Below are 48,066 nucleotides of genomic sequence, written 5' to 3'. Positions count from 1 at the left end.
AGCCATTCGATATTGACCTCAAGCTTTTCAGCCAGTAACTCCAAATAGTTTCGAGCTGGTTCCGTCCCCGCCATCCATTTTCGGATCGTTCGGTCATTCACGCCGACCACTTTGGCGAGATGAGTTGCATTTTTATACTCATCCACCAAGATAGCCATTCGACCCGTAAAACTATCTGCATTAAAGACCTTACGCATGGGGTTATCCACCACTGACTCATGCCAAGAATTATATGACTATTCTGCATAAATATCCTTTTTTGAGATAGTACATATATACTGTTTAAAGAAATTACCTTTCTGCTGGTGTCCTACCCGTGAGGCTGCCTAGCAGATAGGTTTTGCGTTGAGCATATATATGTTTGAGATTCAAGACTTTATCAACTTCAACGCTAGCGGACGAGCGTACTGCCCTAGCTGCAGTCGTAAAAAGGGCCGTCGTCCATCCCAGAAAAGCTTGGCTTTGTTAGACAGTGGAGCGTACAAGTGCCATGCAGGCTGTACCCCCGAAGAAATCCGCGACAGCCTAGGCATAGAAAAATCTATAGCTAAGAATCAGGTAAATTCAGATCCACCGTTAGTTTATTATGCGAATCAACTGCAGGTGACTACCGATTGGTTGCTGAATGGCAATGATGGTAAACGAGGACAGGCGCAACAGTGGTTGAAGGATCGAGGGATTACTCCTGAGCTAATTCAACACTATCGTTTAGGTTTGGTGACCCATCATGGTCGAGCTGGAATTGTCATTCCTATTTCTGCAGATGATCAAGATACTCGTTACTACCGAAAGATCAGAGTTGAGCCTTGGAGCAATCGACCTGCTTGGTCGCAGAAGGGGATTCCAGCAATGGTCTACTTCACCCATCGGCCCCCAGGAGCAACTCAGACTTACCTATGTGAGGGGGAATGGGATGCGATCTTGTTGGGTTGGGCAATGCGGAGCTGTAAGACAATTGCTGTAGCCACGTTTACTTGTGGCTGCAATGTGGTTCCTTCTGCTCGACAACTGGAGCGTTTGCCGGGGCAGGTCTCTATTTTCTATGACTGTGATGCCCCTGGACAACAGGGGGCTGAGAAGCTGGCCAACCAATTGGGCAGTAGAGCCAGAATTGCTCAAGTTCCTTTTATTGGGACTGCTCCACCCCAAGGCTGGGATATTTCGGATGCTTTGAATGCTGGATGTAGTGTGGAGCAGATTCGGGCAGCGGCTCAGAAAGCTAAGAACCCTGTGAACACAGCCCATTCTGGACGACTGAGTTATGAGCAATGCCTAGAAGAAATTGAGAAAATTCTTCAGCTTGAAGACACAGCTCGTCAGCTCTGGGAACTGAATCGATTAGCGAAACGAACCGATCTTTCTGCTGCTCAGTTACGAAAGCTTTACCAGACTCGATTGGACTGCGCTCGTCCCTTTGCACCAATGGACGTGGTCGATTTCTTGGCTTGTGCGCCAGAAAATCGAGAATGGATTATTGCTGGCAAGATTCCCAAGGCCAGCACCATTGCATTGATTGCGGATGGAGGCACAGGTAAAAGTCGGCTGAGCTATGATTTGGCGTTTGCAGTGGCCTCTGGACAAACTTGGAATGGCTATCGCACGACTCAGGGCAAAGTTCTGATTATCCAAACCGATGAGCCGGATGTAGATTTCTCTGATTCCCTGCGAGATGCCAACTATGAGCAGTTTCAGCCAGGGATGGTTCAAGTGGAGACGGAGTGGCAATTCTCTCAACTGCCCCAACTCCAGCAGTGGATTGAGCAAGAGCGACCAGCACTAGTGATTATCGATTCCTTTACGGCAGCAAACCGGGCTAGTGAGCTAGCGGAGAAGGATACCAACTATGGCGCTTGTATCTATGACTTACGGAATATCGCCAATATCTATGGCTGCACATTCTTGATTCTTCATCACACGAACAAGCTGGGGGAGAGTCGAGGGACGACTGCTATTCCCGATAATGTCAGCGAAGTTTGGTATCTCCGTCACCCTAAGTCAGAAGACAGCTTGCCTGAAGACCAGCGAATCTTGGAGCATCAATAAATCTCGCAGTCGCTGTTCCGGCAAGTTTGTGATCAGCTATGACCCGGATGATTGTGTGATTGTCTATCACGGGGATTATCAAGGCACGCCCCAAGGGCAAGGGAATTTGGAGGGGCGATTACTGGAGCATTTTCAGCAGTCACCAGGGGTTCCATTTGAGGTAGCAGAACTAGCGGCCCACTTCTGCAGTAGCCAATCCCATATGCGCCGCCTGGTTAAGCGGCTGTGGCGACAAGGCCATATTACAGAAGAGATGCGAGAGGTGGAGGCGAATAATGGGCGAGGGGGGAAGTCTCGCAAAAAAGTCTTCGTGTCTCCCGAACTGGGTGATCAGATGACCAAAAGTCAGTCTGGGCATGGGGCGGTGTCACTTGACCAGGATTTACCTGAATCTGATCACATGATAAAAACAACGGTATATCAAGGATCTTTGTCAGGTGATCATCCATCTTGGGAGACAGGCGATCTGCAACATGAAGGGTTAGATCTTTGTTCTGAAAGTGAGAATGAGCTGCAAAACCTGTCAGACCACGGGCCAGTGTCATCTGATCATTCCAATCAGCACCCACGAGATCTATATATATGTAGCCCTGATAAAAATAGTCCTCCTCCAGAACTTAAACAAGGAGATTGGGTGGAACTATTGACGGGTTACTTTACGGGTCGCCAGGTGCAGGTGGTGGGGTTTCCTCGTAAAAAGCCTGGATGGGTGGAAGTCAAGGGTAAGGCTTGGCTGATCACAAAGGAATATCAACGCCAGGATGTACGACTGATTCGGAGGGCAAACGCATGACGTCTCCAGCTAATTCACAACCCGCCGTTTGGTGTAATAAGCATGAGGCTGCTACGATTGTTGGCCTTTCAGAATCCAGCTTGAAAAAACTTCGCTTAAACAACCAGTTGGTTGAGGGCATCCATGGGGTTCGGTATTCCAGTCGCTGCGTCCGCTATAACGTCGAGTTGCTGAAGGACTGGGCTATGAATCGAAATAATACCCAGCTCCATAACCAAGCGATCGCAAATCATCTCAGTGCGCTGCCGTCCTATCAGTTGCCCGGCTCTGACTAGGGATTACACTTCGGTCGGTCTCAAACTCTCCAACTGGAGTTTGTCCAAGTATTTCTCTTCGATCACTTTGCTGGAATTACCAACCCAACGGGCAATGGTTGTAGAGGAATTACCGTGAACAGCTTGGAGTGTGATAAAGGTATCTCGACAGTTGTAAGGAGTCATCTTAATCCCATCTTTTACTTGCAGGTTCAGCGTGGTCAAGATCTTATTCCAAGCTCGATCCTTAAAATTGCTGGGACGAATAATTCCGCCTTTCGGAGATGGAAAAACTAGTGCATCCGGCTGGGGATTTTCAGGACGAATAGAACATAGTAGTTTCTGCAGTTTGGGTGTACAGCTGAACCATCGCTGTACACCTGTTTTGGTTTCCTCTCGGCGAACTAACTTACCAGATACTTCTACGATGCTTTCGTGGAAATGAATGCGATCGCAGGTTTTGTTAACACTTTCCCAGCGGAGTCCAATCGCTTCGCAAGGACGACAACCACTCCAGAACAGGAATTTAACAAAGGGGGCGTAATGCTGATAGTTAATTCCTTTCCCTTGATGTTCTTCAAAGGCAGTGATGATGCGATCTCGTTCTTCTACTGTGAAAGCAATGGGTGGAGGGGGCGTAGTTGCTTCTAATTCTTTGTACATTCCATCAAAGGGATTGGCCTCAATCAGGGAATGCTTCATTGCCCACTTACAAGCTGCCGACAACTGCATCAAGGTTCGTCGGGCTTGAGATTGGGTTGTTGCTTGCAGTAGTTCTAGCCTGAATTTCAAGGCATCTTCTAACCCATCGGTTGAGCATCTGCCTAGGTGAGCGGTGACAGGCTCATAGTTTCCATTCAATGTTTTGGGCGATGCTTGGGGCGCTTTGTAATTTAGGTACTGACTCCATAAATCAGTCAAAGTCAATTTGGGCTCGGTAATGTTCACGACCTTTTCTGGGGTTGTGAGTGCCGATTGAACCTTATATTTTTCTAGGTTGTCAGGATCGAACTCTCCGAAGGCGATATCACGCTCAACCTCTAAGGCTTTATCTTGTGCTTGCTTGCGATTGAAAGGGGTATCCCCTAAGCCAGTTGAGACAAAATAACGTTTGCCTCCAAAACTGAACACGATTTGTAGGCGATTGTTGCTGCAGCGGATCTGCACACTGCCCGTTTTGGCCTTCTTACGGCGTTTAGTGGAGTACATGTACTTGAGATAATTTGATCGACAACTCTACTATTTTATCTCAATCTTTATCTCAATCTGTACCCTAAACAGGTCTAACGGTACCCAACTAGGCCCAATAAAAAACAGAGGACTGCTCGTGAAACGTCCTCTGAAAGCCTTGACTGATGGTTGAAAACCTTGGTTTTTGTAGGAAGCCGATGATGCGATTTGAACGCACGGCCGCTCGATTACGAATCGAGTGCTCTACCACTGAGCTACATCGGCATGAAATTGGAAAATCCAGTATATCAGGTTGTTCAGTGCTAGTAACAGATTCCTGAAAATCAGGCCCAAGCTGTTTGAGGACGGGCAAAAATCATCCGCCCGGCTGAGGTTTGCAGGGCGCTGGTTACGACCACGGGAACCTCGTCACCGATATGGTCACGGGCTTCTTCCACTACGACCATGGTGCCATCTTCTAGGTAGCCGACACCCTGTTCAGGTTCCTTGCCTGCCTTAATAATCTTGAGGTCTAGGCTATCACCCGGAAGATAAATAGGTCTGAGGGACTTGGCTAGATCATTAACGTTAAGAACCTGAATATTTTGCACACTCGCAACTTTATTGAGGTTGTAGTCATTTGTAACCATAGAAGCATTGATATCCAGGGCTAAGCGCACCAGTTTAGCGTCTACAGTCGCAACATCCTTGTAATCAGCGGGATGTATAGTGATCCGATCTGGATATTCTGTTCGCAAGCGGTTGAGTATATCTAATCCACGTCGTCCTCGGGCACGCTTTTGGTCGTTGCCTGCATCAGCTAAGGTTTGTAGTTCTTGCAAAATAAAACGAGGCACTAAGATTTGACCATCCAGAAATCCGGTCAGTAACAGCCCCTCGATGCGACCATCAATAATGCAGCTCGTATCTAAGACTTTCGTGGGGGAGGGTTGTAGCGTTCCTTCCGCCATCAGTATAGTTTCAATGGAATTAGGATTGATCAACCGTAAAATCGTCTGACCATGAATATCAGCCAGCGTTAATCCCAAAAATGCAAAGATCAGGCTCCCTAGAACCGCTGCAGTGGGCTTGATAAAAGCAAACTCCCGGGGTAAGGGAAATAGAAAAATGGGGGCCAGCATAAGATTGGCAACCAGGAGTCCCAAGCACAAACCTGCAGAACGGCTAAGTAAGACATCTGTGGGTAAGGCCTTAATCTTCTTCTCGATGCGACGGCAGGACACCTGAGCCGCAAATCCAATCGCAAAGCTAAGAAAGGCGCCAAAACCCGTAATTACCCATCGAAGTCCTTCAATATTAACCCCTTCCAACTCAGTTGGGGTCAGTAAGTCAGGGAGTAGATCGACGCCTCGAAAACCAACTGCTGCACCAACAGCAATGAAGGTCAAGATGATAAATAGGTCTAGCATTGTCCTAGCTTATCGTTGAATAGGGGGACACTCTCTAGTAAAGGGGTGATGAGAGAGTGAGCGGCATCGAAGTGTATGCTATTTTTTCAGAGGAAAATAGCCCTAATCATTATTATAGTGTCGTTAATTCAGGACCTTACAGCGTTTTTTCCCTTGTCCTCAAAGATTCACTTAAAATACATAAACCTAGATTTACGTTGTGGGTAAAACAGTCTAATTTGATCTTGAGGCAATCCAGTTTGTGAGCACTGTTCAACCCTTACTAACTCCTAAGATTGTTAGCCACTGGCCCACCTCGGCCTATATTCATATTCCGTTTTGCCGAAGACGATGTTTTTATTGTGATTTCCCGATCTCGGTGATTGGAGACCACAAGCGAGGCGAGACCTCTCTGGCTATTGGCCAGTATGTTGATCGCTTATGCCAGGAAATTGAAGTCACCTTGTCAGGTCCCGATCCCCTAAAAACGGTCTTTTTGGGCGGGGGGACGCCTTCACTTTTATCTGCTCAGCAGTTAGAGCAGACTTTGTGGGCGTTGGAACAACAGTTTGGCTTTGCGCATGGGATAGAAATTTCGATAGAAATGGATCCAGGGACGTTTTCCTTGCCGCTGATGCAGCAATTCAAAGCATTGGGGGTGAACCGGGTCAGTTTGGGGGTTCAGGCTTTTTCTGAAGCGTTATTGCAGGCCTGTGGTCGTTCCCATCGCGTGACGGATATCGATGATGCGATCGCAATTCTCCACCAAGCCAGCATCACGAATTTTGGCCTGGACTTAATCTCTGGCTTACCCAATCAAACGCTTGCACAATGGCAAGCCAGTTTAGAGACAGCCATTGCCCTAAAACCCACCCATCTCTCTACCTATGATTTAGTCATTGAACCCACTACGGTATTTGGGAAAAAGTATCAGCCTGGAATGCAGCCGCTGCCTTCAGATGAGACCGCAGCCCAGATGTATCGTCTGGCGACGTCCACTCTAACCGCTGCAGGGTATGACCATTATGAAATCTCCAACTATGCTCGTTCAGGCCATACCTGTCGCCATAATCAGGTTTATTGGCGCAATGGTCCCTATTACGGTTTTGGGATGGGAGCGACCAGCTATGTACAGGGGCAAAGAATTAGTCGCCCCCGCACTCGCAAAGACTATAGGAGTTGGGTGCAGAGATTAGTCATTGCGCAGGGGCAGATGGACGGTCAGGTGAGTACTGCACAAGACATTCTTTTAGAAACATTGATGATGGGACTCCGACTGGCGGAGGGGGTCTCTCTGACAACATTGCAGACCATTGCTGATCCAGCATCAGTGGAGACGCTCCTACACTGCTTAGGACCTTACCAGCAGCAGGGCTGGGTCCAGTTACCCGAGCCAGAAGATGATGCCATCCGTTTAACGGACCCAGAAGGTTTTCTCTTCTCTAACACGATTCTCACGGCGATTTGGCAGGCTTTGGACCCCTAATTTTTCTTCCAGCTCTTGCGAATCAAACGTTCTCAACAAGAGCTGGAAGCGTATGGCTGCTCTAACTGGTTAAATCCAAGCTCGATTGTAGGGTGAGCTCTAAGGCTGCAGGATCAACCACAATCACACTGTCTTTAGGCGCAGAGGGAGTAGTTACACCACCACTGAGCAAAACGCCTGTGAGTAAACTGCCTAAGTTAAACCCACTGCCAAGGACAGAATTAAGGATGGTTCGCCCCGCTGCAGTACTAACTGCGCCCCGAATATCTCCTGGTTTGACGGATTGACGAGAAACAGCGACTTGCGGATCAGAATTTGCCCGAATGTTGTAAGTGCGAGTACCGACCTTTAGCGTTTTAGCCACAAACTGAGTTCCCGGCGTTGTGCCAACATTAACAGGCACTAACGTTCCTTCGATCAGACTCCCTTTAGGGATGAGTACCGTACCAGCAGTGTTAGCAATGTCTTCTGCCACTTCTAACTTTGTATCCACAGTTTCTCCGGGTGCAACAATCAGGTTGACTTTGTTAGGCCCTGGATAACGAACGGGAATCTTTGAACCCAAAGCAAGAATACTACCCGTATTGGTGGGTGGACTGGGTTTCGATGGGGAAGAGGTACCGTCTAGGTTGACAATGTAATTATTGGCACGAGCCTTGTCAGGGATGGGATCCAAATCACCTTGATCAACTAATGCTTGGTAGACAAAGGCCGCAATTTCGGCTCGGGTGGCTTGCTGATTCGGATTCAGAAAGTTGGCATTGGGGTAGTTAACCACTAGGCCCGCTTCAGTCGCTGCCGTTACGCCTTTGTCGGCATATCCTGGGATATCTGCAGCATCCCGATAGGTTGCTAAAACTTCATCCGTGGGGGCATCCGGTTCTAACTCCAAACCACTGGCTAGAGACACGAGGGCTTGGACCTTGGGAATTCTCTGATTGGGCTGAAAGAGATTCCCCGGGTAGCCGGACATAAAGCGGGTGCTATAGGCTTTACTAATCGCGGGTTGAGCCCAGTGATTGCTGGGGACATCGGCAAAGCCACGGTATTGACGGGTGGACTCACGGTCAAAGGCTTGACGGACAATGGCTGCGAATTGAGCCCGAGTGACGGGTTGATCTGGCTTGAAGGTGCCATCGGGAAACCCTTTAATCACATTTTTCTCGGCTAATTTTTCGATAAATGGGCGAGCCCAATACCCCAGGCTAACGTCGGAGAAATTGGCTTGGGCAAATGCAGGGCGTTCAGAGAAGACGGGAGCAATGGCGCTGATCGATACGCCGCAAGCCAAAGCAATTCTAGAAAATCGCGGGGAAACATGCAGCATGCTAAGGACCTTCCTAAATCAGTGATTAAAAAATTGACGGTTCTTTCCCTTGAGTATCGAAGGGATCGGTCTAGAAACGAAAAAGATTGAGATTTATTTTATTTTTCTATAAAAAATAAATACTCCTATTACAGTTTTTCTGCTAAGACAGCGAACAAGGGTTTGAGCAATCTAACAAACCGGTTTGCAGGGTTTGAGCAATCTTTTTTGATGCGCCTGGAGTTCCCATGCGGCAGTACCCATTCTCGATCCAAGCTTGCGGCTGTGAGCATTTTTCCTGAACGGCGGATAGCATATGGGGCAGATCTACAGGATCTTTGATCAAATAAATTGATGGTCCCAGTAGCTGAGCTTGGGTCTTGGCAAATTGAGCGGTAAACTGCGGACCTGAACCTGGCATCGTAATTACGGGTTTCCCCAAGCCCACGGCTTGTTCAGTCGCGGTGCCAGCCATCGCTAGCACAACATTAGCGGCATGCAAACAGTCCCTAAAACGATCGGGGAGAAGCCATAAAGTAGCTTGCTGCTGCTGGTGGTAGTAAGAATATGGAGCGTTCGCTGCAGTGGTCCAACCATATTTCACCAATGTAGTTTGGAATGGAGCCAGATCAAGACCGGGTGCGATCGCACCTAAAAACACGTACTTCTGTTGAGCTTTACTTAATCCCGTGATCGCTGAGATCATCAATTGCCAATTGGCATAGACTTCAGGAGCATGAGACCCCGGTAACAGCAATATTCTGCAACCGGGTGGTACCTCCGGTAAGTTCCCTGGGGGATCCAACTCATCCATCATCGGGTTGCCACAATCGAAAACGGGGATGGACCACTGTTGTAAGTGGGTTGCTGTGATGCGATCGCGGGGGAATACCCCCCGACAGCGATCATGGGCCATGAGCCACCGCTCCCAGGGCCAATAAATGGAGGATCTGAAACGGGACAGATGATGATCGTGATAATATTCAGACTTAGCAGTCCCCACAAAGGCATAGGGCAAACCACTCCACCAAGCCAACATCAACGGCACAATGTCCCCAACAGCCAAAACCTTCCCGCCCGTTTGAGACCACTGCCAAACGGCATTGATTTGCTGCAGCGTTAAGTTAATCCATCCATCCTGGAGGTCTTGGCCAAACTGACGTCCCCAAAAACCTGCCGATGAAAAATTCTTACCCTTGACCAGTAAAGAGATATTCTGGGCTCGGTAAGCAAGACCCATACCCACAACCGGTAACGCATCAATAGAGAGGGGTGGCCTGGATTGTTTCAATGCTTGCAGGATACGAGCAGCAACTTGATCTTCGCCATGCCCATTGCTAATCACTAACAGGGTTACGTTTCTGCCTGGAACGCGCTGAATAAACTTCAAAATGGGCCACGTCTCCCGTCAACATCGACAGTGGACAAACTTTGGGATGTAGAGATGGCTTAACCAAGAGCCACGGGTAAGCGTCAGGCCGAATCCACGGCAACCATTTGCTGGACTTTGACGCAGAGGTTTAAAAATATGGATCTAAACCCTCAAGGATATCCTGCATCTGTTGGGTAGATGGATCCCAATCAATAAAACATAGGGCCAATCTGAGTGTGCTTCATAAAACATTACAATCTGTTACTTCAGGTACAAAATCTTAGTACTGAAGATGTTAAAAATTAAGTAGTCTTAAGCATTAACCCGATCTCAGCCCTCAAAAAGCTGGAAGGATAAGTGCCGTTTGATCCTGATATTCCATGGGGAATTGGGTGGTGATAACGGATTGAATGCATTATGCAGGGTATACTTGAGCTTCAATTGGCTGGTTAAATAGTGGGTTTCCCGCGTTTGCTGGTTCCTTACGAGTTGCCTCAATACTCAAGACCTAATGGATAAATTCCAGAACTGCTTGTTGTACTGGGCGCAGCATCGTAACATTATTTCATCCGCCTGTTTAAGATAACTGCATTTTTCTGTGACATAAGTTTTATCAGGCGAAATTTTATAGAGTCGTTTTTCCTCAAAACATTATCCTTTTGGAATAAAGAAAATGGCAACAAAAGTCGATACTGCTCCTGAATATCCGTGGTATGCGGGCAATAGCCGCCTCGAAGATCCTGCTGTTCAAGGTAAATGGTTGGCTGCTCACATCGCTCAGATTGCTCTTATTGTGTTCTGGGTTGGGCTCAACACATTTTCTGAGAACCAAGCCTTTGATACAAGCCTCCCAATGTTTGACCAAGGATTAGTTTTAATCCCTCATTTGGCTGCGTTGGGTTTTGGTGTTGGTTCGGGGGGTGTTGTAACGAATACCTTCGTTTTCACACAAGTTGGTGCCATTCATATGGTGTCAAGCTTTGTGCTGTTTGGAGGTGCTTACTTCCATGCAAAAATTGGCCCCACCGTACTAGCGGATGGTGGTCGTGGCAATACGGATCAATTTGCATTCTCCTGGGATGATCCGAAGAAACTCGGGTATATCCTGGGTCACCACCTCGTCCTTATTGGATCTGGTGCATTGCTATTTGTTCTGTGGATGAAGTTCCACGGTATTTATGATCCAACCATTGGTGAAGTTCGTACTGTTGCTGCTCCTGGATCTACCATTGGCGATGTGATTCTCAAGTACAACTGGTTTACCCCTGGCTATAACTGCTTCTTTGTGGACAACTTAGAGGACTTGGCTTCTGGTCACCTATTTATTGGTTTAGTGGATATTGCCGGTGGTATTTTCCACATCAATGTTGCTCCTTTGCCCTGGTCCAAAGTCGTCAATAAGTATACCTACTCTCCCGATGGTCTTTTAGGGACTGCGATTGGTGGTCTCGCTCTGATGGGATTCATCTCCACTTATTTCTGTGCAGTGAATACCCTTGTTTATCCTGTAGAGTTTTTTGGTCCTGCCCTAGAAGTGAAGTTTGGGATTGCTCCTTATTTCAAGGACACCGCTGATCTCGCCGACGGGTTCTATACATCCCGCGCTTGGTTGGCCAATATCACTTACTATCTTTCTTTCTACATGTTGCAAGGTCACCTCTATCACACCTTGAAAGCAATGGGCTTTAAGTTTGAAAATATTCCTAGCCTAATTGCTCGTGATGTGAGCAGTGGTGTGGTTGTGTAACTTGACCCATTACTGAGTTAGCTTTTCAAAGCTGCTGGTTTCAATAGCCAGCAGCTTTTTTGTGGCGTATTGTCTTCGCCATTGTTCCTGGCATTAAGACTCATGTCTTAATGCCATTGCCATCTCATCCAGTTCTTGACGGGATGGGGTAGGAATATCTTTATCCCCAAACTTGACTTGACCATCCTCACAGTAGGCATAGTGTTTATGCATAATGTCTAAGGGGCCATATTGGGGAATGAGATGGAGATGAGCATGCGCCACTGTGAATCCATGCACTAACATGCCAATCCGCAGAGGCTTGTACACGGTCATAATTTTTCGGCTAACCTGTTGAGCAACCACCATCACTTGTGCTGCGAGAGGATCAGGTATATCGGTGAAATGGTCAATATGGGCTTTGGGAATCACCAGGCAGGCTCCTGGATATACCGGATGTAAGGGGATAAATGCCATCACTGCATCATCTTCATAGACGGTGCTGACGGGTGCAGTGCCTGCTGCGATCGCACAAAAAGGACAAGTTTCTATCACATTTATCGCTCCCCTATCATGGTGTTTTAACCTAAGCTGACTGTTAGGGAAGAGTTTGTTTACTCTTCTCCGTTACAGTCCTGATATGGGAGTTTTCTGGCCAGTCACTGCCGCCCCACTCCCAGAAAAATCAGAACAGCTTCAAAGATAGAAATTAAGTCCTACGATGGCAAGGGCCACAAGCGGCAAAGTTGTTCAAAATAGAGTGCGTCCCTTTTTGTGATGACGGCCATTTAGCAATTGATGTCTATTCCCTTTGATCCGAGTTCCACTCACAATCGCTTAGAAACGTTTTGGCAATTGTCTGCTAGCTTTGGCATGGAGCGGAATGCCTATCACAATTATCTCAATGAAATTGTCAGCGATCGCTATGCCTTGATTAACGGGCTGCAGCTACTGCGCGACGAACTTCAATTTGCGGCTGCCAGTCAAACAGATATTCAGGTTTGTGGTGCTGATTTAAGCCTGCCCAGTGTCGTCACAACCCTGGCCTATACCAACTGTGGCGATCGGATTCACCAAGGTGAGGCTACAAAACGCTATCGAGATGTGGTTGCTTCCCGGTTTGCGACCTTATCTGAAATTGGAGAGCTCAAACTAGAAGCCTTTTTCCCCGCAGGCGGGGGAACGGACAATGGGGCAACCCTGGCTCATGTTACCGTTGCCCATCAAATTGATGAATCCCTCCGCCGTTGTCTCTATGCAGGTAACCCTCAATCCATGGTCTTGGTGGCGATTGATCTGAAAACCCATGTCGGTCGTTTACGAGAAGATGGGCAACGAGTATATGGTAAAACTCGGGAATCTCCCTGGCGGGAACCTCGTGCCGCTTGTGGGGCAATTGCCGGTGCACTCAGTCACTACCATCCGCATAATTTGATTCATCGACGCATCCGAGATGATTTAGGCGAACAAAATTTTCAGTTTCTGTCCACCCAAAAAATTTATACAGCAGAAGGGGTAGATATCACTTTAGCGGTGGCCGCAGCTATTGTTGCCATTCGTGGGATTCGGAACACTGCTATGGCTTTAACCCAAGAAATGGATGAGAGAGGATTGGCTCATCTGACAGCCAGTACCACCGTCAATCGACCTTCTCGAGATGATCTCGTCATCTATTTAGCCCGTGCAACGGTCTTTCAAGGCAAAGTTCATATTCAAAGCCTTGGTCCAAAAGCAGAGCTATATAGCGGCAAGTTGGTGGATTATGCGGGTGAGCGTCGGCTACAGCTAACCTATAACAACCAAGACACTGATAATCTGCCGATAGAAGAAATATCCTACCAAATTCATCCTTCTGGCCTGTAGGTTAGGTCCTCATGCTAACGAAGGGATGAGCGAAGCTGAACATGGAGTGTTCCATCCGTTGAGTTCCACAACGGGAGTGAAGAATCTGCCTATCGAATATGAGGCTTGGAGAACCCTATGGATAGCACCTTCCGCATCATTCACTACAAAAAAGACAACTGAACTGCTCAGTTGTCTGTACCAATCAAGAAGTCTGGGGCAAAGACTTAATGTTCGTCGCCCAAGAAGCCGGGGTAGGCTTCCATTGCATGTTCACTAAGGTCTAGGCCGAGTTTTTCGTCTTCCGGGGAAACGCGAATCCCTGAGAGATATTTGAGGGCAGTCCAGACGATATAGCTGAATAGCACCGTAAACCCACTGACAATGGCAAGACCAATCAGCTGAATCCCAGCTTGACTAAAAGAGCCGCTGGTAAACAGCCCCGCTGCCGGACCAGTGTCTGAGGTATACCAACTATAGGTATCTGACCCAACGCTAAATAGGCCAACCGCTAAGGTGCCCCAAAAACCGCCCACCATATGGACTGATAAGGCACCCACCGGGTCATCGATTTTGAACTTGTCAAAGACATCAACGGCAAAAACAACGACAACACCACCAATAAAACCAATCAAAACGGCACTGCCAGAGGACACAAAGGCACAACCTGCGGTGATACTCACCAAGCCAATTAGCATCCCGTTGATGGTCATGGTTAAGTCAGGCTTGCCGAAATAGATCCAAGCCGTAACGGTCCCAGCAACGCCTCCCGCAGCCCCAGCTAGATTGGTGACCACGATGATATGGCTGATGGCCGCTGGGTCAGCCGCCATGGTGCTGCCCCCATTAAATCCAAACCAACCCAACCACAAAATCAAGCCACCTAGAGTCGCAATACTCAGGTTATGTCCTGGGATGGGATAGCTCTTTCCCTCAAAGTAGCGGGCAGTTCGGGGACCAATCAGTGCGGCACCCACTAAGGCCGCCCATCCGCCCACCATGTGGACAACAGTGGAACCCGCAAAGTCATAAAAGCCCATATTTTGCAGGAAGCCACCGCCCCAGACCCAATGGCCTACCATGGGATAACAGATAGAAGTCAATAAGATACTGAAGATAAAGAAGGCAATGAATCGGGCTCGTTCTGCGATCGCACCGGATACAATCGTGGCCGCAGTCCCAGCAAACATCAACTGATAGAAGAATTTGGCATTGAGGGGAATTCCTGCCCAACTGAGCGCAGAAAATACTCCATCATAGGCTTCGTTGATAGCAGGGCTGTTATCATTTCCGCCCAGGAAAAAGCCTGTCATTCCCAAATAATCATTCCCGTTACCAAACATAATGCCAAAGCCTACAGACCAGTAAGCTAGACTCACTAGACCAAAGACAATCAAGTTTTTGGCTAGCAGGTTCACTGCATTTTTGCTGCGGCATAGTCCAGTTTCCAACATCGCAAACCCAGCGTTCATAAAGAATACTAGGGAAGCCGCAAACAGGACCCAAATTGTATCTGCCACAACTTTACCTTCCCCCGAAAAAAGGGAGGAAGGGCTTTCTTGGGCAACTGCGGCACTACTCCATACCAGCAGGATGGCCACTGTTAAATACAAATAAATCGGTTTCTTGAAGAAAGACCAACGAAGGGATGCGCGACGACGGCGCGGTTGACCGGGCGGCTTAGGCATTAAATATCCAGACATGAGTGCTGTACAGCTCCTTGAGCTCATTCACATAGTTGTTTACCGAGCAAGAGAATCATCATAGGGACGGACACACAATCGTTACATTACTGTTCAGACTAGAAATTTAATCAAATTTTCTTCTGGTCGTTTTTGATAGATGGAAAAACCATCTAACATTTGTGTGATTGAGTCACTAATGCTCCCATGCTTAATCACTAGACAAATCACATGATGAGTATGCCCGTTTCTCCAGGAAATTCTGCCATATGGATGGATATGTCAATCTGTGGCAAGGGAATCGTCACTGATAATTTTTGTCTTGAGAAGGATTATTTCGAAAGCTGACACCTGTCAATCATGGGGGTGAATCACAGGGAGATAGGGCCATGTCCTCGACCCCTTTCCGCAAGATCCGTATTCTATTCCCCAAAGGGAAATTGTTATCATCCAATGTTCTGGACAGAGAGAGACTCAGAAAAACCCTTATCGTTGAAACATATCTCATTGCTTTACATGAGTGTTTTCCAATGTGGGAACTTTAGTGTCGCCAGCCTCGCAACAGTCCCTGAAGGCTTTAATTTCTGACCCAATAGATGGGGCAATCATTCCAAAGTGCCAGTAAAATGCAGGGATTTAAGGGAATTGCAGATTTTGCATCAAACATCACTCTTTTAAAAAGTCAATAAACGATCAAAATGCAACGTCACAAGAAATATTTGGGTATGCTAAATGCAGTATGTCTTAATTATAATTTCACGATATTTTAGGCCGTGCAGTATTCTTCTGCAGGCCATCAGTTGTTCTTAACCTGAAGGCAAACACGATGGATGATCGCCTCAAAGTCCTGGTTGCGATGCAAATGCGCTACAAGGTCCCTCGTCCTCAGGCAACCGAGATGGCAGAAGCATGGTTGCAGGCTAATCCAGGGCAAACTTGGACCACGCTCAACGAATTATTAAAATCGTCTCAAGTCGTTGTGTCAGGGAATCAGCTCGTTTCTGCGGGTGGGGCACCTGCTCCCCAAATGCCACAACCTACTCAATCACAAGCCCCTCAATCAACTGCTCCAAGTCAAAAAGCTCAACGGATGTATCGTGGGCGTCCCATTTAATCAGCCCCGGGCATAACGGTTGCTATTCAACCAACCGTCGCTTATGGCTTGCAAAGATTCTGATGGCAACGATCGGATTGCCAAGGTGCTGACCGTATGCCATATATCGACCGACAGGTAACCTGTTGCCCTTGCAATAACTCTGATTGAGGCTGATTGTTATGCCGAATTTGGCATCCCGCATGGATAAGTATCGCTAGCACATGCCCAGAGGCCGTCTCAAAAATAGTCTGTCGTTCAAAAATATATTGGATTGAACCTATGGGCTGGGATAATTACCATCGCCCTCAGCCCTGAGTGTGTACACCGTATAAAGTTGCCTGTAGTTTAGGTGTATTTAGAGTTTGGCAAGGACTTTTTGCTTCACAGTTTGATACTTTTGTTTTAGAAGTTGCTTGCTATCCGCCAAGTTCCCGGTTGAGGGGGTCTGCTTAGCGGTCTTCAAGCAATCTCGAAGTAACTGACATTGTCGCTGAGGAATTTTGACCGTGACAACATTGACGGGTTGACTCGGGTTGGATGAATCAAACATCATCAATAAGTAATATCCCATTTCACTCAGCAATTGAGTAATATGTTGACCCCCTGGATTCTTTAAGTCGATATAGCAGGGTAACCATCGAGGACCTTGTTGCCGATCGAATAGGGTGGTAATCCAGAGGATGGCAGGATGAGGGGCAAACGTACAGAGAAAATGGGTATGGCGACTACTGAGCGCGCGTTGTTCAATTTCCTCCTTGGTCAACATCACCCATAACCCAACGGCTTCTTGATCAGAGGATTGAATCGTTTGAGCAAAGACAATATTGGCAATGGGCTTATTTTTGGGCCAGGAAGCCCGCCAGGCTAAATCCTCAATGGACCAAAATACAACTTGCGTTTGTTCGGCAAGGGTGAGGTTTGCCTGTTTGGCATGCTGCTGGGGCGAAATGGTGGAGGTATCGATGGATAGCGGATTGGCAAAGGGGAGATCCGCCGCAGACCCCTGTTGTGCGATGCCCTTTAGCGACTGAATCACTTCTTTAATGGTTTGTGGCCGTTGCTCGGGGGCTTTGGCAATGCAGCTCATAACCAACTCTTCCAGAGCTTTGGGGGTTTTGAGGGTTGGATCTACATCTCGTAACCGTTGGGGAGGGCTGAGTTGGTGGGCTTTGGCCCAACTCTCAATGGTGTTGGCCTCTGCCATGATGGGGAAATAGCCCGTGAGCGCTTCAAACATGGTGATGCCTAAACTGTAGATGTCGGACCGGGCATCGATGATGGTGTTGGCAAATTGCTCAGGTGAACCGTAGGCGACAGTTCCGACGAAGGAATGCGATCGCATCTCCTGTGCCTGGCTACTTAAAAAGTCAGCAATGCCAAAATCCAAGAGTTTCGCCAATTCTCCTAAACTGGCGTCCTTGATCAGGAAAATATTGCTGGGTTTAATATCTCGATGGATAACCTGATGCAATTCCCCGTCAATGTTGATGCCCTTGTGGGCCGACTGCAGCCCTGCACAAACTTGGGTCATTAGGTTTAGAAAGCGATTGAGGGGGATATGTCCAGCTTCAATCAACTCCTCCAAGGTTTTCCCTTGCATGTACTCCATCACATAAAAAGGGATTTGCGCTTCGTGCAGACCATAATCCAGTACTCGCACAATATTGAGACTTTGATGGCCCAATAGAGCACCAATTCGAGCCTCACTAGCGAAACGAGATGCGATCGCATCATTGTGTAGGGTTTGGGTTAAAAACTTGACAGCAACCGTCACATCACCCAGTAGTTGGTCTTGGGCTCGGTAAACGCTCCCCATGGCACCACTCCCCACCAACTCCACCAGCTTGTAGCGATCGATTAAGAGTTGACCTGTTTGAATGCTGGGTTTCTGACTCTTGTTAGATGTGGGTGACGAGTTGAAATTAAAGTACTTGTTGAGCAGCTTCACTGATGATTTATCCCGGTTCGGGCGAAAAACAAGTTTGCTTTACCCTTAGTTTGCCCGGGTCCAATGGCGGACCTCACAAGTGAGGGGATTCGGGGATCACTACTCCTGATTCAAAGCACGGACAGGATCGTTTCAATCGTACAGGGGCAAGATCGAAACACCAAGCGCTGGGATACAAGTATCCCAGCGCTGAGAAATTGGAGATTAGACGCTATTTGAATCAGTTCGTTAGACTAACCATTCCAACACGGCTTCCTCTTTAGTGTTGGTGCGTCGCTCGGGGGTCTCGCGGGTGAACTTCATATGAATCGAGCGATTTTGCTCGCCATCTGCAGCGACCGCCATAATGGGATAGTCAATCAGACCATCTTGGAAGGACATCTGGAAGCGGAACGTACCATCCGAATTGAGTTGAATCGGCTGGCCGCCAATCGTGACCGTGGCATCCGGTTCGGTGGCCCCATAGACAATCAGTTCAGCATCGGCAACAAGCCAAAACTGACGGGGGCGAATTGGAGGTGCAGAAGCAGAGAACCCCACCCCAGACATATTGACACCGGACGCCGTTGGAATAGCCCATAGCCCCACACCCGAGGGGAAGACATAAGAACTGAGGGCAGATTCATGCACAGGTACCTGCTGCATAGAGCCATAAAGAGAACCCGCAACCCGCAAGGCCTCAACATCGCCCGCCAAACCGAAGACTTCGTCGTAGATGCTGTTGTCAGGCGCCGCATCCACGGGCTTCTTCTCTGGTGGAACCAGCGTCATCAAGGATTTACCCCGCAGGTCCATATCCCAATCAACAGCCATGAAGTGATCTTCGACCCAGTCGGAGGGATAGGTTGGGGGCACATGCACGGGCGCAGAGCGGGCTAGGACCAACCAGCGACCATCGGCACAGCGGTAGCCAATTTCAATCACATAATCGCGATCGCTCACGGGTAACGGCAGATACCACTCTCTGGCGAGCTCATCACAGGGATATTCCTGCACGCTATGAGGCACTTGGTAGGCTAAATCAATATCCGTGGCATCGTAGAGGCGCAGGGCAAGCTGCTGTCCGCCTTGATTGCGCAAAATCACTTTATGCTCATGGGGAATATCCCAATAAGTGAAGGCCCATTGAGGATCACGGGGCATCAAAACGATGCGGGTCTCTCCATATCCGTCGGGTAAATCGGCAATCTCGGCATCCACAGAGGCTAAGGCCACAGCGTCTTCTTGACCGACTTCAAATTTTGCTGCTTCCACGCGCTCTTGAGCAGGCAAGGCTTCCGACTCATCTGTACTGGCTAGGTGACTCATGGTGGGCGGAACCGCTGCGTTGTTCTGGGCAACGCGAATGGACTTTAGCAACTGGTCTTTGCGCATTCGGCTATAGCGGGAGACACCATAGCGGCTGGCTACACGACGAAGTTGTCGCAGGGTCATTTGTTCTAAAGGCAATTGATCTGGAGACATATCAGCAGAGACCTCGACAGGTAACGAATTAGATGTGAACGTCATGCTAAAACCAACCTTGAGTAAATATAACTAGTTGGGGATCGCTTTGTTAACAAATATGTACGAACTTTCTAAGTTCGTCAAGAGCCCAGATGCCCTAAAAAATGGGCTTCTAACGCAAAGTAAGTATATTTGGGGATCTTTGTGTTACGTATTCATGACATTTTAGCTAACCATGGGGATCATCAAAGACAGTCTCCATGGCTAACGTTGATTGCGGTTTAATCGGCTAGAAGGTGAAGGCTGATTCAAGGTAGTCCAACAATGAAATTTGATGTGTTCCTAGGTTGATGGGCTGACCCATCATCAGTTCAGTCTGTTGGAACACTTGGTCGATATCGACCGTAAGGGAGGGCTGCGCTTTCTTGACTGGGTTGCACTGAACGAGGGCCACATCAAATTGACAGGAGCATTCCCAGAGGTGAGGATGTTGGCTCAAAAAAAGCCGGGCTGTTTTCCAGAGTTTTTTTTGCTTTTGCGGTGTAATGGCTAACCGTCCATCTGCATCCCAATTTCTAGACCGCCGCGTTTTGACTTCCACAAAAGCCAGGTGGTCTGGGATTTGTGGCGTGGCTGGCTGAGCGGAACACTGAGCAATAATATCAATTTCACCCCATCGACATTGCCATCGCCGCGCTAAAATCTGCCACTGCTGTTGTTTTAACCACTGGCAGACCAGTGTTTCGCCCCATTCACCGACTTGAGCAGTTTGGGCGGAGCGATTGGGTTGAGGATTGGGAGAAGATGCCATATTTCAATCGAGCAAGCAGGCAAGAGTTCGATAGGATCATAAAAAAGCAGGCGATTGACTTTATCATCCTCGATGCCGTCCTCTAGCGCCTGAATGACAACAACAATGATAAATATGAATGGTTTAAACGTCTCGATCTGGATTGCGCAACTCAAGCGATGGGTATGGACTTCTGTGTTGGCAGGGCTGTTAGTTTGCTTGAGTTTGACCAGTTGGCTGCCGACTGCTTGGGCCGATGTCTATAACAAGGAGATTCTGCTCAATCGCGATTTTTCTAATCGTGATTTAACCGACGCGAGCTTTACCAAGTCTGACTTGAGAGGCAGCGATTTTAGCAATAGTGATCTGCGGGGTGTGAGCTTTTTTGCAGCCAATCTCGAGGATGTCAACTTGGAAGGCGCCAATCTCAGTGTTGCTACCCTGGATAGCGCCAGATTTGCCCGTGCCAACCTCAAAAATGCCAATTTGGAGGGGGCCTTTGCCTTTAATGCTGAGTTTCGGAAGGCCAATATTGAAGGCGCGGATTTTACCGATGTCGATTTGCGCGACGACACGCTTGAGATACTATGTGCGGTTGCTCAGGGGACCAACCCCGTCACGGGGCGCAACACTCGGGAGACGTTGTACTGTGATTATTAATCCCAGGGTTGCTAGGGCTGGGATCTAACGTCTGAGGGAGTGTATGACGAAGAGAATCACACCATTCTGGCGGCAACATCGACCGTTGCCTTACAGATGGATCAGCTTATTTTGTGTCGTCGTGTTGCTGGTTTTGAGTTGTAGTCCGCGCAATCTTCCGACCCGGGCGACTGATCGGATTACCTTGGGCAGCACTGCCAAAATTCGAACCATCGATCCCGCTGACGCCTATGAGCTATTTCCAGCGACCCTGCTCTACAACATGGGGGAACGGCTCTATACGTATGATTTGGAAACCACAACCCTCACGCCTCAGTTGGCGACGGCCCTGCCAGACATCAGTGAGGATGGTTTAACCTACACGATGCCGTTACGGGAAGGGGTACTGTTTCATGATGGGACTCCCTTTAACGCGGAGGCCATGGCCTTTTCGCTCCAGCGATTTATCCAAAATGGAGGCCAGCCGTCCTTTCTGCTGTCCGAACCAATTGCAGATATCAAGGCCACAGGCGATTACGAACTGACCATTACCCTGAAGCAACCCTTTGCCGCGTTACCGGCATTGCTGACATTTTTTGGGGCTTGTGCGGTGTCTCCGCAAGCCTACACCATTGGGCCAGGCCAATTTAAACCCAAGAGCTTTGTGGGCACTGGTCCTTATCGATTGGTGGAATATGGCAGTGATTTCATCCGGATGGATGTGTTTGAGCAATATTGGGGAGAAAAGCCAGCCAATCAAGGGATCAATCTCCAGTTGTTGTCCACGCCAGCGAATCTATTCAATCAGTTTCGGACAGGCGCGATTGATGTTGGGTATCAAGGTCTCGAGACAGATCAGATTCAGCAGCTCCAGACTGAGTCAGAGAAAACGGGATGGCAGGTGATTGAAGCCCAAGGCAATGCAGTGACCCATATGGTTCTCAATGTGAAGCAGCCTCCTTTAGATCAGGTGGAGATCCGCCGTGCGATCGCACTATTAATTGATCGCCCCTTAATTAGAGAGCGAGTCTATCAAGGCCAAGCCGAACCCCTCTACAGTCTGATTCCCAGCACCTTTCAGGAAGCCCAACCAGTATTTCAAACTCAGTATGGGGACGGTAACGTTGCCCAAGCCCGCCAGCTCTTAACCCAAGCGGGTTATTCTGCCCAGAAGCCATTAACCCTGGACCTCTGGTATCCGTCTAATTATGTGGCCCGCCGCTTGGTTGCAAATTTGATGAAGGCATTCGTCGAAGAACGGTCACAAGGGATTCTCAAGCTGAAATTAAACGGTGTGGAATCAACGGTGGGTAATAATAGCCTTTCAAAGGGGATTTATCCGGCTTATCTGGTGAATTGGTATCCAGACTTCTTCGACCCGGATACGTATATTCAACCCTTTTTGTCTTGTGCTAAAGGGGATGAGCAAACCGGTTGTCAGGAAGGCGCTAGCCAGTCTTTGGGATCGTTTTACTTTAATCGTGAGATCAATGAACTGATTGAACAACAACGTCAAACCCAAGATGTTCAGGAACGTCAGCAAGTTTTGGCCAAAATTCAAGCACAACTCGCCATCGATATTCCTTATATTCCACTGATTCAGCGCAAGGAATATGCCTTTAGTGGCCCTGATATTGATGGGGTGCAGATCACCAAAACCCAGCAATTTCCCCTGTGGACGATTCGTAAGTCCTAGCATTTAGACCAAGGGTGGCTCCTCGCTACCCAGGGAGAGGTGTAAGCAAAGCATGGCCGTTGCCCTTCTCAGTTCAGCCCAAACAATTGATGGGGCCGCTAATCCGATTAAGCTGAGGCTGGTTGACCGTTGGATGATGGCAGGATGCGTCTTTAGCCAGACAGTCTCGTCTATAAGAGTGAAGTCACCAATTTTCAGAGCTGGAGGTCCAACGATGTCTCGTTTACAACTCGCCCTTAACGTCAAAGATCTGGAGACAGCCGTTTCTTTTTACAGCAAATTGTTTGCAACGGAGCCTGCAAAACGCCAACCGGGATATGCCAATTTTGCGATCGCAAACCCACCGATCAAACTCGTGTTATTTGAAAATCCCACGGCGACCCATAAACTCAACCATCTCGGCATTGAGGTAGAGTCGTCTGAGCAGGTTGCCCAAGCAGGCGATCGTCTGAGAAACGCTAACCTACCGATCCGAAGAGAAGAACAAACAACCTGCTGCTATGCCGTGCAAGACAAGGTCTGGGTAACCGATACGGATGGGGATGACTGGGAAATTTACACTGTTCTAGAGGATGCCGAGACATTGGCCTGTAGTCCAAGCTGTCCTTGATTGACAGGTGCGCAACCAAACATCTCTCCTTCTTTCACGCCTACCCAGGGTGTTATGGGGTGCCTCCTCAAAGTATTTCAACACCGATGAAGACCCAGGCAGCAGTATTGGGATACTCTAACGAGGTTCGTCTGGCAGTATCGATTGCAATTCAGTGTAATTGCCGCCCAACGCTTTCACAATTGTTCGAGTATTCACTTTTAACATCTTGATATAGGTATCTGCTTCAGTTCCAGGTGCACCAATGGAATCGGAATACAGCTCTTGCTCCGCTAACTTCACCTTGGCTTCCGCCGCCACGGTTTTGATTAGGGCTGGATTAATGGTTGTTTCAGCAAAAATAGCTGGGACTTTAGCCTTGCGGATATCATCCGACAAGCGTTTAACCGTTTGTGCACTGGGTTGTTCTTCTGTACTCATCCCAATCAGGGTGCCTACAACCGTAAGGCCATAGGCTTTTGCGTAGTACTGAAAGGCATCATGGGTGGTGACCAACTGCCGTTGCTGGGCTGGAATCGTTTGTATCTGTTGGGTAATCCACTGATCGACCGCAGCCAATTCTTGCGTGAATTCAGCTGCATTTTTCGTAAACGTTTCCTTATCCTCAGGGGATAGCTCAATCAGCTGATCTCGAATGGCATTCACCATTTTGATAGCGTTCTCTGCATCGCCCCAAACGTGGGGATCCGGCTCTCGTCTACCGTCATAATCGTAATCCAGGGGAGTCACCACCTCCCCCACGGCAAATACTTTTGATTTCTTATTGGATTCAATCAGCTTAATCAAGCCAGGCTCCAGATTGTAGCCATTGTAGAAAATCAGATCGGCGCGTTCGATTTTTAAAGTATCGGCGGGGACGGGCTCATAAACGTGGGGGTCAGCGCCCGGTTGCAGAATGCCCACCAATTCCACTTCATCCCCGGCCACTTCGGCAGTCCAATCTTGCAAAATTGTGTGGGTTGCCACCACTTTGGGTTTGCCAGATTGGTCAGCATCTTGACTGCCCGTACATCCAACCAGGCTGATTCCAAACAATAATCCACCTATAACCCAGCCCCAGACGGGCAATTGATGCTTCTGTAAGGATGTTGTCATGGTTTTTTAAATGATTTTTCATAATGCTTTCACTTTTTGATGCTACAGTATTTTCATAATCGTTTCATTTTTAGTTGCACTACGTCTAATTTCAGGTGCACGTATCAACCACATGCAATTTTTAGGTGAAAGTTCTTTGCCCGCTTCTAAAATGACGGAAACTCGCCCATGAATAGTGCTAGCAGTCTGGCTGTAGACCATTTAGGTGTGCAATACCGTATGGTTAAAGCCCTCTCCAATGTGACCTGCTCGGTGAATGCAGGACGGTTGACGGGCATTATTGGCCCCAATGGGGCTGGTAAAAGTACCTTGCTCAAAGCCATGCTGGGGCTGGTTTTGCCAAGTAGTGGTCAAGTGATATGGGGCGATAAACCCCTGAAGCAGCAGTTGGATCGCGTCGCGTATATTCCCCAGCGATCGCAAATTGATTGGACCTATCCCGCCACCGTTTGGGATATCGCCCTCATGGGGCGAATTCGCAAAACGGGCTGGCTAAAGCGCTATTCCACTGTCTCTCGCCGACTTGCTGCCGATGCTCTAGAGCGAGTTGGCATTGCCAATCTACGAGATCGTCCTATTGGTCAACTTTCGGGGGGGCAGCAACAGCGAGTCTTCCTGGCCAAAGCCCTGACAGAAGAAGCAGAGATTTTTTGTTTAGACGAACCCCTCGCAGGGATTGATAAAAAAACCGAAGCCATTGTGTTCACTATCTTGCATGAACTGGCAGATACGGGGCATACCGTCCTCGTCGTTCACCATGATTTAGGCCAGGCCATCACCAACTTCGATGATTTAATTTTGCTTAACCGCGAACTGATTGCTTGTGGCTCTCGCGAAGATGTCCTCACAAGGAACAATATTCAACGAGCCTTTGGTGGGCATGTGCCCTTCTTTGAGCCCAACGCCGCCTAGCCCCATATTTCAACAATGATTGATGTACGACCTATTAATTGAGCCGCTGCAAGCCGAATTTATGCAGCGATCGCTCTTCACTGCAGTTTTGGTGGGAGTCGTCTGTGCCACGGTAGGGTGTTACTTGATGGTTCAGCGACTTGCTTTGTTGGGAGATGCCATCAGCCATTCGGTCCTACCGGGTTTGGTGATTGCCTATATCATTGGCGTCGATATTTTCTTGGGAGCCTTTATCGCTGGAGTTTTTAGCACTGTTGTCATTGCTTGGATTCATACTCAATCCCAAATTAAAGAAGATGCGGCCATGGGCATTGTGTTTTCGGCTTTCTTCGCCCTAGGGATTACCCTGATCACCATTGTCCAGAAAGAAAACAAAATCGACCTGAATCATTTCCTATTTGGCAATATCCTTAGCGTTACCCAATCGGAAGTCATCAATACTTTAGGGATTACCATTCTCGTATTGGTGGTGATTGTGCTGTTGTTCAAAGAATTAATGCTCTATACCTTTGATCCAGTCGGTGCCCAAGCAGCAGGTCTCCCTACCAATCTCCTCAATTTTGGGTTGATGGTGTTGATTGCATTGACGATAGTGGCAAGCCTTAAATCTGTGGGAGTCATTTTGGTGTTAGCCATGTTGATTACGCCAGGGGCTACAGCCTATTTATTGGTCTATCGTTTGCATATGATGATGATTGTCGGGGCTGCTATCGGCGTGATTTCTAGCATTACAGGCATGTATCTGAGCTTTCACTTCAATTTACCGTCAGGTCCAGCGATCGTTTTAGTCGCGTTCGGCTTTTTCTTCATGGCATTTCTGTTTAGTCCTACCCAAGGATTATTGACTCAGTCACTCGCTAAGACGAAATGAAATAGAAGGCTATCATCTTCCAGCCAACCGTGTATTGGTGATCTGTTCCCAGTATGATAAATAGAGTTGCTATCGTTGCAGCAAAATTAAATTGGCCTTTTTCAGTTTTTTTAGTTCTGTTCAGGACTGGTCTGAGGCCCCCCGTTGATGCAGGAATACATTTATGGATACCAAAGCCTTTAAGCGATCGCTGCATAAATCTGAGCAATACCATCGGACTGGGTTTGGCCATGAGGAAGCCGTGACGAACTTGCTGCAGTCTGAATACAATAGCCAACTCATTCAACAAATTCGAGATAATGGGTATCGCCTCCAACAAGGAGAGGTCACCATTCGACTAGCCGAAGCATTCGGATTTTGCTGGGGGGTCGAGCGGGCCATTGCCCTGGCCTATGAAACACGACGCCAGTTCCCTCAAGAGCGCATCTGGATTACCAACGAAATTATCCATAATCCTTCTGTCAACCAAAACCTCCGGGATATGGCTGTTGAGTTTATCCCGGTTCAACCCGATGGTCAAAAGGATTTTGCGGTTGTTGCCCAAAACGACGTGGTGATATTGCCCGCATTCGGTGCCAGTGTTCAAGAAATGCAGTTACTCAACGATAAGGGCTGCACCATCATGGATACCACCTGCCCTTGGGTGTCTAAAGTTTGGAATACCGTCGAGAAGCATAAGAAGGGAGCCCATACCTCCATTATTCATGGCAAATATAAGCATGAAGAAACGATTGCCACAAGCTCCTTTGCTGGAACATATCTAGTCGTCCTGAATTTGGAAGAAGCGGAATACGTTGCTGACTATATTCTGAATCCGGGGACTACTTCGCAAGAGCGAGAGCAGCGCCGTACGGCATTTATGACAAAATTTGCGAAAGCCTATTCGGATGGATTCGATCCAGAAACGGATTTAGTTCGAATCGGTATTGCGAATCAAACCACTATGCTTAAGGGTGAAACGGAACAAATCGGCAAACTATTTGAACGCACAATGATGCGCAAATATGGTCCTGCCAATGTCAATCAACATTTTCTCAGTTTCAACACGATTTGTGATGCAACCCAAGAACGTCAGGACGCGATGTTCCAGCTTGTGGATGAACCTTTAGACTTGATGGTTGTCATTGGTGGCTTTAACTCTTCCAATACCACCCATCTGCAAGAGATTTCTATTGATAAAAGTATTCCCTCTTACCATATCGATAGCGCGACGAGGATAGGCCCAGGCAATCGTGTCGAGCATAAACCCCTCAATCAAAATCTGACTATTACCGAGAATTGGCTGCCTGATGGTCCGCTGGTTGTTGGCATCACTTCAGGCGCATCGACTCCAGATAAGGTTGTGTCTGAAATCGTGGACAAAATATTTACCATCAAAAATTCGCCAGTGGAGGCGCTAGAGGTCTGCTAACTTCCTCATTCGCCATTGTTTTCAGGGACACTCTAGCGAGTCACAAAGATCATGATCGTCAGGATGAAAAAACAGCTTGCCCCCACAATGGTGATGATATCGGTGACTCGTTTGACATGATTGAGCCGTCGATCCAAATGTTGTAAGGCAGACCGATCGGCGTAAATTAAGTTGCTCAGGTCCTGCATGGAGTTTTCTAACCATTCCATCTTATTGGAATCCGCGCCAGGGGCCGTTCCAGCAGATTGTTCTAGCTGCTTGATTTGGCTGCGATCGTGATGGAGTTGTTCTTGCAGATCGTAGGTTGTCGCCTCAAAGCTATGTCGTAAGTCCAGCAACTCTGATTGCAATTGAGCATATTGAGTTTCAAGTTCAGTATATTTTTCCTGTAAATGGGTTGGCACTGACGTGTCTTGTAGCCTGTCTTTAGCCTGATTAAGGGATTCTTCTAATTCCTGCTGTGTTTGGGTGAGATGCTCAAAATGGGTTTGGAGTTGAGCAAAGCCATCCAATACTTGGAAAGCTTGGCTAAACCGGCTCCGCAAATCTTGTAATTCTCTCTCAATTTGATCAATTGCGCTCAAAACCTTTCTCCTCAAAGGCTATAGACTTGCTGATTTTTTCCTAACGTGGCAAACCCAGTATTTACGTCATCAAGCTTTGACTTTAAGGGGTAATGTTCATCAAGTAAAGTATTCAATTGGTTAATTTGCCAAGTAACGGCTAAAAATTGAGCACACTCCGATTCAGGGCCAAACACTCTTTCTGCGGTTGCCCCCAAAAGCTTTGCAGGAGTATGGGGTTCTTGACGTGCTAAAACTTGTCTAATCCTTGAAAAAGCCTCATCGGCATTAATGAGGGCGATCGATTGGCAAAACAGTAATAAGGTTTCTAGAGATAGTTTTTGGTCTAGCGCTTGTTTAAATCCTTTGCGCCAACAGGTTAAGGCTACTTTCGCTTGATGTTGATGCTCATAAACCAATGTGCCTAGAATAAAATAGGCTAGTACATGATCCGGCTGCCGCTGCAGTTTTTGCCTAAGATGGGGCACTAACCTTTTGACGTCATTCGGAGAAACAACAAGGGCTATAAAGGCGTTTATCGTTGCCAGATCGAGGGAATGAGGTTCTTTCAACAATCTCAGTAGTTCCCTTTCCAGGTAGGTTAGATCTGAGGTCGTTTGGGCAACCTCTGCTGGTGAGGGGTTGCGGTTCATCACTTTCTCTAAAAGGCCAGGACTAAGTTGGGTGTATCCCATATGTACAGAGCGAATTGCGTTGGCAACTTCTTCTGAAGAGGCGTCTTTGAGAAGATATCCCATTGCGCCAGCACTTAGGGCATCCGCAATACATTTATCGTCGTCGGCGCTACTTAACAGTAATACTTTGGTGTTTGGACATCGTTGGCGGATATTCTCTGTTGCCGCCACCCCATCCATGACGGGCATATGCATATCGACTAAGGCAACATCAGGTTGAAGTTGCTCAGCTAATTCGATGCCGATCTTACCGTTCTCGGCCAAGCCCACAATTTGGAAGTCCGTTTCGGACTCTAGTAAAGCCTTGAGTCCTTGCCGGATCACTTTTTGATCATCAACTAAAAGAATACGGATCATTGTTGAGGTTGGTTTTAAGGAGAGCTTGACACGGCAACTGGTTAACGCCTGGTTCGCCAGGAACGTCCAGGTTAAATGATTATCATCTTAATCAAAATCAGGTCGAGGTGTTTGGCTAAGCTGTTAATCCATTTAACTCCCCCTAAGAAAATATTATCGATAAAATCTTGATTGTTCCAATAAAATTGAGAAGTTTTTTGGCGCTTATAGGGTAATATCCACACTTAACAAATGACAATCCCCCAGAATGGGCTGTCTGGGGGATTAAAAAAATATATTTCGAGTGATAGATGCGCTAAAAAACGATTCCTTTGTTGGGGGGCTGAAGCATACTTTCCTGTGCAATAAATCTATTGTTGAGATCGCATTATTGCGCCCTGCAATCTCGGAAGCTGAGTTTACCATCTGGCATAACGGTATTGCAGAGATTAGCCCCATCTAAATTAGCCCCATCCAAATTAGCCCCATTCAAATTGGCTGCCCGAAGCATTGCACCCCGTAAATCGGCCTTCGCAAAGTTGGTCTTATTCAGGGTTGCAGCTCTTAAATTTGCATTTTGTAAATTAACCCCACTGAAGTCACAGCCATTCAAGTTAGCCACGGATAAGTCGGCTTTCGAGAAATTAGCTCCCGTTAAAATGCTTTCTTCAACACGGGAGTTGGCAAGGATCACCCCTTCTAAATTGGCATCGGTTAAATCAGTGAACTGAATGGTGGCGTTGGTTAAATCCGCATTCTTTAAATTAGCCCCCTGCAATTCAAAGCTCCTCAGGTTTGCTCCGGCTAAATCACACCCTTCGCAAATCTTGGTTTTTCGAAGGGCCGGAACATTGTTGATGGCTTCCTTAGAAAGGGGACCCATTCTCATTTGAGCATAGGCCGTATCAGGGGGCAGAGCAACGCACCAGAGTACAACGACAAGGGCGACAAGTTTTACGATAGCTTTCAACATCCATGGACCTCTATTAAACCGGGGGAATATGCCAAACTACACCAGATTGACCGCCGTTCATTATAGAACCCTGTTGAACGTCATATCCCCCCTTGGAGACAATTCGTAGAGTTTTGCAATGTAAACTCACCCCTTTTATCCATCTGCAGGGGGTTCCACAGGTCTGGTTTTGGGTTGAATTGATAGCCGAGGAAACAGTAAATTCATCCTCAGTCGAAAGCAAAGAAGGGCACTGGGGAACAATAAGACAAAGCTGAGATGAGTGTCTTCAAACCTATGGAAAATGAAACTATTTTCCAGTCAGATTTCGAATCGAGTGTTCCAGATGAGGTCTCTGTCTTGCGCAAACAGCTGGCGATTAGCCTCAAGTTTCACCACAGCAATACTCTAGAAAAACTACCGATTGAGATCGCTGTCCAGGTCATGGCAGAAGTCTGGGATGCTTGCAACCGTGGCACCCGCGCTCACAAATAGGCGGATATCTCAACTATGGTAGAAGCTATTTTAGCCGGGGTTTTATCAACTCTAGAGATCTTAGTTTTAGAGTATCAAACGGACCAACGCTTCCAGATTGTTGGCACCCCCCCCGTTTGGTATCAAACGCTAATGGGATCTGAGCAAGCCTATCCAGCGACCATCCAGTTAGTGGAGGCCTTTCCGTTCCTGACCTATTTCCTGGAAGATGCCCTGCAATTTTGGCAGGTCCCCCAACCTCAAATGTTGGAATCAGGACTATGGATTGAAGTGGATCAGTCTGGCACTGAAATTCCGTTAACGGCCTCAGCCCTTCGAATCGCCGACCAAAGAATACTTTTAATTACATTATCCCAGACGATCTATACGGAGAAATCTGTATTGATCCAGCGAGGCCGAGAAAATGCGCTGGTTCAAAGCGCTGAGCGGAAACGGGCTGCCGAACAGCTCCGTCATAGTATTTTTTACGATTGGCTCACAGAATTACCGAATCAATCTTTTATTCGACTTCGGCTTTTAGATGCCCTCTCCCATATCAAAAAGGATCCTAACGGTTATTTTGCGCTGCTCTATATTGACATCAAACATTTCAAAGCCATTAATACCCGGTTAGGCTTGTGGGCGGGCGATCAGCTCCTAATGATGGTTGCTCAACGTCTAACGGAGCAAATTAGGTCTGAGGACATTGCTGCTCGATTTGGGGATGATGACTTTGTCGTTCTGCTCAAGTCTCTCAATGATGAGTCAGAGGCTCGTAACTGTGCAGACCAAATCTTTCGTCACCTCCTGAACCCCTACAATATTCATTCCCAGGAAGTTCATATTCAGTTTGATATGGGCCTAGCGATGGGCACTGCGCTTTATCAACAACCTGAGGATTTGATTCGAGATGCCTGTACGGCTTTGGAATATGCTAAGGGCCAAGGCACTGGAGACTATGCGATCTTTCACCAAACTATGCACCTGCAATCGCTCACTAGGATGCAATTGGAGCATGATCTGTCGCGGGCCATTTGGCAAAATGAATTACGGGTATGCTACCAGCCGATTATCTCGTTGATAGATGGTTCGCTCCAAGCCTTTGAAGCTTTGGTCCGCTGGCAACATCCTACTCTAGGGTTGTTGCCGCCTGATCAGTTTATTGCGATCGCAGAAGATAGTGGCCTAATTATTCCCATTGGTGCCTGGATCTTGAGGGAAGCCTGCGAGCAAATCCAACAGTGGCGAAGCCAAACTCATTTGCCTTTGAGTATGCATGTCAACTTGTCAGCTCGGCAGCTCGATCAGCTCGATTTGCTGGACTCCATTCGAGGGATTTTGGCAGAAACGCAGCTTAATCCAGCGGGCCTAAAGCTAGAAATTACCGAGACGATGGTATTCAACAATTTAGAATATGCGGCATCCATCCTTCGGCAAATTAAAGGCTTAGGGATTCAACTGAGTATGGATGATTTCGGGACTGGGTATGCCTCTTTAAGTTATCTCCACCAACTGCCAGTTGATAATCTCAAAATTGATCGATCCTTTGTAGAAACCATTGGCACCTCGGGAACAGAATCAGAAATTATTCAAGCCGTGGTTCAGCTGGCCCATAGCTTAAACATTGATGTGGTGGCTGAAGGGGTCGAGACTGCGGAGCAGGCCAACCGTCTCAAAACTTTGGGGTGTGAATATGCTCAGGGGTTTTTGTTCGCTAAACCCTTGGAGCCGAAGGAAGCAGAAAAAGTCCTCCATCAAAATTTTGCGTCTTTATTTACAGCTATCCAGGTTTAAAGAGGAGCGATCTGGATTTTCCTGAACAACGTCTCAAGGACAACGTTTCAGCCTGCCAGTGGGCTAATCTCGATGAATCGTCTGTTGGGTTGGCTGAGAAGAATAGTCGAGATTGGCCAAATCTTAGGGGTATCCATGGTAAGACTTGGCCCTTGCGACGGACTTTAGGGATGCGATCGCACCGTTGCTTACCAAAGGAATGGGCATTGAATCGAAGCACCTTAGCCAAATTTTCCCCGGATATTCTCCCCAGACTCCGCTTGGGTTGCTTTAGGAAAGGGATTGGCCTATCTGACTAAATCAGAATGTTAAGCTGCTTTAGTGAGAAGTTTAAAGGGAATTCCAAATGAATACGGAGCAACAGACCCAAATTCAGGTCGAACATCAGCCTAGTGTGGATCGCCTACAAGAATTGCGGGTGCTGAACTGGCCGATTTGGTCCAAAGAAGAATCAGAATTTCCTTGGACCTATGATGAGTCTGAAACCTGCTATTTCTTACAGGGCGAAGTGGTGGTCACCCCTGATGGTGGTGAACCCGTGACGATGGGCAAAGGGGATTTGGTAACGTTTCCGGCGGGAATGTCTTGTACCTGGACCATTCAAAGTGCTGTGCGCAAGCATTATCGGTTTGGCTAATTTCTCTAGCAGCGAATTACCCATTGGGCTCAGCCTTCTGCACCGCTGTGTAGAGGGCTGAATAATCCGCATTTGCAAATTGAGCCATTGCCCTTTGGATTATGGTTTGGATTGCTTCTGTGCTTTCGGTAGGCAGCCCTTCAGCCTGGGCGGCTTGCTGAAATAAGGTCATATCTTTGAGCAGGTGTTTGGTAGGGAAATTAGGATTCTCAAAGTTTTGATCCAGCATTCGGGTCAGTTTTTTATCAAAGGTGGGAGCGTAGAGGGCACTGTTTCTAAGGATCTGCATAAAGGTCTCAACTTCGACGCCATAGGTTTGGCAGAAGGATAGGCTAGTGGCAAAAGCCGTGGTCAGCCCGCCAATCATCTGGTTGAGAGCGAGTTTAAGGGCAGCGGCGGTGCCCACCGGACCGACCAATAAAGGATCAGGGCCAAAGGCTTTGAGGAGGGGAAGCTGGTTTTCAAAATCTTGGGGGGCAGCTCCCGCCATCACCAGCAACGTTCCGGCTTTGGCTTCGGGGATGCTGCCTAATACTGGAGCTTCTAAGTATTTGCCACCGGCTGTTTGGACCTGTTCGTGAATGGCTTTGCTTTCAGCGGGTGCAATGGTGCCCATTTGAATCAGGGTTCGTCCCGATAGGGCCGATGTCGTGGGCGTCAGCAGTTCCTGAATAGCAGCAGCATTGGTGAGCATCAGAATGATGACGTCTGCAGATTGAATAACTTGGGTGGGGGAGGAGGCAATCTCAACCCCTAATCCTCTTAATGGCTCTAACTTAGAAGCCGTGCGATTGTAGGCCGTAACGGAATGGCCCACTTTCACTAGCCGGGCTGCCATCGGAGCCCCCATCAATCCTGTACCGATAAATCCAACCTGCATGGTCCTGCCTCTTTCTCAATAGTTTTTTTCTGATGGTCTGTAGTGATTGTCGCTCGGCTGCTGTGCCGGGGTTGGGGAAAAGACGGACTCTAAGATGATGATCAAGGCCGATAGGGCCACGATGGGTACAACGGGTAAAAAGCCCAGCATCCAGCTAGTAGGAATCACTTTGGTCTGAACGCCTAATACCGCCAACTCACCCACGACAATGGAGACGAGACAACTGGAAGCCCTGATGTTGCGGCCATACAACGCTGCAATCACCGTGGGGAACAGCACTGATAGTCCAGTGAAGGCTTGGGTGGCAAAGGCTAAAATGGTCTCTGGGGGGTTGGCCGCAATCCCTAAGCCGATGCCAGCTAAAACAATCACCCAAATTCGACCGACCAACGTCTGTTCAGTTAAAGAGGCATCTTTGCGAAAGTAGGCGGTATAGACATCACGGGTCAGCATGGAACTTAAAGCCAAAAGCTGGGAGTCCATCGTTGACATAAAGGCTGCCAATGCCCCCACCATCACAAGGGAAGATAGCCCCGTAGACGTATATTTCGTCAACATCATCGGGAAAATCTGATCCGCTGCTTTGCCCACTAAATCCGGGAAAGCAATATGTCCCCAAACCCCAATCAGCACCGGGCAAATAAACAGCACCCCAGCCACAATCGGATAGAGCAAGACCGAGATTTTCAGTGGTTGAGGACTTTTCGCGCTGTAAAACCGCATAAACATCTGCGGAAACATGGGCAGGGTAAAGGACCACAGGCACATGTAGCTAAACCAAGTCTTGTGCGTAAAGGACTGATCTAAGCCGCTCCGCGAAAATAGCGCGGGTTTGAGGTCATAGACGGTTTGGTTGGCGACAGAGAAGCCCCCTAACCCTTGGGCAATGGCAAATACAGCCACCAACATCAGCGCGCACATTAGCACCCCTTGCAGTACATCCGTCAGGGCCACACTCTTCATCCCACCCAAAAACACGTAGAAAACAATGGCCACGGTCAGTAAGGAAGCTCCCCAAAGATAGGGAATCACTCCGCCCGTTAAACTTTCAAGGAGATATCCGGCTCCAATCGGCTGGAGGGTGAGATAGGGCAAGGTAAAAATGACCATTACGGCCATAAACAGGAGTTTGAGAGGCTGGCTAGGCAGGCGATCTTGAATCAGTTCCGAGGGCGTAATCAAGCCTTTTTGTTTGCCAAGCAACCAGGCTTTGTAGCCAATGTAGTAGAAGCTGAGGGCTGCAAACCCAGTGCCAAAGGCCATCATTGGATAGTAGCTAATGCCAATGCGATAGCCTGCTCCAGCAAACCCGAGGAAAAAGAAGGCGCTGAAGTTGGTGGAGGCCAGGGTAAAAAAGAGAAGAATAGGACCAATGTTGCGGTTTGCTAAGAAGAAATCTTCGACGGTGTTCTTTTGTTGGCGATACCCGATCAGGCCGATGCCGAGGGTAACAAGTAAGTAGGTTGCAATGGCAATATAGGGAATCAGTGTTTTCATGGCCTACTGGTCCTTCTCCGTTTTTTGCCAAAGGGTAGCGGAGACTCCCGCAATGGCCAGGACTAGTCCCATTTGCAAAACCACGAAGTAAAAGAGCCAGCTCGGTAACTGGAACAAAGAAAGGGATATCCCTTGATCCCATCGCCAAAAATCGAGGGAGAGCAAAAACAGAATCGTAAACGAGAAAAACCAAAAATAGGGACGGTGCAGCAGGCTCATCAATCCATCAAATTCATACCCAATCAGATTAACCTGTAGCGGGATTATCTTTTGGGTTGGGCAATCATCCAGCCTTATTTTGGCCTAATAGGCATGCTCCAAAAGTTGTTTGCAGTATCGTCGAACAATATCAAAATTGCAATCTACGGGGGTAATCGCATGGATACCGCAGCAGTCTGAAATAGCGATTCAGATTAAATCAACAAAATCACTAGGTCGGTCCGCATATTCAGCTTTGAACTTAGTCATCGATAGAATCATCTATACTCAAAAACTGGTGGATAGTTTTGGTAATTGCACACTCATTTGCCACTAGGCCTAGAGAAATAAGTTCACCTGTGTTGAGCAATATGTTGACACTGTAGTTTTTCTTCCCCTCATCATTAATCGTTTTCTCGACGTCAAACTTTTTGATGTCATCCAGGCGTTCTTCCCGAACATCCAGTTGAAACAGACTATTGTGGTAGTCCAGATATAATTTGCCTGAACTTTTGTCAAACGTAAAGGATGTTAACTTTTTAGAAAACACGCTCCATATACCTAAAGTAGTAATCGCAAATCCTACCAGATAATAAAGCCAACGATGTTCCTCATAGATATCGAGAGTCGCTTCTCCAGGATTATTGATAAACGCTTTAATCTCAGCAACCTGCCGAGCAACCACTGACTTGCTGTAAATATAATCTGGAGTGAGAGGTATTTTTGTGTGATTAGCAATTAGAACAACTCGAAAACTACCCCCATTCTCACAAGATCTGCAATAGCCCAATTTAGCGCTCTGGAGATACTTAATCTGGGTGATTTTCTCCTTCAGTACGTTTGATGCAGTTAGTATATTTGATTCGACATGACTACAAATGATTTGAGTGCGCTCAGTAAAAAATGAATCAACGGTTGCACGGTTGCAACTTAAATGTACTTTTGGGGAGAAGATATTCCCCATAAGGATGATTAACACACCAAAAATAGGAATAGCTCTTGTTATAAGCACATCCAAATAACGGTTTCGCCATCCTTTTACCTGGACTTTTAAAACTTGATTGGTATGTTTGGTAATCAGCATCCATTTTTATATGCGCGCTCTCTCCATTCTGGTTCATGCAAGTCATAACTGCTATTGAGAGGCTGTTTGAAAAGGTCATCCAGTAGTCTACAACCCTTGATTTCTCGTTGGCAGATAGAGCCTGAAATGAATGTTTTTCGTAGAAGACAGGTCTTTTCAAACAGCCTCTGAGTGATGTACGATTTGCGGCTCAGATATTGTAGGAAACAAGAAGGCTGAGGTTGTCAAAGTCAACTTAACCCGCAACTGGCAAGGATTCTTTATACTGCTTTAGGGGGCTCCTCTGCCAAACTAAAGGTTCTAGAGTTTTGGCTCCGTTTTTCTCCTTTTTGGCGACAGACCCATATTTTAATTGTATCAATACTTCATGTTTCCATCCTTTTTGCCTGCCGCGGTTGCTCAACTAACCGAAGACACCTCCATTGCCCTCGCCCAGCAGATCCAGCAAACTTCCATCACCACGCCCCTCCAACCAGACCCGATTCTGACAACCTATGTTCAGCAAGGAGACGAAGGAACCCCCATTCTGTTACTCAATGGCTTCGATAGCTCCCTCTTGGAGTTTCGACGACTGATCCCCAAACTGGCCCCCCATATCGAAACCTGGGCCTTAGACCTGCTGGGTTTTGGCTTTACGGAGCGGCCTCAGGGAGTCGATTTCAGCCCCACGGATATGAAAACCCACCTGCACAGCTTTTGGCAGCAGATGATCCAACGGCCCATGATCCTAGCTGGAGCCTCCATGGGTGGGGCAACAGCCCTCGATTTTGCCCTAACCTATCCCGAAGCCGTTGAGAAATTAGTGCTGTTAGATAGTTCCGGCTATGCGCCCTCCCCCAAAGCCACCAAATTTATCATGCCGCCCTGCGATCGCTGGTTAACCAATTTTCTTCGGAATCCTAAAGTTCGACGCTGGGTCAGTCTGCAGGCCTATTGCGATAAAAATTTCGTTACCCCCGATGCTGAATGTTGCGCCGCACTCCATCTAGAAGACCCGAACTGGCACCGGGCCTTAGTGGGCTTTACCAAAAGTGGTGGCTATAACTTCCTCTATGAGACCATCCAGAACATCCCGCACCCCACCCTTATTCTCTGGGGAGACGCGGACAAAATTATGGGGATTAAAGATGCTGACAAATTTGATCAAACCATTGCGAACAGCCAACTGATTTGGATTCCTGACTGCGGTCATGTTCCTCACTTGGAGCAATCTCAATTAACCGCCGACAATATTCTGGCGTTCTTAGCATCCCCTGCAAAACGGCCTAGTCAGACCATTAGCCCTATCAGCCAGGGTAAAAGGTGATAATTACTCAGATTGGGAACCATTCTGCTCTTGGTGGCGACGCTTATGATGCCCCCAGCGTCTTTTTCTTTGCTTTTTCAGCTCCACCATCTTTTGCCGTTGTTCTGGGGTTAACACCTGGCGAATTTTAAGCTTCTTCTCAAATCGAGCGTCTTTCATCTCTCGACGTAGATCTTGCAGGATCTGATATTGAGACCTGAGGTCATCATCCGAGGCATCACCCGCCATTAGCGCTTGCATCCTGTCTCGGGCAGCCCGGAATTCTTCTCGCTTGCCTTGACGACCCTCTTTGCCAGTCGCCCGAATCTGCTCAATTTGTTCAACTTGTTCAGGCGTTAAATTCAATTCTTGACGAAACCGTTCTTTGCGTCGTTGCCGTCGCTCTTCCTTATTAGGCTTGTCCGGTTCACTGCTTTCTTGGGCTACCACAGAGCGAGGCAACAAGCTATCCGCACCAGCAGTCAGTCCATGCCCCACGGGGATCAGTAAGGGTAATGCGGCTAATAAGTAAATTGGACGAAATTTCATAGCTTCAAGACCTTTCAATAATGTGAATGGGAAAGTGAACGGGGTACAGCAGTCAGACCAAACCCATTCGCTGTTTCCAACATGCCCATCATAGTCAAAGCATCCTAGCGACGGATAGGACCGCAATTCCTATTTTGAGTAGGTCTAAAGAACGAAAGTGAGCTAGTACCAAAGTTCCAGAACAGCATTGGCAAGGATGGGAAAGTAGATCCTGTCCGATCCAGAAGTCGTCCTTTATAGTGGGAGAACATCAGGGCGATATTGCGCTAGTAGATGCTCCCCAACCCCCGCCTATGTCTCGGCTTTTGCGATCCAACCACCCCTTTCGCCTGCTGCTTTACTTGGAGTGGATTTTATTGGGGATCGCCCTTTTAACCTTATTTGTGCCCTTTCCTCGCCATCCTTTTTTCTGGCCCCATATAATTCCCGGTCGCGGTTTGAAATTCCCGTTGGGGATTTTTCTTAGTATCTTTACCCTAGGTAGTTTAGGACTAAAGCTGCCCATTCACCGCTCTCAGACAATGAAATGGGGATATACCGGGCTAAGCATGCTGCTGTGCTGGAGCACGGTCCTGATGGGTGGACGCTTCCGCGATTATTTTATTCCCATGCTGCTGATCGTGGTGATTCGGGCCTGCCTATTATTTCCCTGGAAGCAGCGGTTGATCGTGGCATCGATGGCGTATGGCTCTTTTATTATCCGCTTAATGACAGGGTTACAGCGGATGCGTCCACCAGGTATGTCTCGCCGATTGGGCTCACCTCCGCCATGGCGGGGCCGGGGCATCTCTCAGGAATGGCTGGCAAGCCTTCAGTTGAGAAGTGCACTTTTATTTGGCTTGGTATTAGTTTTTGTTTTACTAATGGTCGGCGCGCTTCTAACCGAACATCGAAGTCGTTCTGAACTCGCTGCAGCTAACCATCGGCTCCGACAATATGCCCTGATGATTGAGAATCAAGCCACGCTACAGGAGCGCACCCGCATTGCTCGGGAAATGCATGATTCCGTGGGACATGCCTTAACCGCTCAAAGTATTCAACTAGAAAATGTGGCTCTATGGATTACGCAAGATCAGGCTAAAGCCACAGGGCACTTGCAAATCGCACGAACTCTGGGGAAAGATGCCTTGCAAAGTGTGCGGCAGACGGTAGCGGCACTGCGGAATAGTCCACTACAGGGCCAGTCCTTGTCCGAAGCTTTGATGACCTTATCTCAAGAGTTTGAGCGCACTACGTCCATTCCAGTTAAGCTGTCTACCCATTTAGAAACTCCTGTCCCCAAGGAAGTCGCCGAAGCACTCTACCGTCTGGTACAAGAGGCCTTGACGAATGTATCTAAACATAGCCAAGCCTCCCAAGTGGTGGTTGATGTGTCCGAGCAGAACGCCAGTCTAGTATTGACCCTTTCAGATAATGGCCAAGGGTTTGTGCCCCAACAAAATACAACGGGCTTTGGTTTACAAGGGATGCAGGAACGAACCGCTGCCCTTGGGGGAACGTTTTCGCTTCACAGTCAACCCCAAGCAGGCTGTCATATTCACGTTAGTATCCCAAGAGTAGGGGGACCAGCATGATCCGGGTGATGTTAGTCGATGATCAGGGTATTGTCCGAGAAGGGCTGTCTAGCTTATTAAATGTTAAACCCGATATTGAAGTCATTGGTGAAGCTGAGAATGGCCAAGTTGCCATAGAGCAAGCGATTGAGCTTCAGCCCGATATTATTTTGATGGATATGCGGATGCCCGTGATGGATGGGGTCGCCGCAACGGAAGCTATTCGCCAACAAGCGCCTCAAATCAATATTCTAGTGCTGACGACCTTCGATGATGAGGACTATGTTTCCCAAGCCATGCGGCTAGGGGCGAAGGGATACCTACTCAAAGATACCCCGTCTGATGAATTAGCCGAGGCCATCCGAGCCGTCCATAAGGGGTACACCCATTTGGGACCCGGGTTATTTGAAAAAATGATTGCAGCCACTCCTCCAACTCGAATGGAAAGTCCACCTGAACTGGAAGAATTAACCCCGAGAGAACGAGAGGTGTTGGCGCTGATTGCGGCGGGTCACAGTAACCGGGAGATTGCTGAGGCCCTATTTATTTCTGAGCGAACCGTCAAAAACCACGTGAACAGCATTTTAAAGCGGTTAAATTTGCGCGATCGCACCCAAGCTGCAATCCTAGCAACGCACCTCCATCAACGCTAGCCCAGCCAGCGTGATTTTATACCTAAAAATTCAGGTTTTAATATTCAGGGATAGACGGATCGATCTCACGACTCCAGGCTGTAATTCCACCTTTTACGTTAGTGCCGGAAATACCTGCTTCTTGCAGATAGCCCAAGGCTTTGGCAGAGCGACCGCCCATCTTGCAATGGGCAATCAGGCGATGACCATTCAGTAACGCTTTGACCTTGGGAATAGCCTCCCCACTTTCAATTTCCGAGAGGGGAATCAGCACTGAACCTGGAATCTGGGCAATCTCATACTCATGGGGATTACGAACATCCAGAAGCACAAAATCCTTGGCCTCACTATCCATTAACTGCTTCAGTTCCTGAACTGTCATTTCTTCCATATTGGCTTGTTTCTCCGCTTCGGCTGCATTGGCTTGAGGAATCCCGCAAAACTCCTGGTAGTCTACCAGCTTCTCAATGATGGGGCGCTCTGGATTGGGTCTAAGCTTTAACTCTCTAAATTTCATATCAAGGGCATTAAAAAGCAGCAAGCGCCCACTCAGCGTTGTTCCTTGGCCCAAAATAATCTTGACGGCTTCCGTTGCTTGGATAATACCGATAATCCCTGGCAAAATCCCCAACACCCCGCCTTCCGCACAAGAGGGGACTAGGCCGGGAGGGGGAGGTTCAGGATACAAATCTCGATAATTGGGACCGCCCTCATAGTTGAAGACCGTCGCCTGACCTTCAAACCGATAGATAGATCCATATACATTCGGCTTATTGAGCAATACGCAGGCATCATTGACCAAATAGCGGGTCGGGAAATTATCCGTCCCATCAATAATGATGTCGTAGGGCTCAGCGATGTCTAAAGCATTGTCAGACGTGAGCCACGTGTTATACAGATCCACCTGGCAAAGGGGATTGATTTCATGAATCCGATTTTTGGCGGACTCGATCTTGGGCTTGCCCACCCAAGAGGTACCATGAATCACTTGGCGTTGGAGGTTAGAGCGATCGACGACATCTGCGTCAACAATGCCCAAACGGCCTACACCAGCCGCAGCAAGGTAGAGGAGTAACGGTGAGCCTAAGCCCCCTGTGCCCACACAAAGAATACTCGCGGCTTTTAGGCGCTTTTGGCCTTCCAATCCCACCTCAGGCAAGATCAGGTGGCGAGAGAATCGCTCATATTCTTCTTTATTGAGCTGAATCTGGTCCAAATTAGGATTAAGCATAACGGACATCCTTCGGGTCAAGATGTAGGAAAGGTCTAAATATCTGTTTCAACGGTTGGTGCAACCGCAGAAACCGCAACTGGCTCTGAACGAAATTGCTGTTGGTCATCCAGTATCCAACTGCGAAGGTCGTGGGGTACACCGCGATTAACGGCAACTATCACATAGGAGTACTGGGGCCAAGCCCATTTGCGATCGCATTCAGAGGGAACGGCTTCGTGATCGGGGTGTGAGTGGTAGACCCCTATAATATCCCACCCCTGAGTGCGTGCGTATTTCTGAGCATTAAATAAATCTTGAGGCGCGATCCAATAGCGTCGGGCTGCGGTTAGGGGGGAACATGAAGTCTTTTCCTCGATCGGCCCATTCGCCTGATCCCAGGCATTATCCATGGGATAAAGCGCCAAGAGTGTTTTTTGCGATTGATCGGCTGTTTCGACCCGATGCCCTAGCATAAGTCCACAGCATTCTTCAGGGTAGCAATCCCGGGCATGGGCCTGGATTTGATCCATATGGTGAGCTTGAAGATTGAGCACAACATTTCTATTCAAACGCTCCAACCTTACCCTCTCATGATTTTTCCCTGAGAGAGTGGAACAAGCCGAATGGCTCTAGTATGCAAGCCCCCCAATACAGTCCATTTCTGAATGGGGCCGTATTTTGGATGTAAGAAAACAAGAACGGCGTTAGGATTTCTTCCGACCAATAAACTGGACGACGGAGGCCATACCAGTATGGTATTTCCCTTCACACACTTCTCGATTAAGTTCTTGTAAGAGAATGGGTTCGTAGTTCGGAAATTCGCGCTCAACCTTAGCACAACTGATCAGCATATCGAGATCTTTGGGACCGCCAGTATTGCGAGTCATTTGGTTTTCTGAGTAGGCCTCAAGCAAAATGATACCGTTGGGTTTAAGGCATTGCTCGACTAACGGGTATAGTCTGTTACGAATCGTGCTCGGAAGATGAGCTGAAATTGAAATAACCGATCCATAAGTGTTTGCAGGCGGTTCAAACAGACTAAGATCAGCCACTTCAGTTTGGATTTTTACGCCTTTAGCCTGAGCCAACTGTTGGGCTTTGGCAAGGCCCACGTCTGAGCCATCAACCCCATAGACTGAAAACCCTAATGAGGCCAAAAAGACAGCATTTCGACCTTCTCCTTCTGCTAGGGATAGGATTGGGTTGATGAGAAAATTTGAATGCTCAGCAAGAAACGAATTCGGTTCAGTTCCGTAAATATAGTCATCTTCAGCGTAGCGTTGATTCCACATAATCCGTAAGTTCAATCAGAACTGAGACGATTATCAAAATACAGTGGCAGAAGTTGTCGCTACTCTTCGCCAAAATTCATTCCAGAATCTTAGTAAGACATTACCAAGTCGTTAAAGTTACCTTTATGCAAACAAGTTATGACTGAATAAGTTAGCCTTTGCACCTAATTTTTGAATAGGTGATAGGGACTTCAAAATATTCTTTTTCCTAATCAATATAAATCTTAGTACACCGCTTATATGACCAAGAGCATGGAGCTTCAGTTCAGATGGTCTTATCATCTTCTCGACCCCAATCTAGTCAACTGCGAGACTATACAGAACTTGAGAATTACACCGTGATTGTCGAGCTGCCAAAGCTCACTGTGCTATATCGCATGGATTTAGATAAGGTTATCCCTATCTCAACCCACCCAAACGCTCTAGAAATCTTTAACGTATCAGTCTTCAAGATGCGGAATTGTCAGTTCGATTTGCAAAAATGCAGCGGAACGGCCGATGTGGAAATTGAATTGTTTAGTCGTAATCTTGCGGGTTACTCAAAACAATCAAACGGCTACTATCCAAACGCTCAAATTAGGCTTTATCAAATTAGAGCATCTCAAAATTTTTGATGGATTTCTCCGCTAGCCCACTCTGCTTCTTGCTCAAGGTCGTCCAGCGCAATAGGGGGCATAAATGCCCTTACAGCCGAAGCAGGGGCAATACACTTGCCAACACCTCAGAAACTCCTCTCCTCAAGATAAGGAAGAGGTCAAAGAGAGGGCTTGATTGAGTTTTCCGCTGACAAATCCTTCTAAATCAAGCGTGACATAGGTGAAACCATAGCCCTTGAAGGCTCCTACTAGTTCAGACAGATTGGTCTTTTGGATAAAAGTTGGAATCTCGGCAGCAGGGAGTTCAATGCGGGCGGTATCGGACTGCGATCGCACCCTCAATGTTGACCAACCCAACTTGCGAAGATAGCGTTCTGCCTGCCCCACACGCCGCAGCTTCTCCACAGTAATTTCTTCACCATAGGGGAAGCGAGAACTCAGACAGGGTTGCGCGGGTTTGTCCCACCAAGGTAAACCCAGTCGTTTTGATATGTCTCGCACGTCCAGCTTTGTGATTCCCAGTTCTGCCAGGGGGGATCGGGTGCCTCGTTCCTTCGCGGCTTGAATCCCGGGTCGATAATCGTGCAAATCATCTGCATTCACTCCATCTACCACATAGGCATAGCCCCATTCTGAGGCCAGAGGCTTCAAAGTATCGTAAAGTTCACTTTTACAGAAGTAGCAGCGATTAACCGGATTTGTCGTGTAGTTGGGATTATCCATTTCATGGGTAGTAACTACCCGATGGGCAATCCCAATATCAGCCGCCTGCACCTGAGCATCTTCAAAGTCTTCCGGTAACAAAGAAGGCGAATTTGCCGTAATGGCTAGGGCTCGATCGCCGAGAACATCAAAGGCAACCTTCGCCACTAAGGTGCTATCAATGCCTCCAGAGTAGGCAATCAGCGCCTGTTCCATCTGGGCAAAGAGGGTTTGCAGTCTTTGCAGCTTGTCCTCAACCGTCATTAGCCCTAAGTTAAGCGTTCATTGACTCCAGTTTAACGGTCCTGAAGAAAAAAGGATGTTTAGCAATAAGGGGTGGGGCAGCGAAGGTGATTATGATAAAATTAGTGTTTTGAGAAATCACGGATCGCGTATGGCTTTGTTGCAAGAAAAGAAACAAGAAATTATTGAAGCCTATCAAGTTCACGAGACCGATACAGGCTCAGCAGAAGTTCAGGTTGCCATGCTGACTGAGCGCATCAGCAAGCTTAGTGAACATCTCAAGGCCAACAAGAAGGACCATTCTTCCCGTCGGGGCCTTTTGAAAATGATTGGTCAGCGCAAGCGCCTCTTGACCTATATTATGAAAAAAGATCAAGCCCATTACCGTGAGCTAATTAAACGCTTGGGTATTCGGGGTTAACGGTACTTTTTTTATCCCATGGCTCCTAAAACTGAAGGTAATAACGCGAATAACAAGGCAGGCTTCGGTCTAGACTTAGCCGATGCCTCGGCTCCCGACAGCAAAAAGAAAGCAAAATCTGCTCCCAAGCTATCTGCCAAAGCTTCTAAGTCCAAGAAAAAGCAGAAGAAAGCCAAAAGGCAGAAACGGGAAGCTCCCTCATCTATTATTCCTAAAGTTGTGAGCAACCGGATGATTCGGCGGGTCGGGATATTCTCTGGTATTCCCACATTACTCGCCTTCTCGACGATCCCAACGAGTTATTTTGTGACTGAGCAAGGGTGGGTCGAGTTTCCGAGTACCGTCGTCTTATTTGTTAGCATTACCTTTTTAGCATTAGGTTTAGTGGGCGTCAGCTACGGGATTATTTCTGCGTCCTGGGATGAGGACATTAAGGGATCGGCTATTGGCATTAGTGAGTTCCGACTAAACTTGGGCCGTATCCAAGAGCGGCGCAAAATTCAGAAAGAAGAGCGGAAGCGCATCAAAGAAGAACAGGCCAAAGCCGAAAAAGAAAAAACTAAAGCAGAGAAGCAGTCTGCTAAAGCAGAATCAACTGAGTCTGAAACTAAAACTGAAGCCTCTGAAGAGGAGTCAGCAGATGCTTAAAGGAGTACCCCTATGATTATCGTCTTTAAAAGCGGTGCACCTGACGCAGAAATTCAATCCCTCGACCAAGAAATGCGGGAGTGGGGCCTGACGCCAGAGAAAATTGTGGGGCAACATAAGGTCGTTATTGGCCTAGTCGGTGAGACCGCTGAGCTCGATCCCGATCAAATTCGGGATTTGAGTCCTTGGATTGAATCCGTTCTGCGGGTAGAAAAGCCCTACAAACGAGTCAGCCGAGAGTTTCGTCATGGCGAAGCCAGCCGGGTTGAGGTCCCCACTCCGAGAGGATCTGTCTTCTTTGGTGAACAAGAGCCCATTGTCCTCGTCGCAGGTCCTTGTTCTGTTGAGAACGAAGCCATGATTGTGGAGACGGCCCAGCGAGTGGCTGCCGCAGGGGCATCTTTTTTGCGGGGAGGGGCCTATAAACCCCGCACTTCCCCCTATGCCTTTCAAGGTCATGGTGAGAGTGCACTCGGTCTACTCGCCGCAGCCCGCGGGGCCTCGGGATTGGGGATTATTACCGAGGTCATGGACACAGCCGATGTGGCGAAAGTGGCCGAGGTGGCTGATGTGCTCCAGATTGGGGCTCGCAATATGCAAAACTTCCCCCTCCTTAAAGCAGCAGGGGCACAACCTAAACCGGTGTTACTGAAGCGAGGGTTATCCGCCACCATCGACGAATGGCTGATGGCAGCAGAGTATATCTTGGCAGCAGGGAATTCTAATGTAATTCTCTGTGAGCGAGGCATCCGTACGTTCGATCGACAGCATCTACGGAATACGTTGGATCTCGCGGCAGTAGCCGTATTGAGAACCTTGACCCATCTGCCAATCATGATTGACCCCAGTCATGGAACGGGCTGGGCCAAGTTTGTTCCGGCACTAGCGAAGGCTGCGATCGCAGTTGGTACTGATTCCTTGATGATTGAAGTCCATCCCAACCCGGCCAAAGCCCTTTCCGATGGCCCTCAATCTCTAACCCCCGATCAGTTCGATACCTTAACCCAAGAGCTAGCCGTAATTGGTAATGCTGTGGGGCGCTGGCCACAACCCCTTGCAGCTGCAGCCTAAATTTATTCTTTACCATCGGCGAAATGGAATCTCCTGAAACCATTGGCGAGTTTTGGTTTGGCTCTAGCCAGGATGACCTCGACGTCGTCCAACAGCGCTCCAAGCTTTGGTGGTCGAAGAACCCTGAGGTTGATACAGAAATTAAAGCCCGCTTTTCTTGCTATTTGCCCAAGGTAGTTAGCGGCGAACTAGAGGTATGGCGACAAACCCCGCTCGGCACTTTAGCGTTGATTCTGCTGACGGATCAGTTTTCTCGCAATATGTTTCGGGGCACGGCAGAAGCGTTTGCCTATGATGAGATCGCAAGTACGCTTTGTAAACAAGGCCTCAAAGATGGTACTGATCAGGCCTTACGTCCCATACAGCGGGTGTTTTTCTATCTGCCTTTAGAACATTCCGAATCTTTAGCAGATCAAGAACATTGCCTTCAACTGTTCCAACGCCTTGCTGAGGAGCGTGAACCCTATTTGCAGTCCACCTTCGAGAGCTATATTGACTTTGCCCTTCGACATCGAAATATTATTGATCGATTTGGCCGTTTTCCCCACCGCAACGCCATCCTCAACCGAATCTCAACCCAGGCCGAAATCGAATTCTTAAAAACGCCTGGGTCGTCTTTCTAAGATTGAGGAGGTGAGCGTATTAGCCGGACAAGGCAGGTTTACGGGCAATAAAATACTTACTCATAAAATGCACTTCTTGGGCCACTTCTACAAAGCCTGCAGCCTGAAGACGCTCCACAATATTATCGGTAGCGTAGTGGGGGTAGTAGGGTTCATGCATCATGACTGGGAAATTATCGATTGCCGCTTTTAGCTCTGGCGAATCCTCAAGCTGAATCGAATCACAAATCACAAATACCCCGCCTAGTTTAAGCACTCGAAAACATTCATTAATCACATTCTGGCGGGCTGGGGCGGGCAATTCATGAAACAGAAAAACACTGCTGACACCGTGAAAATAATTGTCTACGTAGGGTAATGACTCAGCATTGGCCTGTAACAACTGGGGTAAATTCCCACGATCTTGAGACAGCAACCGATTTGCCTTTTGGATCTTTGGGGATGACAAGGGTTTCACAATGTGGTCTGAATCAGTGATAGCGCCCTCATGCCTCTCTGGTAATTGAGTCGTTTATGGGGTTTCAGTTGCAT

At 47.9% G+C, this 48,066-nt stretch carries 47 protein-coding genes, 1 tRNA gene and 1 pseudogene; 24 read left to right on the top strand and 25 right to left on the bottom strand.

The window, feature by feature from the left end:
• Positions 1-197, bottom strand: a 197-nt coding sequence (locus Q0991_RS01105) for a helix-turn-helix transcriptional regulator (protein ID WP_299484680.1), incomplete at its 3' end; no start/stop codon positions are given.
• 160 nt (positions 198-357) lie between these two features.
• On the opposite strand from Q0991_RS01105, the gene Q0991_RS01100 reads away from it, so the two are divergent.
• The 3 genes from Q0991_RS01100 to Q0991_RS01090 are packed head-to-tail and all read left to right on the top strand — an operon-like array spanning position 358 to position 3,111.
• Positions 358-2,043: an AAA family ATPase gene (locus tag Q0991_RS01100; RefSeq protein ID WP_299484679.1), complete on the top strand. Its 1,686-nt coding sequence runs from the start codon at positions 358-360 to the stop codon at positions 2,041-2,043.
• Positions 1,961-2,836 (top strand): hypothetical protein, encoded by an 876-nt coding sequence (locus Q0991_RS01095; protein ID WP_299484678.1) that lies wholly within the window; start codon positions 1,961-1,963, stop codon positions 2,834-2,836. The genes Q0991_RS01100 and Q0991_RS01095 overlap by 83 nt, the downstream gene beginning before the upstream one ends.
• The gene (locus Q0991_RS01090) at positions 2,833-3,111 is read left to right on the top strand and encodes a hypothetical protein (RefSeq protein WP_299484677.1); all 279 of its coding nucleotides are present in this window, start codon (positions 2,833-2,835) and stop codon (positions 3,109-3,111) included. The genes Q0991_RS01095 and Q0991_RS01090 overlap by 4 nt, the downstream gene beginning before the upstream one ends.
• Before the next feature lie 3 nt (positions 3,112-3,114).
• Here Q0991_RS01090 and Q0991_RS01085 read toward each other — a convergent pair whose 3' ends face one another.
• The 3 genes from Q0991_RS01085 to Q0991_RS01075 form a co-directional block, all read right to left on the bottom strand.
• Complete coding sequence (locus Q0991_RS01085) at positions 3,115-4,299, bottom strand: DUF3596 domain-containing protein (RefSeq protein WP_299484676.1); 1,185 nt, start codon at positions 4,297-4,299, stop codon at positions 3,115-3,117.
• Positions 4,300-4,473: 174 nt separating this feature from the next.
• Positions 4,474-4,545, bottom strand: a tRNA-Thr gene (locus tag Q0991_RS01080).
• Between the two features lie 59 nt (positions 4,546-4,604).
• Positions 4,605-5,690 carry a PIN/TRAM domain-containing protein gene (locus Q0991_RS01075; RefSeq protein ID WP_299484675.1) on the bottom strand — a complete coding sequence of 362 codons (1,086 nt, stop codon included), beginning with the start codon at positions 5,688-5,690 and terminating at the stop codon, positions 4,605-4,607.
• Between the two features lie 241 nt (positions 5,691-5,931).
• Between Q0991_RS01075 and hemW the strand changes: the two genes are divergently transcribed.
• Entirely contained in the window at positions 5,932-7,155 is a 1,224-nt protein-coding gene (gene hemW, locus Q0991_RS01070) for a radical SAM family heme chaperone HemW (protein WP_299484674.1), read from the top strand.
• Positions 7,156-7,216: 61 nt separating this feature from the next.
• On the opposite strand, the gene Q0991_RS01065 is transcribed toward hemW, so the two are convergent.
• Both Q0991_RS01065 and Q0991_RS01060 read right to left on the bottom strand, forming a co-directional pair.
• Positions 7,217-8,482: an S-layer homology domain-containing protein gene (locus Q0991_RS01065; protein WP_299484673.1), complete on the bottom strand. Its 1,266-nt coding sequence runs from the start codon at positions 8,480-8,482 to the stop codon at positions 7,217-7,219.
• 142 nt (positions 8,483-8,624) lie between these two features.
• The gene (locus Q0991_RS01060; protein WP_299484672.1) at positions 8,625-9,851 is read right to left on the bottom strand and encodes a lipid-A-disaccharide synthase-related protein; all 1,227 of its coding nucleotides are present in this window, start codon (positions 9,849-9,851) and stop codon (positions 8,625-8,627) included.
• A 655-nt stretch (positions 9,852-10,506) separates the two neighbouring features.
• Here Q0991_RS01060 and Q0991_RS01055 point away from each other — a divergent pair.
• A complete protein-coding gene (locus tag Q0991_RS01055; protein WP_299484671.1) occupies positions 10,507-11,580 on the top strand; it encodes a chlorophyll a/b binding light-harvesting protein in 1,074 nt (357 codons plus the stop codon).
• Positions 11,581-11,673: 93 nt separating this feature from the next.
• Here Q0991_RS01055 and Q0991_RS01050 read toward each other — a convergent pair whose 3' ends face one another.
• Positions 11,674-12,114: an HIT family protein gene (locus Q0991_RS01050; RefSeq protein ID WP_299484670.1), complete on the bottom strand. Its 441-nt coding sequence runs from the start codon at positions 12,112-12,114 to the stop codon at positions 11,674-11,676.
• A 243-nt stretch (positions 12,115-12,357) separates the two neighbouring features.
• Between Q0991_RS01050 and Q0991_RS01045 the strand changes: the two genes are divergently transcribed.
• Entirely contained in the window at positions 12,358-13,422 is a 1,065-nt protein-coding gene (locus tag Q0991_RS01045) for a hypothetical protein (RefSeq protein WP_299484668.1), read from the top strand.
• Positions 13,423-13,628: 206 nt separating this feature from the next.
• On the opposite strand, the gene Q0991_RS01040 is transcribed toward Q0991_RS01045, so the two are convergent.
• Positions 13,629-15,104: an ammonium transporter gene (locus Q0991_RS01040; protein WP_299484667.1), complete on the bottom strand. Its 1,476-nt coding sequence runs from the start codon at positions 15,102-15,104 to the stop codon at positions 13,629-13,631.
• 805 nt (positions 15,105-15,909) lie between these two features.
• Between Q0991_RS01040 and Q0991_RS01035 the strand changes: the two genes are divergently transcribed.
• Positions 15,910-16,197, top strand: coding sequence for a hypothetical protein (locus tag Q0991_RS01035; RefSeq protein ID WP_299484666.1), 288 nt, complete (start codon positions 15,910-15,912; stop codon positions 16,195-16,197).
• Positions 16,198-16,534: 337 nt separating this feature from the next.
• On the opposite strand, the gene Q0991_RS01030 is transcribed toward Q0991_RS01035, so the two are convergent.
• From Q0991_RS01030 to Q0991_RS01020, 3 genes are all read right to left on the bottom strand, one after another.
• Positions 16,535-18,127 carry a serine/threonine-protein kinase gene (locus Q0991_RS01030; protein ID WP_299484665.1) on the bottom strand — a complete coding sequence of 531 codons (1,593 nt, stop codon included), beginning with the start codon at positions 18,125-18,127 and terminating at the stop codon, positions 16,535-16,537.
• A gap of 228 nt (positions 18,128-18,355) precedes the next feature.
• Positions 18,356-19,591, bottom strand: coding sequence for a DUF4912 domain-containing protein (locus tag Q0991_RS01025; RefSeq protein ID WP_299484683.1), 1,236 nt, complete (start codon positions 19,589-19,591; stop codon positions 18,356-18,358).
• Between the two features lie 271 nt (positions 19,592-19,862).
• Positions 19,863-20,384, bottom strand: coding sequence for a YraN family protein (locus Q0991_RS01020; protein WP_299484664.1), 522 nt, complete (start codon positions 20,382-20,384; stop codon positions 19,863-19,865).
• Positions 20,385-20,498: 114 nt separating this feature from the next.
• On the opposite strand from Q0991_RS01020, the gene Q0991_RS01015 reads away from it, so the two are divergent.
• The 3 genes from Q0991_RS01015 to Q0991_RS01005 all read left to right on the top strand — a co-directional run bounded on the left by Q0991_RS01015 (position 20,499) and on the right by Q0991_RS01005 (position 23,308).
• Entirely contained in the window at positions 20,499-21,023 is a 525-nt protein-coding gene (locus Q0991_RS01015; RefSeq protein ID WP_299484663.1) for a pentapeptide repeat-containing protein, read from the top strand.
• A 43-nt stretch (positions 21,024-21,066) separates the two neighbouring features.
• On the top strand, positions 21,067-22,698 hold the full coding sequence (locus Q0991_RS01010) for an ABC transporter substrate-binding protein (RefSeq protein WP_299484662.1): 1,632 nt from the start codon (positions 21,067-21,069) through the stop codon (positions 22,696-22,698).
• Positions 22,699-22,912: 214 nt separating this feature from the next.
• Positions 22,913-23,308: an ArsI/CadI family heavy metal resistance metalloenzyme gene (locus Q0991_RS01005; protein WP_299484661.1), complete on the top strand. Its 396-nt coding sequence runs from the start codon at positions 22,913-22,915 to the stop codon at positions 23,306-23,308.
• A gap of 117 nt (positions 23,309-23,425) precedes the next feature.
• On the opposite strand, the gene Q0991_RS01000 is transcribed toward Q0991_RS01005, so the two are convergent.
• A complete protein-coding gene (locus tag Q0991_RS01000) occupies positions 23,426-24,403 on the bottom strand; it encodes a metal ABC transporter substrate-binding protein (protein ID WP_299484660.1) in 978 nt (325 codons plus the stop codon).
• A 168-nt stretch (positions 24,404-24,571) separates the two neighbouring features.
• Here Q0991_RS01000 and Q0991_RS00995 point away from each other — a divergent pair, with 168 nt between their 5' ends.
• The 3 genes from Q0991_RS00995 (at position 24,572) to Q0991_RS00985 (ending at position 27,597) form a co-directional block, all read left to right on the top strand.
• Complete coding sequence (locus tag Q0991_RS00995; protein WP_299484659.1) at positions 24,572-25,315, top strand: metal ABC transporter ATP-binding protein; 744 nt, start codon at positions 24,572-24,574, stop codon at positions 25,313-25,315.
• A gap of 22 nt (positions 25,316-25,337) precedes the next feature.
• The gene (locus Q0991_RS00990) at positions 25,338-26,186 is read left to right on the top strand and encodes a metal ABC transporter permease (RefSeq protein WP_299484658.1); all 849 of its coding nucleotides are present in this window, start codon (positions 25,338-25,340) and stop codon (positions 26,184-26,186) included.
• A gap of 163 nt (positions 26,187-26,349) precedes the next feature.
• Positions 26,350-27,597: a 4-hydroxy-3-methylbut-2-enyl diphosphate reductase gene (locus tag Q0991_RS00985; protein ID WP_299484656.1), complete on the top strand. Its 1,248-nt coding sequence runs from the start codon at positions 26,350-26,352 to the stop codon at positions 27,595-27,597.
• 32 nt (positions 27,598-27,629) lie between these two features.
• Here Q0991_RS00985 and Q0991_RS00980 read toward each other — a convergent pair whose 3' ends face one another.
• The 3 genes from Q0991_RS00980 to Q0991_RS00970 all read right to left on the bottom strand — a co-directional run bounded on the left by Q0991_RS00980 (position 27,630) and on the right by Q0991_RS00970 (position 30,164).
• A complete protein-coding gene (locus tag Q0991_RS00980; protein WP_299484655.1) occupies positions 27,630-28,181 on the bottom strand; it encodes a hypothetical protein in 552 nt (183 codons plus the stop codon).
• Between the two features lie 11 nt (positions 28,182-28,192).
• Positions 28,193-29,212, bottom strand: coding sequence for a response regulator transcription factor (locus Q0991_RS00975; RefSeq protein WP_299484654.1), 1,020 nt, complete (start codon positions 29,210-29,212; stop codon positions 28,193-28,195).
• Between the two features lie 367 nt (positions 29,213-29,579).
• Positions 29,580-30,164: a pentapeptide repeat-containing protein gene (locus Q0991_RS00970; RefSeq protein ID WP_299484653.1), complete on the bottom strand. Its 585-nt coding sequence runs from the start codon at positions 30,162-30,164 to the stop codon at positions 29,580-29,582.
• Positions 30,165-30,440: 276 nt separating this feature from the next.
• On the opposite strand from Q0991_RS00970, the gene Q0991_RS00965 reads away from it, so the two are divergent.
• From Q0991_RS00965 to Q0991_RS00955, 3 genes are all read left to right on the top strand, one after another.
• Positions 30,441-30,638 (top strand): hypothetical protein, encoded by a 198-nt coding sequence (locus Q0991_RS00965; protein WP_299484652.1) that lies wholly within the window; start codon positions 30,441-30,443, stop codon positions 30,636-30,638.
• A 15-nt stretch (positions 30,639-30,653) separates the two neighbouring features.
• Positions 30,654-32,411 (top strand): bifunctional diguanylate cyclase/phosphodiesterase, encoded by a 1,758-nt coding sequence (locus Q0991_RS00960; protein WP_299484651.1) that lies wholly within the window; start codon positions 30,654-30,656, stop codon positions 32,409-32,411.
• A gap of 346 nt (positions 32,412-32,757) precedes the next feature.
• Entirely contained in the window at positions 32,758-33,048 is a 291-nt protein-coding gene (locus Q0991_RS00955; protein WP_261891315.1) for a cupin domain-containing protein, read from the top strand.
• A 16-nt stretch (positions 33,049-33,064) separates the two neighbouring features.
• Here Q0991_RS00955 and Q0991_RS00950 read toward each other — a convergent pair whose 3' ends face one another.
• The 4 genes from Q0991_RS00950 to Q0991_RS00935 form a co-directional block, all read right to left on the bottom strand.
• Positions 33,065-33,928: an NAD(P)-dependent oxidoreductase gene (locus Q0991_RS00950; protein WP_299484650.1), complete on the bottom strand. Its 864-nt coding sequence runs from the start codon at positions 33,926-33,928 to the stop codon at positions 33,065-33,067.
• A gap of 15 nt (positions 33,929-33,943) precedes the next feature.
• Positions 33,944-35,425: a sodium:solute symporter family protein gene (locus Q0991_RS00945; RefSeq protein WP_299484649.1), complete on the bottom strand. Its 1,482-nt coding sequence runs from the start codon at positions 35,423-35,425 to the stop codon at positions 33,944-33,946.
• A gap of 3 nt (positions 35,426-35,428) precedes the next feature.
• Positions 35,429-35,644, bottom strand: coding sequence for a hypothetical protein (locus Q0991_RS00940; RefSeq protein ID WP_299484648.1), 216 nt, complete (start codon positions 35,642-35,644; stop codon positions 35,429-35,431).
• A gap of 241 nt (positions 35,645-35,885) precedes the next feature.
• On the bottom strand, positions 35,886-36,707 hold the full coding sequence (locus tag Q0991_RS00935) for a hypothetical protein (protein WP_299484647.1): 822 nt from the start codon (positions 36,705-36,707) through the stop codon (positions 35,886-35,888).
• A 367-nt stretch (positions 36,708-37,074) separates the two neighbouring features.
• On the opposite strand from Q0991_RS00935, the gene Q0991_RS00930 reads away from it, so the two are divergent.
• Positions 37,075-38,013, top strand: coding sequence for an alpha/beta hydrolase (locus tag Q0991_RS00930; RefSeq protein WP_299484646.1), 939 nt, complete (start codon positions 37,075-37,077; stop codon positions 38,011-38,013).
• 3 nt (positions 38,014-38,016) lie between these two features.
• Here Q0991_RS00930 and Q0991_RS00925 read toward each other — a convergent pair whose 3' ends face one another.
• Positions 38,017-38,541 carry a Spy/CpxP family protein refolding chaperone gene (locus Q0991_RS00925; protein WP_299484645.1) on the bottom strand — a complete coding sequence of 175 codons (525 nt, stop codon included), beginning with the start codon at positions 38,539-38,541 and terminating at the stop codon, positions 38,017-38,019.
• A 293-nt stretch (positions 38,542-38,834) separates the two neighbouring features.
• On the opposite strand from Q0991_RS00925, the gene Q0991_RS00920 reads away from it, so the two are divergent.
• On the top strand, positions 38,835-40,115 hold the full coding sequence (locus Q0991_RS00920) for a sensor histidine kinase (RefSeq protein ID WP_366524866.1): 1,281 nt from the start codon (positions 38,835-38,837) through the stop codon (positions 40,113-40,115).
• Positions 40,112-40,747 carry a response regulator transcription factor gene (locus tag Q0991_RS00915; RefSeq protein WP_299484643.1) on the top strand — a complete coding sequence of 212 codons (636 nt, stop codon included), beginning with the start codon at positions 40,112-40,114 and terminating at the stop codon, positions 40,745-40,747. The genes Q0991_RS00920 and Q0991_RS00915 overlap by 4 nt, the downstream gene beginning before the upstream one ends.
• A gap of 37 nt (positions 40,748-40,784) precedes the next feature.
• Here Q0991_RS00915 and moeB read toward each other — a convergent pair whose 3' ends face one another.
• The 3 genes from moeB to Q0991_RS00900 form a co-directional block, all read right to left on the bottom strand.
• Positions 40,785-41,957 (bottom strand): molybdopterin-synthase adenylyltransferase MoeB, encoded by a 1,173-nt coding sequence (moeB, locus tag Q0991_RS00910; RefSeq protein WP_299484642.1) that lies wholly within the window; start codon positions 41,955-41,957, stop codon positions 40,785-40,787.
• 35 nt (positions 41,958-41,992) lie between these two features.
• Positions 41,993-42,493 (bottom strand): M67 family metallopeptidase, encoded by a 501-nt coding sequence (locus Q0991_RS00905; RefSeq protein ID WP_299484641.1) that lies wholly within the window; start codon positions 42,491-42,493, stop codon positions 41,993-41,995.
• A 150-nt stretch (positions 42,494-42,643) separates the two neighbouring features.
• A complete protein-coding gene (locus Q0991_RS00900) occupies positions 42,644-43,231 on the bottom strand; it encodes a class I SAM-dependent methyltransferase (protein ID WP_299484640.1) in 588 nt (195 codons plus the stop codon).
• A 269-nt stretch (positions 43,232-43,500) separates the two neighbouring features.
• Between Q0991_RS00900 and Q0991_RS00895 the strand changes: the two genes are divergently transcribed.
• Positions 43,501-43,845 (top strand): hypothetical protein, encoded by a 345-nt coding sequence (locus Q0991_RS00895; RefSeq protein WP_299484639.1) that lies wholly within the window; start codon positions 43,501-43,503, stop codon positions 43,843-43,845.
• A 123-nt stretch (positions 43,846-43,968) separates the two neighbouring features.
• Here the strand turns inward: Q0991_RS00895 and larE are convergent, their stop codons facing one another.
• Complete coding sequence (larE, locus tag Q0991_RS00890; RefSeq protein ID WP_299484638.1) at positions 43,969-44,793, bottom strand: ATP-dependent sacrificial sulfur transferase LarE; 825 nt, start codon at positions 44,791-44,793, stop codon at positions 43,969-43,971.
• Between the two features lie 130 nt (positions 44,794-44,923).
• On the opposite strand from larE, the gene rpsO reads away from it, so the two are divergent.
• The 4 genes from rpsO to Q0991_RS00870 are packed head-to-tail and all read left to right on the top strand — an operon-like array spanning position 44,924 to position 47,535.
• Complete coding sequence (rpsO, locus tag Q0991_RS00885; RefSeq protein WP_299484681.1) at positions 44,924-45,193, top strand: 30S ribosomal protein S15; 270 nt, start codon at positions 44,924-44,926, stop codon at positions 45,191-45,193.
• A gap of 18 nt (positions 45,194-45,211) precedes the next feature.
• Positions 45,212-45,841, top strand: a complete 630-nt coding sequence (locus Q0991_RS00880; protein WP_299484637.1) for a photosystem II biosynthesis protein — start codon at positions 45,212-45,214, stop codon at positions 45,839-45,841.
• A gap of 12 nt (positions 45,842-45,853) precedes the next feature.
• On the top strand, positions 45,854-46,912 hold the full coding sequence (gene aroF / locus Q0991_RS00875) for a 3-deoxy-7-phosphoheptulonate synthase (RefSeq protein ID WP_299484635.1): 1,059 nt from the start codon (positions 45,854-45,856) through the stop codon (positions 46,910-46,912).
• 23 nt (positions 46,913-46,935) lie between these two features.
• Positions 46,936-47,535 (top strand): DUF924 family protein, encoded by a 600-nt coding sequence (locus Q0991_RS00870; RefSeq protein WP_299484634.1) that lies wholly within the window; start codon positions 46,936-46,938, stop codon positions 47,533-47,535.
• A 19-nt stretch (positions 47,536-47,554) separates the two neighbouring features.
• On the opposite strand, the pseudogene Q0991_RS00865 reads toward Q0991_RS00870, so the two are convergent.
• Positions 47,555-47,968, bottom strand: a pseudogene (locus Q0991_RS00865) (methyltransferase domain-containing protein); the annotation flags it as partial.
• Positions 47,969-48,066: the final 98 nt, after the last annotated feature.

The organism is Acaryochloris sp. IP29b_bin.137 (assembly GCF_028285745.1).
Classification (GTDB): domain Bacteria; phylum Cyanobacteriota; class Cyanobacteriia; order Thermosynechococcales; family Thermosynechococcaceae; genus Acaryochloris.
Note: the sequence above shows the minus strand (reverse complement) of the source record. Positions and strands in the feature narration are given on the sequence as shown.

Bases quoted from the DNA above. Each gene is read 5' to 3' on its own strand.
- Q0991_RS01100 (WP_299484679.1), top strand. From the start codon at position 358: ATGTTTGAGATTCAAGACTTTATCAACTTCAACGCTAGCGGACGAGCG.
- Q0991_RS01095 (WP_299484678.1), top strand. From the start codon at position 1,961: ATGTCAGCGAAGTTTGGTATCTCCGTCACCCTAAGTCAGAAGACAGCT.
- Q0991_RS01090 (WP_299484677.1), top strand. From the start codon at position 2,833: ATGACGTCTCCAGCTAATTCACAACCCGCCGTTTGGTGTAATAAGCAT.
- Q0991_RS01085 (WP_299484676.1), bottom strand. From the start codon at position 4,299: ATGTACTCCACTAAACGCCGTAAGAAGGCCAAAACGGGCAGTGTGCAG.
- Q0991_RS01075 (WP_299484675.1), bottom strand. From the start codon at position 5,690: ATGCTAGACCTATTTATCATCTTGACCTTCATTGCTGTTGGTGCAGCA.
- Q0991_RS01065 (WP_299484673.1), bottom strand. From the start codon at position 8,482: ATGCTGCATGTTTCCCCGCGATTTTCTAGAATTGCTTTGGCTTGCGGC.
- Q0991_RS01055 (WP_299484671.1), top strand. From the start codon at position 10,507: ATGGCAACAAAAGTCGATACTGCTCCTGAATATCCGTGGTATGCGGGC.
- Q0991_RS01045 (WP_299484668.1), top strand. From the start codon at position 12,358: ATGTCTATTCCCTTTGATCCGAGTTCCACTCACAATCGCTTAGAAACG.
- Q0991_RS01040 (WP_299484667.1), bottom strand. From the start codon at position 15,104: ATGTCTGGATATTTAATGCCTAAGCCGCCCGGTCAACCGCGCCGTCGT.
- Q0991_RS01035 (WP_299484666.1), top strand. From the start codon at position 15,910: ATGGATGATCGCCTCAAAGTCCTGGTTGCGATGCAAATGCGCTACAAG.
- Q0991_RS01025 (WP_299484683.1), bottom strand. From the start codon at position 19,591: ATGTCTCCAGATCAATTGCCTTTAGAACAAATGACCCTGCGACAACTT.
- Q0991_RS01020 (WP_299484664.1), bottom strand. From the start codon at position 20,384: ATGGCATCTTCTCCCAATCCTCAACCCAATCGCTCCGCCCAAACTGCT.
- Q0991_RS01015 (WP_299484663.1), top strand. From the start codon at position 20,499: ATGAATGGTTTAAACGTCTCGATCTGGATTGCGCAACTCAAGCGATGG.
- Q0991_RS01010 (WP_299484662.1), top strand. From the start codon at position 21,067: ATGACGAAGAGAATCACACCATTCTGGCGGCAACATCGACCGTTGCCT.
- Q0991_RS01005 (WP_299484661.1), top strand. From the start codon at position 22,913: ATGTCTCGTTTACAACTCGCCCTTAACGTCAAAGATCTGGAGACAGCC.
- Q0991_RS01000 (WP_299484660.1), bottom strand. From the start codon at position 24,403: ATGACAACATCCTTACAGAAGCATCAATTGCCCGTCTGGGGCTGGGTT.
- Q0991_RS00995 (WP_299484659.1), top strand. From the start codon at position 24,572: ATGAATAGTGCTAGCAGTCTGGCTGTAGACCATTTAGGTGTGCAATAC.
- Q0991_RS00990 (WP_299484658.1), top strand. From the start codon at position 25,338: ATGTACGACCTATTAATTGAGCCGCTGCAAGCCGAATTTATGCAGCGA.
- Q0991_RS00985 (WP_299484656.1), top strand. From the start codon at position 26,350: ATGGATACCAAAGCCTTTAAGCGATCGCTGCATAAATCTGAGCAATAC.
- Q0991_RS00975 (WP_299484654.1), bottom strand. From the start codon at position 29,212: ATGATCCGTATTCTTTTAGTTGATGATCAAAAAGTGATCCGGCAAGGA.
- Q0991_RS00970 (WP_299484653.1), bottom strand. From the start codon at position 30,164: ATGTTGAAAGCTATCGTAAAACTTGTCGCCCTTGTCGTTGTACTCTGG.
- Q0991_RS00965 (WP_299484652.1), top strand. From the start codon at position 30,441: ATGGAAAATGAAACTATTTTCCAGTCAGATTTCGAATCGAGTGTTCCA.
- Q0991_RS00960 (WP_299484651.1), top strand. From the start codon at position 30,654: ATGGTAGAAGCTATTTTAGCCGGGGTTTTATCAACTCTAGAGATCTTA.
- Q0991_RS00955 (WP_261891315.1), top strand. From the start codon at position 32,758: ATGAATACGGAGCAACAGACCCAAATTCAGGTCGAACATCAGCCTAGT.
- Q0991_RS00950 (WP_299484650.1), bottom strand. From the start codon at position 33,928: ATGCAGGTTGGATTTATCGGTACAGGATTGATGGGGGCTCCGATGGCA.
- Q0991_RS00945 (WP_299484649.1), bottom strand. From the start codon at position 35,425: ATGAAAACACTGATTCCCTATATTGCCATTGCAACCTACTTACTTGTT.
- Q0991_RS00940 (WP_299484648.1), bottom strand. From the start codon at position 35,644: ATGAGCCTGCTGCACCGTCCCTATTTTTGGTTTTTCTCGTTTACGATT.
- Q0991_RS00935 (WP_299484647.1), bottom strand. From the start codon at position 36,707: ATGCTGATTACCAAACATACCAATCAAGTTTTAAAAGTCCAGGTAAAA.
- Q0991_RS00930 (WP_299484646.1), top strand. From the start codon at position 37,075: ATGTTTCCATCCTTTTTGCCTGCCGCGGTTGCTCAACTAACCGAAGAC.
- Q0991_RS00925 (WP_299484645.1), bottom strand. From the start codon at position 38,541: ATGAAATTTCGTCCAATTTACTTATTAGCCGCATTACCCTTACTGATC.
- Q0991_RS00920 (WP_366524866.1), top strand. From the start codon at position 38,835: ATGTCTCGGCTTTTGCGATCCAACCACCCCTTTCGCCTGCTGCTTTAC.
- Q0991_RS00915 (WP_299484643.1), top strand. From the start codon at position 40,112: ATGATCCGGGTGATGTTAGTCGATGATCAGGGTATTGTCCGAGAAGGG.
- moeB (WP_299484642.1), bottom strand. From the start codon at position 41,957: ATGCTTAATCCTAATTTGGACCAGATTCAGCTCAATAAAGAAGAATAT.
- Q0991_RS00900 (WP_299484640.1), bottom strand. From the start codon at position 43,231: ATGTGGAATCAACGCTACGCTGAAGATGACTATATTTACGGAACTGAA.
- Q0991_RS00895 (WP_299484639.1), top strand. From the start codon at position 43,501: ATGGTCTTATCATCTTCTCGACCCCAATCTAGTCAACTGCGAGACTAT.
- larE (WP_299484638.1), bottom strand. From the start codon at position 44,793: ATGACGGTTGAGGACAAGCTGCAAAGACTGCAAACCCTCTTTGCCCAG.
- rpsO (WP_299484681.1), top strand. From the start codon at position 44,924: ATGGCTTTGTTGCAAGAAAAGAAACAAGAAATTATTGAAGCCTATCAA.
- Q0991_RS00880 (WP_299484637.1), top strand. From the start codon at position 45,212: ATGGCTCCTAAAACTGAAGGTAATAACGCGAATAACAAGGCAGGCTTC.
- aroF (WP_299484635.1), top strand. From the start codon at position 45,854: ATGATTATCGTCTTTAAAAGCGGTGCACCTGACGCAGAAATTCAATCC.
- Q0991_RS00870 (WP_299484634.1), top strand. From the start codon at position 46,936: ATGGAATCTCCTGAAACCATTGGCGAGTTTTGGTTTGGCTCTAGCCAG.